Source organism: Pseudomonas sp. MEJ108, from assembly GCF_030208985.1.
GTDB classification, from domain to species: Bacteria; Pseudomonadota; Gammaproteobacteria; order Pseudomonadales; family Pseudomonadaceae; genus Aquipseudomonas; species Aquipseudomonas fragariae.
The window spans coordinates 57,363-113,316 of sequence record NZ_JARVSW010000006.1 but is presented as its reverse complement, the minus strand read 5'-3'; the positions used below and the strand labels follow the sequence as shown (position 1 = coordinate 113,316).

Here is a 55,954-nt window from a genome sequence, read left to right as displayed (position 1 = left end):
CGATGACCAGCTGATTGATCCAGCTTTCACCCAGCACGAAGACGATGGTCAGAATCACCCCTAGCGTCAGGCGCAAGACCAGCCAGATCCAGTAATACGGCAGCAGCGCCAGCGCGCCGACCGAAACCGCCCCGGCCCATAAGCACAGGCGCATCAGATTGGCAGTGCCGAAGCGCGCCGCCAGACGACTGGCCAGCGCCGCGCCGAGCAGCACACCCACCGCCGGCATCGCCGCCATGATGCCAATGGCAAACGAGCCATAGCCCCAGCCTGCCAGCCGCAATGAAACCAGCGGCATGCTGACGCCCATTGCCAGACCGACACCCAGCACGGACGCCAGCACAGCAAAATAAGTACCCCAACGCATTTCCACGCTCCTGCCCGGCGCCACGCTACGCGCTCATCGCCTTGTACAAATCCTGTGTGGCGCGATGATCAATCTTGAGATGACCATCATGCCAATGCTCCGCGTTGGCATGCATCCCGTGACGCTCCGCGTCACACATCAGTGCCGCTACGCACATCCAAGCCAGGACGCGGGCGTGGGGGCGATGATCTTGAGACCCCATCATGCCAATGCTCCGAGGGCAGAGCATGGGCGCGATAGGCAAATGACTACAGCTTGATCCAGGTCGACTTCAGCTCGGTGTATTTGTCGAACGCATGCAGCGACTTGTCACGACCGTTGCCCGACTGCTTGAAGCCGCCGAACGGTGCGGTCATGTCGCCGCCGTCGTACTGGTTGACCCATACGCTGCCTGCGCGCAAAGCCTTGGCGGTCAGGTGCGCCTTGGAGATGTTCGCGGTCCATACGGCAGCCGCCAGGCCATACTGCGTGTCGTTGGCGATCTGGATCGCCTCTTCGGCAGTATCGAACGTCAGCACCGAAAGCACCGGGCCGAAGATTTCTTCCTGAGCGATTCTCATCGCATTGTTCACACCATCGAAAATGGTCGGCTCGACATAGGTGCCGCCGGTCTCTTGCAGAATGCGCTTGCCGCCCGCAACCAGCTTGGCGCCATCGGTATGGCCCGCTTCGATATAAGACAACACGGTATTCATCTGCTGGGTATCAACCAGCGCGCCCACGGTGGTCGCAGGGTCCAGCGGGTTGCCGGGCTTCCAGGCGCTCAGCGCCTCGATGACCATCGGCAGGAAGCGATCCTTGATGGAGCGCTCGACCAGCAGGCGCGAACCGGCGGTACACACTTCGCCCTGGTTGAAGGCAATCGCGCTGGCGGCTGCGCTGGCGGCGGCCTGCAGATCAGGCGCGTCGGCAAAGACGATATTCGGGCTCTTGCCGCCGGCTTCCAGCCAGACACGCTTCATGTTCGATTCGCCCGCATAGATCATCAGTTGCTTGGCGATCTTGGTCGAGCCGGTGAACACCACAGTGTCCACATCCATATGCAGGGCAAGTGCCTTGCCGACGGTGTGGCCATAACCAGGCAGTACGCTGAGCACGCCCGCAGGAATACCAGCCTCAATGGCCAGTTGTGCGATACGAATGGCCGTCAGCGGAGATTTTTCCGAGGGCTTGAGGATGACCGAGTTGCCGGTGGACAGGGCAGGACCCAGCTTCCAGCAGGCCATCATCAGCGGAAAATTCCACGGTACGATAGCGGCGACGACACCCACCGGCTCGCGTGTTACCAGGCCCAGTTGGTCATGAGGCGTTGCCGCGACTTCGTCATACAGCTTGTCGATGGCCTCGCCGCTCCAGCTCAGGGCTCTGGCGGCACCAGGGATGTCGACACCGAACGAGTCGCCAATCGGCTTGCCCATGTCCAGCGTCTCAAGCAGCGCCAGCTCTTCGGCATTGTGTTTGAGCAGCTCGGCGAAGCGGATCATCGTTTCCTTGCGCTTGGCCGGAGCCAGTCGCGACCAGGCACCGGAGTTGAAGGCGCTGCGCGCGCTGCCGACGGCGCGTTGCGCGTCAGCGGCATCGCAACTGGCGACCTTGGCAAGCAACCGGCCATCGACCGGGCTGATGCAGTCAAACGTCTCGCCGGAGGAGGCTGCGGTGTATTCACCTTGAATGAAGGCACGGCCTTCGATCTTCAAATTCCGGGCGCGTTGCTCCCAGTCAGCACGAGTCAGGGTGGTCATTTGCATGTCCTCCTCTTGTTGAATGTGGGTGTGTCATGGTTGATTGAAGACACAATCTGAAATTTTTCAGGACGGCCGTTACCCTAAACCAGCGGCCCGACAAAACCAATATATTTGACATAAATAGCCGCTACGGTGCTTTTATGTTGATTTTATTAAACAGCTCCGTACGCGCGCCGAGGCACTAACGCACTGCACGCACGTCAAACCTTCAACGCATTCAGGACAAAGGGGCCCATCATGAGCATCGAAAGCATCGTCGACTTCAGTGAAGCCAGCACCGCCGCCGAGCACTATCGCCCTGCACCGGAAAAGGTCTTCAAGGGCGATCCGGCACAAACCCTCTACAACCACTACAACAGCCCCTGCGGACAGATGAGCGCGGGCGTCTGGAATGGCGAGCCCGGGCAGTGGCAGGTAAATTATTCGGAGCATGAGTATTGCGAGATTGTGCAGGGTGTTTCAGTCCTGCGCGACGAGCAGGGCCACGCGAAAACCCTGCGCGCAGGTGACCGCTTCGTGATCCCGGCAGGCTTCAAGGGTACTTGGGAGGTGCTGGAAACATGCCGCAAGATTTATGTGGTGTTTGAGGAGGCTGCAGATAAATAAATACCGCCCTGGCAGCGACGCCAGGAGCGCAGGCACAAAAAAACCCGCCAGAGCGGGTTTTTTTGCAGCCGACAGAATCAATTACTTGATTTTGCCTTCTTTGTAGATCACGTGCTTGCGTACAACCGGATCGAATTTTTTGATTTCGATTTTATCCGGGGTAGTACGTTTGTTCTTGTCGGTGGTGTAGAAATGGCCTGTACCAGCGCTCGACACCAAACGGATCAATTCACGCATGATTTTCTCCCTTAAATTTTGCCGTCGCGACGCAGTTCAGCGAGCACAACTTCAATGCCACGCTTGTCGATGATACGCATGCCTTTAGCAGATACGCGCAGACGAACAAAACGCTTCTCGCCTTCAACCCAGAAGCGGTGATGCTGCAGGTTTGGCAGGAAACGACGACGGGTTTTGTTGTTTGCGTGGGAAATGTTATTCCCAGTCACCGGACCCTTACCGGTAACTTGACATACTCTCGACATGCCTCAGCCCTCTAAAACCACATGCCCAACCCGGCATGGGTTGGCCGCTTAATCTCTCAGTCATTTGGCGCCAGGCGCCGCGTTTCTTTAAGGGTCTTACCGGCTACACCTACAGTGAAGGAACCGGGCCCCTAGAAAAGAGCGCTGCTTTATACCAGAAAGCCTTGGGCACAACAACAGGCAAAGCACTTTGACCCGAATGATCACGCCTCGCGCAGCGGTATGCTCAAGCACTGCGGGGGCACAGGCAAATCGACCGCTCGTCGCTCCATGACGATTGTTCTGCGCCAGTACATGGTCTAGGGTTAGTCCCTCACCAGACTGCGCCGGCAGATGGGGCCCTTTCTGAACAGGAAATAACGCCATGCGCCTAGCTGCACTCCCTTTTTTACTCGTTCCACTCCTGCTTCCCGTCGCTGCCCAGGCATCGAACCTTGTGGTCTGCACCGAAGCCAGCCCCGAGGGCTTCGACGTTGTACAGTACAACTCGCTGACCACCACCAACGCATCGGCCGACGTGCTGATGAACCGCCTTGTAGACTTCGATGCCAAGAGCGGCAAGCTGGTGCCGAGCCTGGCAGATAGCTGGACCGTGTCCAAAGACGGCCTGACGTACGACTTCAAGCTGCACCCCGGAGTGAAATTCCACACCACCGACTATTTCAAGCCGACTCGCGAGCTGAGCGCGGATGACGTGCTGTTCAGCTTCCAGCGCATGCTCGACCCGCAGAACCCGTGGCACAAGATCGCCCAGAGCGGCTTCCCGCATGCGCAGTCCATGCAGCTGCCCGCGTTGATCAAGAGCATCGAAGCGCCTGATGCACACACCGTGCGCTTCACGCTCAACCATGCGGACTCGACCTTCCTGGCCACGCTGAGCATGGGTTTCGCTTCCATCTATTCAGCCGAATATACTGCGCAGCTGTTGAAAGCGGGCACGCCGGAGAAACTCAACAGCCAGCCGATCGGCACCGGGCCGTTCGTGTTCAAGCGCTTCCAGAAAGATGCCGTGGTGCGCTATGAGGCGTTCGACGATTACTTCGCCGGCAAATCTGATATCGACACATTGGTGTACGCCATCACCCCGGACGCCAATGTGCGCCTGCAGAAAATCCGTCAGGACGAATGCCAGATAGCGCTCTCGCCCAAGCCCCTGGATATTCAGGCAGCCAGCAAGGACGACTCGCTCAAGGTCGAGAAAACTGAAGCGTTCATGACCGCGTTTGTCGCGATCAACAGCCAGCACCCGCCGTTCGACAAGCCGGAAGTTCGCCAGGCCATCAATCTGGCGTTCGACAGGGACAATTACCTGAAAGCCGTGTTCGAAGGCACCGCTGAAAAGGCCAACGGCCCTTACCCGCCCAACACCTGGAGTTACGCCAAGGACCTGCCCGGCTATCAGCACGATGTTGCCAAGGCCAAGGCGCTGCTGGCCAAGGCCGGTGTGAAAGAGGGTTTGAAGACCACCATCTGGACGCGACCTTCCGGGAGTCTGCTGAATCCGAATCCGAGCCTGGGTGCTCAATTGCTGCAGGCTGATTTGAAACAGGTCGGCATCGATGCCGAGATCAAGATCATTGAGTGGGGCGAGCTGATTCGCCGCGCCAAGGCTGGCGAGCATGACCTGCTGTTCATGGGCTGGGCGGGCGACAATGGCGACCCGGATAACTTCCTGACCCCGCAGTTCTCGTGTGCGGCCGTGCAATCGGGCACCAACTTCGCCCGCTATTGCGACAAGACACTGGACAAGCTGATCGCAGACGGTAAATCCGTCAGCGGCCAGGCCGAGCGCAGCAAGCTGTATCACCAGGCCCAGCAGCAGATTCAACAGCAGGCACTGTGGATCCCCCTCGCCCACCCGACAGCCGCTACGCTGGTGCGCAAGGACGTCACTGGCTATCAGGTCAGCCCGTTCGGCAGGCAGGATTTCTACAAGGTGCAGGTCAAGTAAGTCGCCAGACTGACCTCGGCCTCTCTGTGTGATGGCGTGCCAATGCCTGCTGCATTGGCACGCCCCGTCTGAAGACCGGACGCAGAGCGTGAGAACGATAATCCGAGTCGCGCCCATCGCTCTGCGTCAGCTCTTCGCACAGCTCGCTACATCAACCCGCGCTCCACCATCGACAGTGGCTCGCCGTCCCCCACGATCACGTGGTCAAGCACATGAACGTCCACCAGCAGCAGTGCTTCCTTGAGGCGCTTGGTAAGGTCGATGTCGGAACGGCTGGGCGTGGTGATACCGGAAGGATGGTTGTGACAGAGGATCAGGCTGGCAGCGTTGTGCGCCATCGCGCGTTTCACCACCTGGCGCGGGTGTACATAAGACGCGTTGATCGTCCCGCGAAACAATATCTCGAAGGTCATGACCCGGTGCTTGTTATCGAGAAACAGGCAGCCGAAGACTTCGTGCGGCTCATGCCGCAGCAGGGCCTTGAGATAGCTGCGAACCTGGGTCGGGTTTTCCAGCGCTGATTCACGGCGCAGGGACTCGGCCATGTGCCGACGCGCCATTTCCATCACGGCCTGCAACTGAGCGAACTTGGCAGGCCCGAGCCCCAGTTGCGAGGTGAATGCCGACAGATCCGCATCCAGTAACGGTCTGAGCCCGTCAAATTGATTCAGCAGATGACGCGCAAGGTCTACAGCGCTTTTTCCGGCCACGCCGGTGCGTAAAAAGATAGCCAGCAACTCGGCGTCGGAAAGGCTCGCCGCCCCCAACTCCAACAAGCGTTCCCGGGGGCGTTCAGCCGCGGGCCAACTGCGAATACTCATAGCACCTCCATGTGATTGGGCACCGCTGTTCCGGTGCGGTCGCTGTGCTATCTTAGCCCATCTTTTTTGCACGACGATCTGGCCTGGGGAGGCGTCATGGCCGTCGTGTGTTCACTCGACCAAAAAGGCAGGTCTATGCAGCGGCTGTATCGAAAACGCATCGTTCTTGGCGTCGGCGGCGGCATCGCGGCCTACAAGAGCGCTGAACTGGTCCGCCGCCTGCGCGATCAGGGCGCTGAAGTGCGTGTGGTCATGACCCGGGGCGGGGCCGAGTTCATCACCCCGCTGACCATGCAGGCGCTCTCCGGGCACCCTGTGCACCTGGACCTTCTCGATCCGGCTGCCGAGGCCGCGATGGGCCATATCGAACTGGCCAAATGGGCCGACCTGATCCTCATCGCACCGGCCACCGCCGACCTCATCGCGCGCCTGGCGCAAGGCATCGCCAACGACCTGCTGACCACCATCGTGCTGGCCACCGACGCGACCGTCGCCATCGCCCCGGCGATGAACCAGGCGATGTGGCGTGACGCCTCCGTGCAGGCCAATACCCGCCTGCTCGAAGAGCGCGATTTTCGTGTGTTCGGGCCGGCGTCCGGCAGTCAGGCGTGTGGCGACGTCGGCTTCGGGCGCATGCTGGAGGCCGACGACCTGGCCCAGTGCGCGGCCGACTGCTTCCAGCGCCTGACCCTGACCGGCAAGCATGTGCTGATCACCGCAGGCCCGACCCAGGAAAACATCGACCCGGTGCGCTACATCACCAACCACAGCTCCGGAAAAATGGGCTTTGCCCTGGCCGAAGCGGCGGTGGAAGCCGGCGCCCGCGTCACGCTGATCACCGGCCCGGTCAACCTGCCTACGCCTGATCGCGTCTCGCGCATCGACGTGGTCAGCGCCCGCGACATGCTGGCAGCGTGCGAGGCGGCCATCCCCTGCGACCTGTTCATCGCCTCGGCAGCCGTGGCCGACTACCGCCCGGAAGTCGTTGCCCCGCACAAATTGAAGAAAGATCCTTCGAACGGTGACGGCTTGCTGCTGCAGATGGTGCGCAATCCGGATATTCTGGCGACCATCGCAACCCGCCCGGATCGCCCCTTCAGTGTCGGCTTTGCCGCCGAGACCGAACACCTGCTCGACTACGCTGCCCGCAAGCTCAAGGACAAGAACCTCGACCTGATTGTCGCCAACGATGTCGCGAACCCGAGCATCGGCTTCAATAGTGAGGAAAACGCCTGCAGCGTGATTGACCGAGGGTTGCACGCAACGCTTTTCGCCCAGACCAGCAAGGCCAAGATCGCTCGCCAGCTGGTCACTTTTATCGCCGACCGCATGAATCAGGTTTAACTACGAATGCACGCTCTACAAGCCAAGATCCTCGACCCTCGCATTGGCAACGAATTTCCGCTACCGGCCTACGCCACTACCGGCTCGGCTGGCCTGGACCTGCGCGCCATGCTCAAGGAAGACACGGTCCTCGAGCCCGGCCAGACCCTGCTGATCCCTACCGGCCTGTCGATTTACATTGGCGATCCGGGTCTTGCCGCGCTGATCCTGCCGCGCTCCGGCCTGGGCCACAAACACGGCATCGTGCTGGGCAATCTGGTAGGCCTGATCGACTCCGATTACCAGGGCGAACTGATGGTCTCCTGCTGGAACCGCGGCCACACGGCTTTCAACATCGCCGTCGGCGAGCGCATCGCCCAATTGGTCCTGGTGCCGGTCGTACAGGCGCACTTCGAGCTGGTTGAAGCGTTCGACGAAAGTCAGCGTGGCGCTGGCGGCTTCGGTCATTCCGGCAGTCATTGATCGCCATTCGGCACATAATCCGGGTTCGGAACAAGGCTCAGGGAGAGGTCGGTGAAAGGTAGTCAGCACAGCGCTTCACAGCACGCCATACCCACCGACAACTCGCCTCCGGCTGCGAGCCTCACAGGCCTCGCGCCCGGCCTGGTGCCTGCCGCCATCGGCCTGCTCATCGCTGCGGCGCTGGTCTGGATGGCTCTGGCCACCGGCCCGCAGCAACAGGACCAGCTGGTTCAGGCCTGGGGCGGCAGTCAGGCGGCAGCGGTGGGTCTGGCACTGCGCCAGATCAACGCGGACACCCAGTCAGCAGCATCCGGTGCGGCGCTTGTGCAGACATTGCAAAGCAATGATGCCGCTGCCCTGCTGGCCGCTCAGGATCGATTCACCCGTTGGGACGGCCTCGCAGGCGCTCGGCTTTACCCCAAGGGGCTGGCCGATGTGGATACGCAAGGCGCACTGCCCGTCAGTTTCGCCACCCTGGATATGCTCAACAAGGCCGCACAAGGTGAGGCCGTCGCCCCGGAGGCGCGCAAGGTCGGCGAGCGCTGGTTGATCTACAGCGCCGCGCCGGTGCGTGCCGCTGCCAGTCAGCCGGTGGTGGGTACGCTGCTGCTGGCCTTCGACCTGCAGCGCTTGCTCAATGCCTTGCCGGCGCTGCCTGCCGACGCCGGGCAAGTGGTGCTCAGCCAGCAATTCGGCAGCGGACCTGCTCAGGTGTTCCTGCAACGCGGTCAGGCCGAGGAAGGCAAAGCCCAGGCTTTCGATACCGGTTATCCTGGCTGGAAACTCGAGTTCACGCCCGGCCCCGGGCTGAAAACCTCACCGTCCGTGATGCTTCTGCTGCTGGCACTGATTATCGCTGCAGCGGGCGTGCTGCTTGGCTTGCACCGTAACGAACGGGCCCTGCAGAAGCGTATTTGCGCCGACGCACGGCAACTGGATCAGCTGCTCCAAGAACTCTCACGCGGAAAAGCCGTCAAACCCTTCGGTTTGAGCCTCCCGGCCCTTAGTGGTCTGGCTCAGGCCCTTGCTCGTGTCTCGCTTCGTAGTCAGCCTCAGGCAGCGCCTGTCCTGGCGGCGGGCGAGCAGCGCGATGCAGATATTGCCAAAGGCAGTGCTTCGTCCACCGTGGCTGCATCACGCACCGACTGGACCGATCCGCTGTTTCAAGATACCGATATCCTTGATATCGACCTTCTCGACGAAAACCAGGACTTCCTGAGATCGGAGCATAACCTCGCTATGAACAGCCCAGCATCCGTGGCACCCAACCTTCCCGAGACTATTTTCCGTGCCTACGACATCCGTGGCGTGGTCGGGGACACCCTCAACGCTGAAACGGCTTACTGGATCGGCCGCGCCATCGGCTCCGAAAGCCTGGCGCAGAACGAACCCAACGTCAGCGTTGGCCGCGACGGTCGCCTTTCCGGTCCTGAACTGGTACAGCAACTGATTCAAGGTCTGCACGACAGCGGCTGCCACGTCAGCGATGTAGGCCTGGTGCCAACGCCTGCGCTGTATTACGCAGCCAACGTGCTGGCCGGCAAGACCGGCGTCATGCTGACCGGCAGCCATAACCCGAAGGACTACAACGGCTTCAAGATCGTCATCGCCGGCGATACCCTCGCCAACGAGCAGATCCAGGCGCTGCACGAGCGCATCAAGACCAACAACCTGACGTCGCAGAAAGGCAGCATCACCCAGGTCGACATCCTTGAGCGCTACTTCCAGCAGATCAAGAATGACATCGTCATGGCGCGCAAACTGAAGGTCGTGGTCGACTGCGGTAACGGCGCGGCAGGCGTGATCGCTCCGCAGCTGATCGAAGCGCTGGGCTGTGAAGTGATTTCCCTGTTCGCGGAAGTGGATGGCAACTTCCCCAACCATCACCCGGATCCGGGCAAGCTGGAAAACCTGCAGGACCTGATTGCCAAGGTCAAGGAAACCGGTGCCGATCTGGGCCTGGCCTTCGACGGTGACGGCGACCGTGTCGGTGTCGTGACCAACGCAGGCAACGTGGTGTACCCGGACCGCCTGTTGATGCTGTTCGCGCTGGACGTGCTCAAGCGCAATCCGGGTGCCGACATCATTTTCGACGTCAAATGCACACGCCGCCTGACTCCGCTGATCAGCGAGCATGGCGGCCGTCCGGTGATGTGGAAAACCGGTCACTCGCTGATCAAGAAAGAAATGAAGAAAAGCGGTGCGCTGCTGGCAGGCGAAATGAGCGGCCACATCTTCTTCAAGGAACGCTGGTTCGGTTTCGACGACGGTATCTACAGCGCAGCACGCCTGCTGGAGATCCTCAGCCAGGAGTCGGCCAACGCCGAAGACCTGTTCGAGACCTTCCCGAACGATATTTCGACGCCTGAAATCAACATCAAGGTGACGGATGTCACCAAGTTCAGCATCATCAAGGCCCTTGAAACGGATGCGCAGTGGGGCGACGCCAAACTGACCACCATCGACGGTGTCCGTGTGGACTATCCGAAGGGCTGGGGTCTGGTTCGCGCGTCCAATACCACGCCGGTACTGGTGCTGCGTTTCGAAGCCGAGACCGAGGCCGAATTGCAGCGTATCAAGGACGTGTTCCACGCAGAACTGAAGAAAGTTGCGCCGGACCTCGACCTGCCATTTTGATTGTTTTTCCTTTTGACTGGAGCCCTGAATGACCCTCGAACGCGATGCCGCCTCTAATGTAGCCAAGGTCCTTTCCGAAGCGCTGCCTTACATTCGCCGCTTTGTCGGCAAGACGCTGGTTATCAAGTACGGCGGCAACGCCATGGAGAGCGAAGAGCTGAAAACCGGCTTTGCGCGCGACATCGTGCTGATGAAAGCGGTGGGCATCAACCCGGTAGTGGTTCACGGCGGCGGGCCGCAGATCGGCGATCTGCTCAAGCGCCTGTCCATCGAGAGCCACTTCATCGACGGCATGCGTGTAACCGATGCACAAACCATGGATGTCGTGGAGATGGTACTGGGCGGCCAGGTCAACAAGGACATCGTCAACCTGATCAACCGTCATGGCGGCAGCGCGATCGGTCTGACCGGCAAGGACGCGGAGCTGATTCGTGCGAAGAAGCTCACCGTCACGCGCCAGACGCCGGAAATGACCAAGCCCGAAATCATCGACATCGGTCAGGTCGGTGAAGTGGTCGGGGTCAACACCGGGCTGCTCAACATGCTGGTCAAAGGCGATTTCATTCCGGTCATCGCGCCTATCGGCGTGGGCCCGGACGGCGAGTCGTACAACATCAACGCCGACCTGGTAGCAGGCAAGGTTGCCGAAGCCCTCAAGGCCGAGAAGCTGATTCTGCTGACCAACATCGCCGGCCTTATGAACAAGCAGGGCGAAGTCCTGACCGGCCTGACCACCGAGCAGGTCGACGGCCTGATCGCCGACGGCACCATCTACGGCGGCATGCTGCCGAAGATTCGTTGCGCGCTGGAAGCGGTTCAGGGCGGCGTCAACAGCTCGCACATCATCGACGGTCGAGTGCCCAACGCGGTCCTGCTGGAGATCTTCACCGACAGCGGTGTAGGTACCCAGATCACCAACCGCAAGCGGCACTGACTCAGGCGTAACACCCAAAGGCCCCGTGAGCTGACACTCACGGGGCCTTTTTTGTTGGCTGATGATTGAGAACAGCTCCGCGTGGGCATGCCGTTCTGGAAGCTCTGCGTCCTGTCCTGAATATGTGGCTCGGCGCAGATCTGTGACGCAGAGCGTCAAGACAGGCATTCCCACGCTGGAGCGTGAGGAACGATCGGTGTCTGGCGGCGGCCCCTTTCGCGAACAAGTTCGCTCCTACGGCCTTCGGCCAGAATCAAAAACAGACCCGGGCATGACGATAGTGTCCGACCAAACTTCGCGTGGGTATGCCGTTCTGGACGCTCTGCGTCCTGCCCTGAATGTGTGGCGCGGCGCAGATCTGTGACGCGGAGCGTCACGACAGGCATTCCCACGCTGGAGCGTGAGGAACGATCGGTGTCTGGCGGCGGCCCCTTTCGCGAACAAGTTCGCTCCTACGGCCTTCGGCCAGAATCAAAAACAGACCCGGGCATGACGATAGTGTCCGACCAAACTTCGCGCGGGCACGCCGCTCTGGACGCTCTGCGTCCTGTCATTGAGTCAGCCGCTGGACGCGGGCGCGGTCCACGGCGAAGTCTGCTTCGGCCTTTACGCGTGCGGCCTGATACCCGGCGATATCGGCTTGCAGTTTCTGCTGCTGATCGCGCAAGTCGTTCAGTTGATCGACAAGCGCCTGCTGAACCGGACGTCCTGCACGCTCAAGGTCGGCGGCCTGGCCCTGCAGACTGCGCTGCTGCGCCGCCAGCCCCTGAATGTTGCCCTGGGCAACGCCAACCAGCGCGTCCAGCTCGGCCAGTTTGCGGGCCTTCATGCGATCCACTTCAGCGACGCTGCTGTACAGGCTCAGCAGTTGCGCATCGGCGGCGGCCTGGCGTTTGTCCGCTTCGGACTGACGAATCTGCTCGGCCGTAGGCGCAGGCGGTACAACCTGAACCACCCGGCCACGACTGTTGAGCACTTCATAACCTTTGGCAACGTAGTCGGGCGGCACGCCTTGCGTGTCGATCACCGTCACCCCGCGGCTATCGACATAGCGATAAAGCAGTGGCTCAGGTGCGTCTGCGGCCTGAGCGAACATGGGCACAAGCATGACGACAGCCAGCAAGGCCCGCGAAGCGCTCAGCGTGCCTGAAACCGAAAACCGTGCCCTGCTGCCGACTGCCATAGGCACGTCCTCAGATTCCGAATTGCGCGCGATAGGCTTCGACGGCAGGCAGATGCTGCTTGAGCTGCGGGTCGTCGGCCAGGAACTCGAGCACCTGATTCAGCGACACGATACTCACCACCGGAATCCCGAAGTCACGTTCGACTTCCTGAATCGCCGACAGCTCGCCATTGCCGCGCTCCTGACGATTGAGCGCGATCAGCACGCCCGCAGCTGTCGCGTCCTGGTCCTTGATGATCTGCATGACTTCACGGATCGCGGTGCCCGCAGTGATCACGTCGTCGATAATCAGCACATTCCCCGCCAGCGGCGAGCCCACCAGACTGCCGCCCTCGCCGTGCGCCTTGGCTTCCTTGCGGTTGAAACACCACGGCAGATCACGGTCATGATGCTCGGCCAGCGCCACGGCAGTGGCCGATGCGAGCGGAATGCCCTTGTAGGCCGGACCGAACAGAACGTCGAAGGCAATACCGCTTTCAACCACGGCGGCTGCGTAGAAACGCCCCAGTTGTGCCAGTGCGGAACCGGTGTTGAACAGCCCCGCATTGAAGAAGTACGGGCTGGTGCGCCCGGACTTGAGAGTGAACTCACCGAAGCGCAGAACACCGCGATCGATGGCAAAACGAATGAAATCGCGTTGATACGCCTGCATGAAAAAAGCTCCGAATACCACGGATTTAGCTAATTAGGTAGAGCTCGGGTATCATACACGCACGTGATTTTTGGGGCCATTTATGCGGATCATCAGTGTGAACGTAAATGGCATTCAGGCTGCGGTCGAGCGTGGTTTGCTCAGCTGGCTGCAAGCTCAGAATGCCGACGTCATCTGCTTACAGGACACCCGCGCCTCCACCTTTGAACTGGACGATCCAGCCTTTCAGCTGGATGGTTACTTCCTCTATGCCTGCGAAGCCGAGGTTCCCGCTCAGGGTGGTGTGGCGCTGTATTCGCGGTTGCAGCCGAAGGCGGTAATCAGCGGCCTCGGCTTCGAGACAGCCGACCGCTACGGGCGCTACCTGCAAGCAGATTTCGACAAGGTCAGTATCGCTACCCTGCTCTTTCCGTCGGGGATGAATGGCGATGAAGACCTGAATCAGAAATTCAAGCTCATGGACGATTTCGGCAAGTACATGGACAAGCAGCGCCGCAAGCGTCGCGAATACATCTACTGCGGATCGCTCTATGTGGCGCAGCAGAAGCTCGATATCAAGAACTGGCGCGACAGCCAGCAGTCGCCCGGCTTCCTCGCGCCCGAACGCGCCTGGATGGACGAAATCGTCGGCACCATGGGCTACGTCGATGCCCTGCGTGAAGTCAGCCGTGAAGGTGATCAGTACAGCTGGTGGCCGGATAACGAACAGGCCGAGATGCTGAACCTGGGTTGGCGCTTCGATTATCAGATCCTGACCCCTGGCCTGCGCCGCTTCGTGCGCAGCGCCCGTCTGCCACGCCAGCCGCGCTTCTCGCAGCACGCGCCGTTGATCGTGGATTACGACTGGACCCTGACTATCTGATAGCCAGGCAAGGCAGCGAACACGAAAAAGCCGACTTGAAGTCGGCTTTTTGCGTTGCCTGAAGTGATGCTACTTGATCAGGCGCAAGGTGAACGGATAGCGATAATTGACGCCGTCATTGGCTTTTATCCCGGCAATGATCGCCAGCACTGCGGCACCGATGCCCACCAGCGTCAGTAACGCAAAGCCGATGATCAGCACCACCAGCAGCATGCTGACGGTGGCCGCGATGGCGACTGTGATCTGAAAATTCAGCGCTTCCTTGCCTTGCGCGTCGATAAACGGATCGGAGTCTTTCTTCAACTGCCAGATAATCAGCGGGCCCAGCAGATTGCCGAACGGAAACATCAGTCCGGCAAACGCCGACAAGTGACAGAACATCGCCCACTGGCGAGCGCTTTGCGGCGGTTTGCTGAACGGTTGCAAGCTGTCACTCATTATCGGACCCCCTTCTGGGTATCAGTCGGCCAACGCGGCGCGCTGCAATTCAAACAATTCGGTCATGCCTTTCTGCGCCAGCGCGAGCATCGCGTTCAGCTCTTCCGGCTGGAATGGCGCGCCTTCGGCGGTGCCCTGAACTTCAATGAAACCGCCTGCACTGGTCATGACCACGTTCAGGTCGGTCTCGGCAGCCGAGTCTTCGAGGTAGTCCAGGTCGAGCACCGGCTCGCCCTGATACATGCCGACCGAAACGGCCGCGATCATCTGCTTGAGCGGGTCGCCGCCTTTCAGGCCGCCACGCTTCTTGATCACCTTCAGCGCATCAGCCAGGGCCACCATCGCACCGGTAATAGAAGCCGTACGAGTGCCACCGTCAGCCTGAATGACATCGCAATCGACGTACAGGGTGACGTCGCCCAGCTTGGACATGTCCAGCGCAGCGCGCAGTGAACGACCGATCAGGCGCTGGATTTCGAGTGTACGACCACCCTGCTTGCCACGGCTGGCTTCGCGCTGGTTACGCTCGCCGGTAGCACGTGGCAGCATGCCGTATTCGGCAGTCAGCCAACCCTGGCCCTGGCCTTTGAGAAAGCGTGGTACGCCGTTTTCGACGCTGACGGTGCAAATCACCTTGGTATCACCAAACTCGACCAGTACAGAACCCTCGGCGTGTTTGGTGTAGTTGCGGGTGATGCGGATCGAGCGGAGCTGATCGGCGGCGCGACCACTTGGACGTTTCATCTGGGATACCTGTACTGAGACGGAAAACTACTGAGCATTATAGAGGCCACAGCTGCCGCTGGGCATCTCTAAAAGCCGTCAATGCCGATCCCGCGCAACCAGAAGGCCCTGGATCAAGGCTTTCGACGCGCAGATGTGGGGTAAAACAACGCCTTGCGTCACCTGTCACACTGTCGGATTGGGAGCCTGCGCCGCACTGCGCTACAATCCTGCGCCTCTACAGCCAGCCGGCTTTCACGACGCCCATGACCGCCATTTCTGCGCGTTCATGAACCGAACCACGCTTTGAAAGCGAACCAAGAGGTATTTCCCATGGTGCACAGCATGACTGCCTTTGCCCGAGTAGAGCGGGCCGGTGCCCAGGGCACACTGAGCTGGGAACTGCGCTCGGTCAACCACCGCTATCTTGAGCCACACCTGCGCCTGCCGGAGTCGTTCCGCGATCTGGAAGGCGCGATTCGCGAAGCGCTGCGTCAGGGCCTGTCGCGCGGCAAGGTCGAATGCACACTGCGCTTTGTCGAGGAAACCGCCGGCAAGCCGCTGCAGGTGGATCTTGAACGCGCAGGCCAATTGATCGCCGCAGCCGAGTCGGTTGCCGGCTTGATCAAACAGCCTGCTGCCTTGAATCCGCTCGAGGTGCTCGCCTGGCCGGGCGTGCTGGTCGCCGATGCCAACGATCCGCAGGTGTTGAACACCGAGGCCCTGAAACTGTTCAATGATGCGCTGACCGAATTGAAAAGCGGGCGCGGGCGCGAAGGCGCAGACCTGGCGCGGCTGCTCGACGAGCGTCTGTCCTCCATCGTCGAAGAAGTCGCCACCTTGCGCACGCTGGTGCCACAGATGCTCGCAACCCAGCGGCAGAAGGTGCTGGATCGCTTTGCCGACATGAAAGCCGAGCTCGACCCTCAGCGTCTGGAGCAGGAAATGGTTCTGCTGGCACAGAAAAGCGATGTCGCCGAAGAACTGGACCGCCTCAGCACCCACGTCACCGAAGTGCGTCGCGTACTCAAGGCTGGCGGCCAGGCAGGACGCCGTCTTGATTTCCTGATGCAAGAGCTTAACCGCGAAGCGAATACACTGGGCTCCAAGGCCTTTGACCCACGCAGCACGCAGGCTGCCGTCAACCTCAAAGTGTTGATCGAGCAGATGCGTGAGCAAGTGCAGAATATTGAGTAAGGCTAAACCTGACATGACCCATATCACTGGCACCCTGTACATCATTTCCGCTCCGTCCGGCGCGGGCAAGACCAGTCTGGTCAAGGCGCTGATGGACGCTCAGCAAGAGCCTCAGCACGGCGCGCAGGCAAAGATTCGCGTCTCTGTCTCGCACACCACGCGCGCCATGCGCCCCGGCGAAGTGGACGGTGTGAACTACAACTTCGTCGATCGTGCCACGTTCCTGAGCATGATCGAGCACGGCGACTTTCTCGAGCAGGCCGAGGTCTTCGGCAACCTGTATGGCACGTCGCAGAGCCACTTGCAGCAGACGCTGGACGAAGGCCACGACCTGATTCTGGAAATCGACTGGCAGGGTGCGCGCCAGGTTCGTGCGCAGATGCCGCAGGCCCGCTCCATCTTCATTTTGCCGCCGACCCAGCAGGCCTTGCGCCAGCGCCTGACCAATCGCGGCCAGGACAGTGACGAGATCATCGAAGCCCGCATGCGTGAAGCCGTCAGCGAAATGAGCCACTACAGCGAGTATGAGTACGTCGTGGTCAATGACGACTTTGCCGGCGCGCTGGAAGACCTCAAGGCGATTTTCCGCGCCAATCGCCTCACTCAACAGCATCAGCAAGAGCAATACAGCGAACTTTTTCAGGAGTTGCTGGCCTGATCGAACCGTTTCCAGACATCAGGCAACAGGTTAAAAGCATGCCGTTGGTGGCATGCCGCTTGATGACTGGTGCTGTACGCTTGTAAACTACCGAGTCCGCTCGCCCATCCGGGCATCGCGCATCCGCATTTGCTACGAGGAATACCCATGGCCCGCGTAACCGTTGAAGACTGCCTAGAACACGTGGATAACCGCTTTGAGCTGGTCATGCTCTCTACCAAGCGTGCCCGTCAACTGGCAACCGGCGGCAAAGAACCAAAGCTGGCCTGGGAAAACGACAAGCCTACCGTCATGGCCCTGCGTGAAATCGCAGCTGGCGTGATGGATTACTCTGTAATCGCAGAAGCTGAAATCGTTGAAGATGAGCCATTGTTCGCAGCGTTCGAGGACGAGTCCAACGAGGCCGTCTAAGCCTATGCCAGGTCGACGTAGTACGGCGCAGGGTAAAAGCCATTGGCAAGGGGTAGCGCCTTGCCGAGCATAGACGCCCTCGCCGACAGACTGTCGGCCTACCTCGGCAAGGACCAGGTCAATCTGGTCCGCCGAGCGTATTTCTACGCCGAACAAGCCCACGATGGCCAACGCCGTCGCAGCGGTGAAGCCTACGTCACCCATCCTCTCGCGGTGGCGAATATTCTTGCCGACATGCACATGGACCATCAGAGCCTGATGGCCGCGATGCTGCATGACGTCATCGAAGACACCGGGATTGCCAAGGAAGCGCTCAGCGCCCAATTTGGCGAGACCGTCGCGGAACTGGTCGACGGGGTCAGCAAACTGACCCAGATGAATTTCGAGACCAAGGCCGAAGCCCAGGCGGAAAACTTCCAGAAAATGGCCATGGCCATGGCCCGCGACATTCGCGTCATCCTGGTCAAGCTCGCCGATCGCCTGCACAACATGCGCACGCTGGAAGTCCTGTCCGGCGAAAAGCGTCGGCGCATCGCCAAGGAAACCCTTGAAATCTATGCGCCCATCGCCAATCGGCTGGGCATGCACAGTGTGCGCATCGAATTCGAGGACCTGGGCTTCAAGGCGATGTACCCGATGCGCTCCTCGCGAATCAACCAGGCGGTCAAGCGCGCCAGGGGCAATCGCAAGGAACTGGTCAACAAGATCGAAGAGTCCCTGAGTCATTGCCTGGCCGTCGATGGCATCGAAGGCGACGTCAGTGGGCGGCAGAAGCATCTGTACGGCATCTACAAGAAGATGCGCGGCAAGCGTCGCGCCTTCAACGAGATCATGGATGTCTACGCGTTCCGCATCATCGTCGACAAGGTCGACACCTGCTATCGCGTGCTCGGCGCTGTACATAATCTGTACAAGCCGCTGCCCGGTCGCTTCAAGGATTACATCGCGATCCCCAAGGCCAACGGCTATCAGTCCCTGCATACCACCTTGTTCGGTATGCATGGCGTGCCTATCGAGATCCAGATTCGCACCCGCGAAATGGAAGAAATGGCCAACAACGGCATCGCAGCACACTGGCTGTACAAATCCAGCGACGACGAGCAGCCCAAGGGCACTCACGCCCGGGCCCGACAGTGGGTCAAGGGCGTGCTGGAAATGCAGCAGCGCGCCGGCAACTCTCTGGAATTCATCGAAAGCGTCAAGATCGACCTGTTCCCGGACGAGGTTTACGTTTTCACGCCCAAAGGCCGGATCATGGAGCTGCCCAAAGGCTCCACAGCGGTGGATTTCGCCTACGCGGTACACACCGATGTCGGCAACAGCTGCATTGCCTGCCGGATCAACCGCCGACTGGCACCGCTTTCCGAACCGCTGCAAAGTGGCTCGACTGTCGAGATCGTCAGCGCTCCAGGCGCACGCCCGAACCCGGCCTGGCTGAACTTTGTCGTCACCGGCAAGGCGCGCACCCACATTCGTCACGCACTCAAGCTACAACGCCGTTCCGAGTCGATCAATCTCGGTGAGCGCCTGCTGAACAAGGTCCTCAACGGGTTTGAGTGCAGCCTCGACAAGATCGGTCAGGAGCGCATTCAACTGGTGCTCAACGAATACCGGGTCGAAGTGCTGGAAGACCTGCTCGAAGACATTGGCCTGGGTAATCGTATGGCCTATGTCGTTGCCCGCCGCCTGCTGGGCGAAGGCGATCAGTTGCCAAGCCCTGAAGGCCCGCTGGCGATTCGTGGCACCGAAGGCCTGGTGCTCAGCTACGCGAAATGCTGCACGCCAATCCCGGGCGACCCGATTGTCGGCCACCTGTCTGCAGGCAAGGGCATGGTTGTGCACCTGGACAACTGCCGCAACATCAGCGAAATCCGCCACAACCCGGAAAAATGCATCCAGCTGTCCTGGGCCAAGGACGTGACGGGCGAATTCAACGTCGAGCTGCGCGTCGAACTCGAGCATCAGCGCGGCCTGATCGCTCTGCTGGCCAGCAGCGTCAACGCGGCGGACGGCAATATCGAAAAAATCAGCATGGACGAACGTGATGGTCGCATCAGCGTGGTCCAACTGGTGGTCAGCGTGCACGACCGTGTGCACCTGGCTCGAGTGATCAAGAAACTGCGCGCCCTGACCGGTGTCACACGCATCACCCGGATGCGCGCGTAGGCCATCCCACTATCAGGAGTTCTCATGACCAAGACTGTCATCACCAGCGATAAAGCCCCTGCGGCCATTGGCCCTTACTCACAGGCCATCAAAGCTGGCAATACCGTCTACATGTCCGGACAGATCCCGTTGGACCCGAGCACCATGGAACTGGTCGAGGGCATCGAAGCCCAGATCACTCAGGTCTTCGAAAACCTCAAGTCGGTTGCCGAAGCAGCGGGCGGATCGTTCAAGGACATCGTCAAACTGAACATCTTTCTGACCGATCTGGGCCACTTCGCCAAGGTCAACGAGCTGATGAGCACCTACTTCACTCAGCCTTATCCGGCTCGTGCAGCCATCGGCGTTGCGGCCTTGCCGCGTGGCGCCCAGGTTGAAATGGACGCGATTCTCGTCATCGAATAAATCCCCGACGGAGCGTGCCTTGCGCTCCGTTCTCCCTGAAGGAAGGAATCCGTTATGCGCTCCGCGCTCGCCATCTCGCTGCTCGCCGTCATTCTGGGCGGCTGCGCCAGCCACGCCGACCGCAATCCGGACGGCACCTGGATCAACCAGACCGCCATCGACGCCGCCGTCAAGCAAGGCAACTTGCGTCAGGCGCTGCTCGCCAATGGCCCCAATCTGGAGTGGAAAATCAACTCCAAGGCCAATCAGGCCATTTACTCCAATGGCTTCGAGCTCGGCGAAGGCAAGATCGTCAGCGCTGCCGAAGGCAAGCTGCATGTCGATTTCTATGGCAACTTCTTCGAAGACCTGAGCGTCAAGGGTGACGAACTGGTCCAGGCGGCCAGCGAGTCAGGCCCTGAGCAGCACTTCCAGAAACCCGAAGATCCGGCCCCGGACGGCGCTCAGCCAGGCAGCAGCTTCGAGAAAGCCCTGTATGGCGCCTACATGGGCGGTAAGTGGACAGTCGTAGAGGGTGATGGTCAGGGCAGCACCGTGCAATTCATGCCTGACGGCAGTGTGCAGGGTCTTCCGGAAAACGATCGTTACGCGCTGTGTCTGGCTGGCGATTGTGCAGCCATGAGCGGCGAATACGACAGCATGTGGCTGGAGAAAGCCGAGAAAGGCAACCCGTGGATTTTTGCCCGCAAAGGCAAGCAGCTGGAAATATTCCAGGCGGTGAACAACGCTGGTGCGGACCAGATGCCCGAGCTGCGTCCCGGCCCACGTCGCTGGTTGCTCGAACAGCAGTAAGCGATTCAGGCATCAGGAGCGCCCTTTACGGCGCTCCTGATCAATCACTGCTCTAGCCCAGTAAAGCCGCATAACCTGCCCTAAAGTCCGGGTACATCGGCGCCCATCCCAATGCTCGCGCCCTGGCATTACTGCAACGCTTGCTGCCCACGCGCTGCACGCTGACCTCCTCCGACCATTCGGTCACTCCCAGATACTCACGGATCCACGCCACCACATCGGCCAGCGCGGCCGGATCGTCGTCGACGCCCAGGTAGCAACTCTCCAGCGCAACGCCGCGTTGATCCGCCAGCAGCAGGTGCTCCAGCAGACCGGCCGCATCGTCGGCATGAATACGATTGGCGTAGACCGGCGGATCGATCCTCACGCTGTGCCCCTGGCGGACGCGGTTCGACAGGTCACTGCGGCCCGGGCCGTAAATACCGGTCAGTCTCAACGCCGTGGCCGGCAGCCCGCTGTTCAGCGCGACCTGCTCGGCCTCCAGCATCACCGTGCCGGTGTAGTTGCCGGGCTCGGTGGCGGAGGTTTCATCCACCCATTCCCCATTCTGCTGACCGTAAACACCGCTGCTTGAAACGAAGATCAAGCGCTTTGGCCGCTGCCCGGTCTGCTCGAGCCAGCTCAACACATTACGCAGGCCCTCGACGTAAGCCATCCGGTAACCCGCTTCGTCACGTTGTGAGGGGGTCGCGCAATACACCACGTAATCCAATGCTGCAGCAGGCCATTGGGCAGGTTTTTGCGTCTCGAACAGATCGCCCGCCACACCGTGAACACCGGCAGGAAGCTCGGAAACAGTGCGCCGCAGCCCATGCACGGTCCAGCCGTGAGGCAGCAGGCGAGTAGCGAGTCGCGAACCAATGTCGCCACAGCCGGCGATCAGAAGCGAAGGAGCAGTCATTCGGTATCTCCAGAAAAGGCGGTGTCAGTATCGTTAAAAACGCTCATCGACAGGCAAGCGTTCGGGCGAATATGTAAAAAAGATACTGTATTACTTTTGTTAACAAGAACGATTTGCAATAATGGCGGCCCATTCGTTCCGCGTAAGCGTCGACAGCACCGAGCGACGCACTGGAACCATCCCCTTTTTTCCTCTCAGGTCCGGCCAGCATGAAACGCATTCAATCAATCGCTTCGCCTACCCAGATGCCTCGCCTGCCTCGTGCATGGCGCAGTATCGCAGCCCTTGTCTTGAGCCTGATGTTCGTCCCCATGGCGCTCGCGGACCAATCGGCTCCGACCGCTGCCCCTGCGACTTCCACAGCACCTGCATCACCTGCGGCAACGGCACCTGCCGCACCTGACGCAGCAGCCCCGGTGCAGGCCATGGAGCCCGCCACCGAAGACAACAGCCTGGGCATGGCGCATGACCTGTCGCCGTGGGGCATGTATCAGAATGCCGACGTCGTGGTCAAAGCGGTGATGATCGGTCTGGCCATCGCCTCGATCATTACGTGGACCATCTGGATCTCCAAGGGTTTCGAGCTGCTGGGTGCAAAGCGCCGGTTGCGCGGCGAGATCGTCAATCTGAAAAAAGCCCGCTCCCTGACTGAAGCGAGCGCCACGGCCAGCACGGAAGGCACCCTTGCCCACCTGCTGGTGCATGACGCCCTCGAAGAGATGCGCCTGTCGGCCAACAGCCGTGAGCGCGAAGGGATCAAGGAGCGTGTCAGCTTCCGTCTCGAGCGTCTGGTCGCCGCCTGTGGCCGCAACATGAGCATGGGCACCGGCGTGCTGGCGACCATCGGTTCGACTGCGCCGTTCGTGGGTCTGTTCGGTACGGTCTGGGGCATCATGAACAGCTTCATCGGCATCGCCAAGACCCAGACCACCAACCTCGCCGTGGTTGCCCCCGGCATCGCCGAAGCCCTGCTGGCCACTGCCCTGGGCCTGGTCGCTGCGATCCCTGCTGTAGTGATCTACAACGTCTTCGCCCGCTCCATCGCCGGTTACAAGGCTCAGGTCTCCGATGCCTCGGCACACGTCCTGCTGCTGGTCAGCCGCGATCTGGATCATCTGCCAGAGCCGTCCGAGCGCAATCAACAACAACCGCACATGGTCAAGGTGGGCTAACACGTGGGCCTGCATCTTAACGAAGGCGGCGACGATCTCGCCGAGAACCATGAAATCAACGTGACGCCGTTCATCGACGTCATGCTGGTGCTGCTGATCATCTTCATGGTGGCTGCGCCGCTGGCGACCGTAGACATCAAAGTCGATCTGCCAGCGTCTACCGCCACACCGCAGCCCAGACCCGAGAAGCCGATCTTTCTCAGCGTGAAAACCGACAAGAGCCTGTACCTGGGCGAAGAGAAGGTTGCCCGCGAGCAGATCGGCCAGGTGCTGGACGCCCGCACCAAGGGCAAGAAAGACACCACGATCTTCTTCCAGGCCGACAAGGGCGTGGATTACGGTGATCTGATGGAGGTCATGAACACGCTTCGGGGTGCGGGTTACCTGAAGGTCGGTCTGGTAGGTCTTGAGACGGCTGGTAAGAAATGATCAGTACGCGCCAAAAACTGACGCGCTATAGCGGTAGTCTGTTGTTGGTGCTGGCCGTGCACGCCATCGCAATCATTGTTGCCGTTCGCTGGCCTGCCCCGCAGCCTGTCGAATTGCCACCGGCCGCCATGATGGTCGAACTTGCGCCAGTGCCCGAACCCGCTCCACCGCCACCGCCCAAGGTCGTTCAGCCGCCCCCGCCGCCAGCCCCGGAGGAGCCGACACCGGTGCCGGAAGTCGTGCAGGCGCCGAAGCCGGAAATCGTCGTGCCCAAGAAGGTCGAGAAGCCCAAGCCCAAACCGCAGCCGCCAAAGCCGCAGAAGAAGCCTGAGCCGCCCAAGGAAAAGCCTGCCGACGAAAAGCCGGTCGATACACCGCCGACCACGGCGCAACCGGCAAAGCCGGTGGCTCCCAAGCCTGCTCCTGCACCTTCGCCACCCAGCAACGCATTGCCGAATTGGCAGGGCGATTTGCTCGGTCATCTGAGCAAGTACAAGAAGTACCCTGAGGATGCACGCCGTCGTGGCATGCAGGGTGTTGCTCGCTTGCGCTTCGTGGTGGACGCTGACGGCAACGTGCTTTCCTACTCGATTGCCAACAGTTCAGGCAGCCCGGCGCTGGATCGAGCGACCATGGAAATGATCCGTCGCGCTCAACCGTTGCCCAAGCCGCCGAAGGAAATCCTCAACAACGGCACCATCGAAATCCTCGCACCGTTCGTTTATTCGCTGGATAAACGCTGAATTGTACTTTTGTTACCCATAAGTACTTCTGATAACGTGCGTCTATCGATCGCACCCGCTATGCTGGGGTCGCAACTTCATGGACGCACGTTATGACTCTTACAGAATTGCGCTACATCGTTACGCTCGCCCAGGAGCAGCACTTTGGCCATGCAGCGGAACGCTGCCATGTCAGCCAGCCAACGCTGTCGGTGGGTGTCAAAAAACTCGAAGACGAACTCGGTGTGCTCATTTTCGAGCGCAGCAAAAGTGCTGTGCGCCTGACACCGGTCGGTGAAGGCATCGTGGCGCAGGCGCAGAAAGTGCTGGAGCAGGCCCAGGGTATCCGCGAGCTGGCCCAGGCCGGCAAGAACCAGCTGACCGCCCCGCTGAAAGTCGGCGCGATCTACACCGTCGGTCCTTACCTGTTTCCTCACCTGATCCCACAACTGCACCGGGTCGCCCCGCAGATGCCGTTGTACATCGAAGAAAACTTCACGCATGTGCTGCGCGACAAGCTGCGTAACGGTGAGCTGGATGCCGTCATCATTGCCTTGCCGTTCAACGAAGCCGACGTGCTGACCCTGCCGCTTTACGACGAACCGTTCTCTGTGCTGATGCCGGCCGACCATCCCTGGACTCAGAAAGAGACCATCGATGCCTCGGCGCTCAACGACAAGAGCCTGCTATTGCTGGGCGAAGGTCACTGCTTCCGTGATCAGGTCCTGGAAGCCTGCCCGACGCTGGGCAAAGGCAACGAAGGTGCCAAGCACACGACAGTAGAATCCAGCTCGCTGGAAACCATTCGGCACATGGTCGCCTCCGGGCTGGGCATTTCGATCCTGCCGCTGTCGGCAGTCGACAGCCACCATTACGCACCCGGCGTGATCGAAGTCCGCCCGCTGACGCCGCCCGTGCCTTTCCGCACGGTCGCCATCGCCTGGCGTGCAAGCTTCCCGAGACCCAAAGCCATCGAAATCCTCGCTGACTCTGCACGTCTGTGCTCGGTGGCACGTCCGAAAACAGTCGCTAGCTAGGCAGAACAGAAATGAGCGAGCTTTCCAGGGTCTCGGTCACGGCGCTCAAGGGTGTCGGCGAAGCGATGGCAGAAAAGCTGGCCAAGGTCGGCCTGGAAACCCTGCAGGACGTGTTGTTCCATCTGCCGCTGCGTTATCAGGACCGCACGCGCATCGTACCGATCGGTGCGCTGCGTCCCGGTCAGGATGCCGTTATCGAAGGCGTGGTCAGCGGTGCCGATGTGGTGATGGGCAAGCGTCGCAGCCTGCTGGTGCGGCTGGGCGACGGCACCGGGGTCGTCAGCCTGCGCTTCTACCATTTCAGCAACGCCCAGAAAGAAAGCATGAAGCGTGGCACGCACCTGCGTTGCTTCGGCGAAGCGCGCCCGGGTGCTTCCGGACTGGAGATCTATCACCCGGAATATCGGGCGATTACCGGTGATGAGCCCGCGCCCGTCGAACAGACCCTCACGCCGATCTACCCGACGACCGAAGGCCTGACCCAACAGCGTCTGCGCCAGCTGTGCCAGCAAAGCCTGGCGATGCTCGGCCCCAAAAGTCTGCCGGACTGGCTGCCTGAAGAGCTGGCCCGCGATTATCAGCTGGCCCCGCTGGATGATGCGATCCGTTACCTGCATCACCCGCCGGCCGATGCCGACGTGGAGGAGCTGGCCCTCGGGCATCATTGGGCGCAGCACCGACTGGCTTTCGAAGAACTGCTGACTCACCAGCTTTCCCAGCAACGCCTGCGTGAAAGCCTGCGGTCACAGCGCGCACCGGCATTGCCCGTTGCGAAAAAACTGCCGAAACAGTTTCTCGCCAACCTCGGCTTTGCCCCCACCGGCGCGCAGCAGCGTGTCGGCAAGGAAGTCGCCTATGACCTGAGTCAGCCTGAGCCGATGCTGCGGCTGATTCAGGGCGACGTAGGGTCGGGCAAGACCGTGGTTGCTGCGCTGGCTGCATTGCAGGCACTGGAAGCGGGTTATCAAGTGGCGCTGATGGCGCCCACCGAGATTCTCGCCGAGCAGCACTACATCAACTTCCAGCGCTGGCTTGAGCCCCTGGGCGTGGGTGTGGCATGGCTGGCGGGCAAGCTCAAAGGCAAGGCGCGCGTCGCGTCTCTGGAGCAGATCGCCGGCGGCACACCCATGGTGGTCGGCACCCATGCGCTGTTTCAGGACGAAGTGCAGTTCAAGAACCTGGCACTGGTGATCATCGACGAGCAGCACCGGTTCGGCGTTCAGCAACGCCTGGCGCTGCGCAAAAAGGGCGTTGGCGGTCTGATGTGCCCGCATCAGTTGATCATGACCGCCACACCGATCCCGCGCACGCTGGCCATGAGTGCCTACGCCGACCTGGACACTTCGATCCTCGACGAACTGCCGCCGGGGCGGACGCCAGTCAATACCGTGCTGGTTGCCGACAGTCGCCGCCTGGAAGTCGTGGAGCGGGTGCGCGCCGCCTGCGCAGAAGGGCGCCAGGCCTACTGGGTGTGCACGCTGATCGAAGAATCCGAAGAGCTGACCTGCAAGGCCGCTGAAACCACCTACGAAGAGTTGAGCAGCGCGTTGGGTGACGTGCGCGTCGGGCTGATTCACGGGCGCATGAAGCCTGCAGAAAAGGCCGCGATCATGGCCGAGTTCAAGCAAGGTGCGCTGCAATTGCTGGTGGCAACGACGGTCATCGAAGTCGGTGTCGACGTGCCGAACTCCAGTCTGATGATCATCGAGAACCCCGAGCGCCTCGGCCTGGCGCAATTGCACCAGTTGCGCGGCCGCGTCGGGCGCGGCAGCGCGGTGAGTCATTGTGTGCTGCTCTACCATCCGCCGCTTTCACAGATCGGACGGCAGCGCCTGGGCATCATGCGCGAAACCAACGATGGTTTCGTCATCGCCGAAAAAGACCTTGAACTGCGTGGCCCCGGCGAAATGCTCGGCACCCGACAAACGGGCCTTCTGCAATTCAAGGTCGCCGACCTGATGCGCGACGCAGACCTGCTACCGGCCGTACGCGACGCGGCTCAGGCCTTGTTGGAGCGCTGGCCGCAACACGTCAGCCCACTGCTCGACAGGTGGCTGCGTCATGGCCAGCAGTATGGCCAGGTGTGATGCAGACTATGCTTTGCAAACCGCGTGCGACCCAAATCGAATAACGTGGTTATACTTCAGAAAATGTAGGAATTTGGACATAGCTCATGACAGAAGTCGCCCACGTCAATGATCCGCACCATGCGCCGGTGGTAATCCGGCAGTTGCTTGAAAAGTTGGCTATCAGCTACAACGAAGTCGTGGACGAAAAGAACCTCCCTCCAGCGCGCAAGGTGCAGGCCGTGCTGGTCGAGGATGCTGTCGGTGCGTTGCTTATCCTGTTTCCGCAAAGCCAGTTGCTCGACCTCTCCCGCATTACCGAGCTGACCGGTCGCCAACTGACCGCCGTGCCGCACGAGCGGCTGGCGCGCATGCTGACCAAGCACAACCTGCGCGTACTGCCAGGTCTCCCGGCGCTGACCAGCTCACCCTGCCTTTACGACGAGCGCCTGCTTCAGGAGCCAACACTGCTGGTGGGTTCGGGCGAGCCTGGTGTTCTGCTGGAAATCAGCAGCGAGGACTTCAAGGGCATGCTGAGCAAGGCCAGCGCCGCGCACTTTGGTCAGTCTGTGGCGGCGATCCGGCCGAACCTCGATCGTCCTGACGACGATCCTGCAGAAATCACTCAGGCCATGCATGCCTTCACGGCGCGCCGCATCCAGCAGCGTCTGGAAGCGACTCTGGAGATTCCGCCGCTGGCTGGCACTGCGCAGAAAATCATCAAACTGCGTGTCGACCCCGATGCAACCATCGATGACATCACCGGCGTCGTCGAAACCGATCCCGCACTGGCTGCTCAAGTCGTCAGCTGGGCCGCTTCGCCGTATTACGCGTCGACCGGCAAGATTCGTTCGGTCGAAGACGCAATCGTCCGTGTACTGGGCTTCGATCTGGTGATCAATCTGGCACTGGGGCTCGCACTGGGCAAAACCCTGAGCCTGCCCAAGGATCAGCCACAACAGACCACGCCGTACTGGCAACAGTCCATCTACACCGCTGCCGTCATCGAAGGCCTGACCCGTGCCATTCCGCGCGCCAGCCGGCCGGAGGGTGGCCTGAGCTACCTCGCCGGCTTGCTGCACAACTTCGGCTACCTGCTGCTGGCGCACGTGTTTCCACCGCACTTCACCCTGATTTGCCGCCAGCTGGAAGTGAACCCGCATTTGCACCACAGCTTCATCGAGCAGCACCTGCTGGGTATCAGCCGCGAGCAGATCGGGGCCTGGCTGATGCGCTACTGGGACATGCCGGATGAGCTCGCCATCGCATTGCGTTTCCAGCACGACCCTCACTACAAGGGTGAGCATCACGTCTATGCCAACCTGGTCTATCTGGCGGTGCGCCTGCTGCGTGCCAACGGTATCGGCTCCGGTCCCGAACAGGATATCCCGGACGAATTGTTCGAACGCCTGGGCCTGACGCGCGAAAAAGCCAACGAATCGGTGAAAAAAGTGCTCGAGGCCGAAGTGCTGCTGCGCGAACTGGCGTCGCAGTTCAGCAAGTAACCTGCGGATGTAACGTACGAATAGTGCCGAAGGCTCCGACCTTGGCACTCTCCCCTCGAACCTCAGAAAGGCTCGCCTTCAACCCCTGGCAGGTGCTCATCCAGGCGTAGCCAGGGAAGCCGATTGCTAACGCAGCCCGCCGCAATGGCAGCCACCCGAGTGTATCTCGCTCATCCGTGCCTCTCCTGTTCATGCCCATAAACCCTGTGACAATAAAATTCCCGCAACTGCCGAATGAAAGCTCGGTGAAAGCTTGGCCAATTAGCATCAGTCCACTTCCGGCAAAAAGACCGGTTAGCCAGGAACGGATTCCGAGGTGTTTCAGGCCCAATTAACAACAATAATGGTGATTCCGATGCTTCCTGACTTCTCGTTCCACACTCTCCTTGCGCCCCCACTCCACGTACCGATCTGCTGAGCTGACTCGTTCATTTCACGTTCTGTAGCCGTATTACGTCTGGAGTATTCCCATGCTGACTTTCCTTGGCTTTGCCATGGTTATTGCGTTCATGTACCTGATCATGAGCAAGCGCCTGACTGCGCTGATCGCCCTGATCCTGGTTCCGATCATCTTCGCCCTGTTCGGTGGCTTCGCGTCGCAGATCGGCCCGATGATGCTGGCAGGTATCACCAAGCTGGCGCCGACCGGCGTGATGCTGATGTTCGCCATTCTGTACTTTGCGCTGATGATCGACTCCGGCCTGTTCGACCCGGCCGTGCGCAAGATCCTGAAAATGGTCAAGGGCGACCCGATGCGCATTTCGGTCGGCACCGCCGTACTGGCGCTGGTGGTGTCCCTCGACGGTGACGGCGCGACCACCTACATGATCTGCGTTGCCGCCATGCTGCCGCTGTACAGCCGCATCGGCATGAGCCCGCGCATCATGGCCGGCCTGATCATTCTGGCCGGCGGCGTGATGAACATGACGCCCTGGGGCGGCCCGACCGCTCGTGCGGCCAGTGCCCTGCATGTCGACGCCTCCGATATCTTCGTGCCGATGATCCCGGCCATGCTGGCAGGTGTGATCGCGATCCTGGCGATTGCCTATTTCTACGGCAAGCGCGAACGTGCCCGACTGGGTGAACTGCACCTGCAGGGCGATGAAGTCGACCACAGCGAAATCAGCGTCTCGCAATTCCCTGATGCGCGCCGTCCAAAGCTGATCTGGTTCAACGCTGCCCTGACCCTGACCCTGATGGTGGCCCTGATCATGGGCCTGCTGCCCCTGCCGGTCCTGTTCATGATCGCGTTCAGTATCGCGATGATCATCAACTACCCGAACCTGCAGGACCAGAAGGACCGCGTATCGGCCCACGCCGGTAGCGTGCTGGCGGTGGTCGGCCTGATCTTCGCTGCGGGCATCTTCACCGGCATCCTGTCCGGCACCGGCATGGTCGACGCGATGTCGAAAAGCCTGCTGGCCGTGATCCCTGACGCGCTGGGCCCGTACCTCGCGGTGATCACCGCGCTGGTGAGCATGCCGTTCACCTTCTTCATGTCCAACGATGCGTTCTACTACGGCGTACTGCCAGTGCTGTCCGAAGCAGCTGCCCACTACGGCATCAGCCCGGTGGAAATGGCCCGTGCGTCGATCGTCGGTCAGCCGGTCCACCTGCTCAGCCCGTTGGTGCCTTCGACCTACCTGCTGGTGGCACTGGCCGGTATCGAGTTCGGTGACCACCAGCGCTTCACCCTGAAATGGGCGATTCTGGTGTGCATGTGCATCCTGGTTGCCGCACTGCTGATGGGCATCTTCCCGTTCTATAGCAGCATGTAAGCGTCTTTAGCTGTCCCAGGACTCGCCGTCGACTTGATCGTTGACGGCGAGTTTTTGCGTTTGCGGCCATCAATTGGTTGAAGGCCGATACTGCAGTGCCTCGGCCAGATGACTGCGGTTGATCGCGTCCACCTGCTCCAGATCCGCCAGGGTTCGCGCCACCTTCAGCAACCGATGCGCCGACCGTAACGACAGGGTCAGACGCTCGCACGCCGTCTCCAGCCAGCTTTCATCGACACTGGACAGCGCGCAATACTCGCGCAGCCCCGGCAGATCGAGAAACGCATTGGCACAGCCCTGACGACGTTGCTGACGGTCTCTCGCCTCAGCGACCACGGCTGCGGCACTGGCAGTGTTTTCACTGGTGGTCGGGTCAGGGTTGAGGGCGGTGGCTTCGCGGGCGACGGTCAGGTGCAGGTCGATCCGGTCCAGCAGCGGGCCGGACAACTTGTTGCGATAGCGCTGCACCTGCTCGGTGGAACAACGGCAGCGCCCGGTCGGCTCACCGAGATAGCCACAGGGACACGGGTTCATCGCCGCCACCAACTGGAACCGCGCCGGAAAGCGCACGCGATCCCGCGCCCGGGAAATCACGATATGCCCGGACTCCAGCGGCTCACGTAAAACCTCCAGCACGCGGCGATCAAACTCCGGCAGCTCGTCCAGGAATAAAACGCCGTGATGCGCCAACGTGATCTCGCCAGGTTGCGGACGACTGCCACCACCCACCAACGCAGGCCCCGACGCCGAGTGATGCGGCTGCCGAAACGGCCGCTGCGGCCAACTGGTCAGCGGCACCTGACTGGCAACCGACTGAATCGCCGCCACCTCCAACGCTTCGTGCTCATCCAGCGGCGGCAACAAACCCGGCAGGCGACTGGCAAGCAGCGTCTTACCGGTGCCGGGCGGCCCGCTGAACAGCAGGTTATGCGCCCCGGCGGCAGCAATCACCAAGGCACGCTTTGCGGCGGTCTGGCCCTGCACTTCGCTTAAATCCGGATACGGCTTGGGCTGATGCAGCAGACCACTGGATTGATACGGCGCAATCACCGTGCGCCCGTTGAAATGCGCGACCAGCTCCAGCAAGTGACTCACCGCAATCACCCGCAGCCCCGACGCCAGGCAGGCTTCCTCGGCGTTCACCGCCGGAATGATCAGCGTCCGTTCCGCTGCACGCGCCGCCAGCGCAGCAGGCAGCACCCCCTGAATCGGTCGAATCGCCCCCGACAACGCCAACTCGCCCAGGCACTCAACATCCTGCAACGCAACCAGCGGCACCTGCCCGCTGGCGGCCAGCAACCCCAGCGCAATCGCCAGATCGAACCGCCCGCCATCCTTGGGCAAATCAGCCGGCGCAAGATTGAGCGTGATGCGCCGCGCCGGAAAATCCAGCCCGGAATTGAGAATGGCACTGCGCACCCGGTCCTTGCTCTCCTTGACCGCCCCCTCCGGCAACCCCACCAGCGTCAGAGCCGGCAGGCCGTTGGCCAGATGCGCTTCAACAGTAACCGCAGGGGCTTCCACCCCGACCTGGGCACGACTATGGACGATAGCCAGCGACATGGATCATTCCTTGATATGAGCGATGGGCGGGTATCGTGCTTTATTTGCGGGGTGGGGGTGAGGGGGGAATGGATACAGGGTGTGAGTGGGGTCGACAGGCACGACACTTAGTCGGCTAAAGGCTGCATGCAAAACATAGATGCGCAAATTTTTGCGCATCCGATGGCCGGGGCTTAACCAGCAAAGCCCTATATTCAAAGCGATGCGGCACACATTAACGAGTCAGCGCATGTGCGCAGATGTTTGCGCACTATTTCATGCTTTTTTTGCTCGATATCTTTGCTTTAAATCTCTATCTCTTTGTTTTATATCGATAAATAGACAGTCGGCACATATCTTGGAATGCAGCTCTGCATACAGCGGGCGATATCGCCCGTTTCTGCGCAGAGATTCCATGCATGACCGACAAATCCGGCACCCATACTCAACGACGTGCTGCAACGTTCGCCAAGACACCCGCCACGGCCACCAGCCTGTGCCCTTTCCGCGGCCCTGACGTTGCCATCGTGCCAGTGCGCTACGCGCTGGACCGCTCCCGCTACGATACCGCGCCCGAGAAGCTGAAACCGCTACTCGAGGGCAGCCGCTGGGCGGTTATGCCGAAACTGAAAACACGCAGCTATACCCTTCGCCAGCTGTATGACGGTTATGTGTATGTCTACGACGAAACAGCCGAGACGTTGCATGAGTACGCGGTGTCAGCCGCCACAGGCAACCTGAGCCGTATTGTCTGGACCGATGCGCAGCTTGGCAGTGACCAGCGCAGTGGCGGCAGCGATGCCAAGCCTTTTCTGCTCTATCCGCGAAACAACCTGCTGCGCATCGCCTTTTCAGCGCAGCAGTGGTCCTGGCGAATCTGCGAACACCTGCGTTCGAACCCGGCAAGCCGCGATTCATGGATGAAAGCGCTGGATCTGAAACGCTACTGCATAACCATGGCCGAGCCGGATACCTTGCCGTTGAACTGTATCGCCGAAGCGGTGGCGGACATCGACAACGAGTATGTGGTCGATGATGACCGCTTTGCAGACTCGGCGATTCCTACATCCAAGGCCTCCAGCGAGGAAGCCGATCCGCTGTTTTCACCAATCGGCGCTGACGTTTTCTGGCAGGGCAGCGTTGAAGATCAGGACAGCTCCCTGCTCATTGCTCTTGATGATCCACTGGCCATTTTCAATGATCTGGGCATGCAACTGGCCGCCGATCAGGCCGCTTACCGCAACTGGCAAGCCGAACACGAACACAAGATCCAGATTGCCCAGACCGTCACCACGCTATGTGGCGCTGAAAGTGAACCGGAGAAACTGCCGGCATCGGTACGCGGCAATGCCGCGCTCACTCACCAGTATCTGGGCGAGCTCGAAGCTTACTTCGAGCAGTGCATCCTTGAGGAAGCGCAGATCAGCGGCAGTAACGTTCCCGGCGATTTTCTGCTGATGCCGGACATGTTCAAGAGCCTGGATATGCGCAAATCGATTGAAATGCGATACGGCAGCGCGCCCTCCGACCAGGCCCTGCAAGCCTGGAAAGATCGCCACAAATGGCTTCGCGAGGTCGATCTGAGTGGTGCCCGTGCGTACCTTCAGCAGCACCTGCCAACCGGCGACACACTTCTGCAACAGGTGCGTGACACGCAAAGCGATTTCCGGCAATGGTCGACTCATCTGGGTACAGAACCGCTCAAGCTGTTTATCGACACCTCTCACCCTGAAAGCCTGCTGTACCTGCAAACGCTCATGCTCAACCTGCAGATCATTTACGCTCAGGACAACGCCGCCAGCGCCTGGCTCGCCGAACAGGAAACCAACGACAGCAGCCTGTTTGGCACGTTGCGCTACGGCTTCTCACCGGCGCTCAAACACGCGCTGCATCAGGAGGCCAACGCGCTGCTGAACGGCCTCGGCGACATCACCAACCTGGCCGCCCGCATCGGCGAACTCAACGGCACGCTCAATCACCAGGGTTTTGCCGACAAGCCGTGGATGAAGGCGCTGAAACAACCCGTTCAGGACACCTTCAAAGCCCTCGGCCAACTGGCCAGCAGCGCAGGCAAGGCGACGTTCGAAAGCATCCTGCTGGCCTGGGTGCCCATCGACAGCCGCATGGCGGTGGGCAAGCAGCAGAACATCGTTGCACTGATTCGCACGCTGTTGATTGGCCAGATTTTGCTCGATTCTAAGGCGCGTATCGCGATCGATCACAACATGCTCGCGAAGCTGAAAACCTGGGTCAGTGAGTGGCAGGTACTCAACAAACAGATCAGCGACACCCGCCGCAGCTGGCTCTACCCAACCGCTTACAACCCCCGTAAAAGCATCGCCAGCCACCTGCGCGCGCTCGAGCAAAAGCTTCGCCTGCACGAACTGAGCATGCCCGCCCTGCTCGACTATCAGAACAACCAATACGCCAAGCAGTTGCAGGATGAGATTCGCCTGCACGTCCAGTCCGGCAAAGCCATCACCAAAGACTGGCTGAGCAGCGCCAGGCGCTGGCTCGATGGACTGGGAGGGATTGCCGGCTCGATCACCTGGGGCGTGATCATGCTCAACTTCATCAACACCGCCTTTACCTATCGCGACCTTACTCGAGACGGAAACTTCAGCACCAAGGATATTGGCAAGGTGACGTATGGATTGGGGTATAGCTTTAACCTGTTGATGGCGGTGTTTGTTGAAGCACCGTGGGCGGTTATCAGGGATACGAAGCCGGTGCTGATCGATGGCAAGAATGTCGGGATTCTGGATCGCTCTGCGGGTTATTGGAGGGCAAAGGGAAATCTCGTATGGGGTGATGCCATACGTGGGTTCAGGGTTTCGATGGTGGCGATGGGGGCGTTTGGGGTAGCGGCGGTAATGTTAGAGGTAATAGATATTCGCGATGACTGGAACAAACTGGAAACTTCGGCAGAAAAAAACGCGACTATTATAAAAGGCTTTGCTGCCTCTGCGATGGGGTTGGGCTCGCTGGCTCAATTGCTAGTGGGCATTTCTCCTGCAAGCAAGCTGACTATATTAGTCATGAGTCCTTGGTTTAGTTTCGCTCTACTCGTTACAGGTACAATCTATCTTTTAGCAACGATGGCGTTAAATTATTTCAAGCAAGATCGTGTCGGCTGGTGGCTACGAAAATGCTGCTGGTCCAGAACGCCTCAATATCGCCACCCAGAAACCCCTCAGGGTCATTACGACGAGATTCGTAACTTGCTTGAGATACAGCTAGGCCCACAACTTCATGTTAAAAGCACCACACATTATGAAGATCGATATTTGGGTAAAGGTGACTATTTTAGCGCGACGATTCAAAACGGTGCAGGCATACAACTTCGCTTACCAAATATATTGCGCGGACGCTCAGTAAATTTCAACGTTATCAGCAGCAAGCGTCCTTGGGGCATAATGCCAGTAAATAAAATAGACCAACAGATATATCAGGACTTCTTGGATAGAGGACAGTTCAGGGCCACCAGCCAGTTCGAAGTGCTGACCGAAAAGCGTATAGAACATGCTCATAAAGACTTCACATTTCCATTGATGCCACCTGAGGGTGAAGATGTTATTTGGGAGACCTGGGTGCCGCTAGAACAGGATGCACGTTACTTGGAGCTGCAAATTTGGTATCCCGAGAATTTAATACGTACCGGCGTAGAGGATACGGGCTATCTGTTCCAAATAGAACTGGACACTCAAGGACATACATCTTTCGAAGGCTCGTCAGCAACCGATCTTGAAGTTAAAATTTCAAACCGACTCGGCTTCATGACACTGGAAATCGCAGAGTAATAGCATGCTTAGCAAAGAACCCATTCCCCAGCAAGAGACCTTACCTAAGGAGAATAACTCTAGATTGATAGCTCCTATTATAACCAACGATTCTTATGCAGAAGTAGACATCCTTAACTGGACAATAAAAACTATCGCATCTCACAAAAAAGAAGTTATGCGAATGCAGCTTCTTTTAGGCCTAGGACATATAGCCATGTTCATATTCAACGTTTGGGTGTGGTGGGAGGCGTTCACTCAGGAGCCGCACTGGTTATTCATATTAACCCTGCTTTTTATCGGAAATTATTTGTACTTCGTCACACTGCTCATCCGCCAAAAAACTATCTACAACTACACCATCACCACCCACCACGCCCTCGTAGAGTACTACCTCCACTACCCCGACTTCGCCTCATCCCTTTTCAAGGGCATCGCCATAGCCGTCATCCTGATATTCGTTTTTGTAGCACTCTTCACCGGCTCGCTGCTGTTCCTGATCGGCCCCGTGGCCATGGCCTTTATCGCAGCGATCAAGCTGCTGAACTGGGAAAACCCCATCCACCATGAACAAAGCCTGCCATGGGCCGAGTACAACTTCGTCACCGTCGACCGAAAGCGCCTCATGATCATCACGCACCGCACCGACGTCACACTTGGCTTCGAGGCCCGCTTCCAGCACGAGGTCCTGTTCAACAAATACCTCGCGTTTCTCCGCGGCGCGCTCCCCCCAACGGCCGAGTTCACCGAAAGGGCCTGGAAGTGGTAGTCCTCATTACCGGTCTCAATAAGCACTCCCCGTAGGCCGCACCACAATCTCGCTCACATCCACCCCGTCCGGCTGCTCGATCGCGTAAACAAGCGCACGTGCGATCGCATCCGGCTCCAGCGCAACCTTTCGAAACGCTTTCATCGCGTCACGCGCGGTCTCGTCGGAAATCGAGTCGGCCAGTTCTGATTCGACCACGCCGGGGCAGACGACGGTGACGCGGATTTTGTCGGTTTCTTGCCGAAGGCCGTCGGAGATGGCGCGAACAGCGAATTTGGTGGCGCAGTACACTGCGGCGGTCGGGGAAACGGCGAGGCCGCCGATGGACGAGATGTTGATGATCTGGCCATGCCCTTGCGCTTGCATGCTCGGCAGCACGGCGGCGATGCCGTGCAGTACGCCGCGCACGTTGACGTCGAGCATCTGGTTCCACTCTGCGATTTTCAGCGCGGCGAGCGGCGACAGGGGCATGATGCCGGCGTTGTTGATGATCACGTCGATCTTGCCGAACTCATGTGTGGCGAAGTCGGCAAAGGCTTGCATGTCGAGCGCATCGGTCACGTCCAGCGCGCGGAAGCGTGCCGAGCCGCCCTGCGCTTCGATGTCTGCCGCCAGCGTCTGCAGACGCTCGCTGCGCCGAGCGCCCAGTACCACGTGTGCGCCCTTGGCGGCGATGAGTCGGGCGGCAGCTTCGCCAATGCCGCTGCTGGCACCTGTGATCAGTACAACCTTGCCTTGAATGTTCGACATGACTGGCTTTCCTCGTGAAGTCATCGTTGGCTCAGTTTCAGCGTGCGGCTCAAACTGATTGCGATGGCCATGCTACGAGTCGCTGATCACTGCGTGCATGCCGATACCTGCGCGACACTTGCCTATTCCTGTCTGTGGGTCTGCAGCACGCTGAATCACTGCACAATGGCCGCTATGATGGCGTTCGATGCAAAGGATGGGCGTACAGCAACACTGACTTGGGACGGGGTTCTTCATGGGTACACAGAATGCTGCGAGCGCTCCGGGCACCGATGTTTGCCGGGCTGAAATCATCCAGTTGCTGACGCAGCGCTTTGCGGCACCCGGTGTTTATGAAACCGCTATTGCGCCGCTGCACGTTATCCGCTGCGATGCGCCGTCCGAGCTGATTCATGCGCTGCATCGGCCAGCCCTTTGCGTGATCGTTCAAGGTCGCAAGGAGGTTGCGCTGGGCGATGAGCAGTATGTGTACGATCCGCTCAACTACCTGATCGTCGCGGTGACGGTGCCGGTCGCCGGGCGCGTGCTGGAAGCGAGTGGCGAGGCGCCCTATCTGTGTATTCGTCTGGATTTCGAGCCTGCGCACATTGCCCAGCTCATTGCAGAGGCGCCATTGAACGGCGTTCCGGACGAGCCGCAGCGGGGCCTGTTTCTTGAGCCAATGGATCAGCCATTGCTGGAGACGGTGTTGCGGCTGGTGCGCCTGCTCGACACGCCCCGGGACATCGGCATGCTCGCGCCCCTTGCACTTCGGGAGCTCTACTACCGGCTGCTGCGCGGCAACAATGGGCGGCGACTCTACGAAATCGCGGTCGGGGATTCGCAGACGCATCGCGTTACGCGGGCGGTCGACTGGCTGAACAGTCATTACACCGAGCCGCTGCGCATCGACGAGCTGGCGCGCCTGGCCAACCTGGGCAATTCGACGCTGCACCACCGATTCAAGGCGCTGACCGCCATGAGCCCGTTGCAGTACCAGAAAAAGCTGCGCCTGCAAGAAGCTCGACGGCTGATCATCAATGAAGGCCTGGACGCCTCCAGCGCCTGCTATCGCGTCGGCTATGAAAGCCCTTCGCAATTCAGCAGGGAGTACAGCCGCCAGTTTGGCTGCCCGCCCTCGACAGATCTCAGCCGAGTGCGGCAGATTGGCTGACCTCCCCGTCCGACATCAGCGGCCGGGCGCGGCCAACCGCGCATATTGGTCCTGACTGATCCACCCGGTAAACGAGCGATCATCGGCATTGATGAACTCGACCTGAGCCGCGCCATCCTTGAATGCCAAAACCCCGACGACATCATCCTTGACGATATAGGCGCCTCGGGTGGCTTTGGCATTCGGTGTTTTTTGCAGCCAGGCCTTGTCCGCGGTGACAGTCAGCAGACCGACCCACTGCTTGCTGGCGGTCCGGGTCAGATCCAGGCCGGTGGCGATGTCCGGCGCCATCACGTTCATGCAGCCGGGGTGCTGCCGGCCTTGCTCGATCGTCAGCACCACGCCATCAGCCGAGGCCTTTAGTGTTCCCGGGTAGACGTCATCCAGCCAGGACGACACCGCTGCGCCCTTCCCGGTCTCGACCTTGCCTTGCAGATAGAACGCACAGCTGAACGCCTCGCCGCGCGTCTCCGAGTAATAACCCTCGACCTGATGATCAGGCGTCACGGCCAGCATCAACTGCTCGTACTTGCCGGAATGCAGTGCCGTGTCCTGAGCGAAAACCGACGTGCCGACACACAACCACAGGGTTGCGGCCAGGGAGCAGTGAATAAGGGGACGTTTGTCAGTCATGCTTCCATCCATAGAACGTTCGAATAGCCGGGAGGAGTGGCCAGCCCATGACTGGCGCGCCGAGACGTTAGCGTATTTCGGCGCGCAACTGTATCACTGAAATCCGGAGCGATTCATGGCTGCGACGCGAACGCCAGTACACGTTTGAGCATCTCGCTTCGCGAGCAGGTCAGGTGCCTGCCCCGTTGTGCATGACAACGTTCAGCGCTGCAGCGCACTGAGTAAAACAAGGAAACCCTTATTCGGCTTTTTCAGTCCCTGCGGCCCCGCCAGCCTTCTCTTCCAGCTCGGCCATCTTGGCCTCCAGCGCTTCCAGGCGGGCGCGGGTGCGGGCGAGGACGGCCATCTGGCTGTCGAACTCTTCACGGCTGACCAGATCCAGTTTGCTGAAGCCGCTTTGCAGCAGGGCCTTGAACTGGGTTTCGAATTCGTTGCGCGATACAGGCGTTTCGCCATTGAACAGGCGAGAGGCGTGGCCGCTGAGAGCGTCGAGAAAGGCTTTGGGCGCGAGCATGGTTATTTTCCTGAATCAGAGGGCGGCAGTGTAACACGCAGTGTCTATAGTCAATCCCGAGGGCGCAATGCACGCTTATGGAGCGCAGTGACGGGCACATGAGCACCATTGCTGTGCATTAGCTCCATGATAGACCCTGCAAGGTTGTGCAAAACCAGCCCAAGAGCCTGTATTCAATGAATATTCGCGAGATGGCAAGCTTTCTGCTTAGTGGCTTATGACCCATGCACTGATGCAGTCGCTGTGACGAATGCAGTGCGGCAGGCGGAGCGGGGAAGTGTTTCGTCAGAAGCGGTTTTCTGGAGTGGGTCTGGCCTGATCAGGCGGCCGACACGTTACAAAGCCAGACACTGCGCTTAGACTTGAGTCGGGTTTGTTTTCCTGGGGCAAGTCCACCAAATTCGGGAGAAAGTTTTCATGAAGCTAGTCACTGCCATCATCAAGCCGTTCAAACTGGATGACGTTCGCGAGTCGTTGTCTGAAATCGGCGTGCAGGGCATCACCGTCACTGAAGTCAAAGGCTTCGGGCGTCAGAAGGGTCACACTGAGCTTTATCGCGGTGCTGAATACGTCGTCGACTTCCTTCCCAAAGTGAAGATCGATGTCGCCATCGATGACAAGGATCTGGATCGTGTCATCGAAGCCATAACCAAGGCCGCCAACACTGGCAAGATCGGTGACGGCAAGATTTTCGTGGTCAATCTGGAACAGGCCATCCGCATCCGTACCGGCGAGACCGATACAGACGCTATTTAAGCCGCCAAACCCAACGCCCCAGGAGAAAACAATATGACTCTGCGTCAATTCGCAGGGCTCGGTGCCCTGTTGTCCCTCGCATTACCTGGTCTTGCCCTGGCGGCTGATCCAGTGGCCGAGCCGGTGCTGAACTCTGGCGACACTGCATGGATGCTGACCTCGACCGCTCTGGTCCTGTTCATGACCATCCCCGGTCTCGCGCTGTTCTACGGCGGCATGGTTCGTTCCAAGAACATTCTGTCGGTGATGATGCAGTGCTTCGCCATCACCGGTCTGATCAGCATCCTGTGGGTCATCTACGGCTACAGCATCGCGTTTGACACAACCGGTATGGAAGCGGGCGTCGTCAACTTCAATTCCTTCTTTGGCGGTATGGGTAAAGCGTTCCTGGCAGGCATCACGCCGGCAAGCATTACCGGTCCTGCTGCGTTGTTCCCTGAGGCGGTGTTCGTCACCTTCCAGATGACCTTCGCGATCATCACCCCTGCCCTGATTGTCGGCGCCTTCGCAGAACGCATGAAGTTCTCCGCGATGCTGGTGTTCATGGGTATCTGGTTCACTCTGGTCTACGCGCCAATCGCCCACATGGTCTGGGGCGGCGTCGGTGGCCTGTTGTGGGACTGGGGCGTTCTGGACTTCGCTGGCGGTACCGTCGTACATATCAACGCCGGTGTAGCCGGTCTGGTAGCGTGCCTGGTACTGGGCAAGCGCAAAGGCTTCCCGACCACGCCGATGGCGCCGCACAACCTGGGTTACACCCTGATCGGCGCAGCGATGCTCTGGGTCGGCTGGTTCGGCTTCAACGCCGGTTCCGCCGCTGCGGCCAACGGTACTGCCGGTATGGCCATGCTGGTCACTCAAATCGCTACCGCGGCCGCCGCATTGGGCTGGATGTTTGCCGAGTGGCTGACTCACGGTAAGCCAAGTGCTCTGGGTATTGCCTCTGGTGTGGTTGCCGGCCTGGTTGCCGTTACCCCTGCGGCCGGTACCGTCGGCCCGATGGGCGCGCTGATCATCGGTCTGGCAGCAGGCGTGATCTGCTTCTTCTGCGCGACCAGCCTCAAGCGCAAGCTGGGCTACGACGACTCCCTGGATGCGTTCGGCGTTCACGGCATCGGCGGTATCGTCGGCGCCATCCTGACCGGTGTGTTCGCAGCACCTGCACTGGGCGGCTTCGGCACCGTGACCGACATCGGTGCTCAGGTCTGGATTCAGTTCAAGGGCGTCGCGTTCACCGTTGTCTACACCGCAATCGTGACCTTCATCATCCTCAAGGTGCTGGATGCGGTGATGGGTCTGCGCGTCACCGACGAGGAAGAGTCTGTCGGTCTGGATCTTGCGCAACACAACGAGCGTGGCTACAACTTGTAAGCTTTGGCCTACGCAAAAAAGAATGCCCGGTCTCCGGGCATTTTTTTTGTCTGACGTTTGTGGATATACCGCCGCTTTTTGCTGTCATTGATCTTGCCCGTGTCAATGATCTCGGCACCGTGACACAGCGCAGGTAACGAGGTTGCCACCGTCTTCGTCAACTTGCAGGGAAGCCGGTTTATTGCGCGCTTTGCTTTTTTCTCAGTCGAGTTAGAATGCGCGCCGAAGGTGCGGAGAACGGTATGTGGCATCAATCCAGGATTGCCTTGCGGGCCAGGCCCCGCGGGTTCCATCTGGTGACTGACGAGATAGTCGCGGGGTTGCCCCCGTTGCGCGGTTGTCGTGTCGGGCTACTGCATGTATGGCTGCAACATACCTCGGCTTCGTTGACCGTCAACGAAAATGCCGACCCGGCGGTACGTCGCGACTTTGAGCGTTTTTTCAACCGTCTGGTGCCCCAGGGCGTGGACGGCTACGAACATGACGACGAAGGCCCTGATGACTTGCCAGCGCATTTCAAGGCCAGTCTGCTGGGCTGCCAGTTGCTGTTGCCGGTTACGGCAGGGCGACTGGCGCTGGGCACCTGGCAAGGTATTTACCTGGGCGAACATCGAGACGCTGGTGGGTCTCGTAACGTCCTGGCCACCCTTCAGGGTGAGTGGACATAACCGCTGAGGTCAGCGGTTGTTGAATTTTTCCGGTTGCCTTAGCAATTCTGGGCGGTTGGGCTATAACTAATCAGCTTTCGCAAGTCATGAGGTACAACATGAGCGACGACGACGATATTAAGGACGATCTGGAAGACGACCTGGAAGGCGAAGAGGACGGTGAGGAGCTTGCAGCTGCTCCCGGCGACGACCCGGTCGAAGTAGACGATGACGTTCCGGCACCTGCCGCAAAAGGCAAGGCCAAGGCTGCAGTCTCGGTCGATGAACTGCCCAGCGTGGAAGCCAAGAACAAGGAGCGCGATGCGCTGGCACGTGCCATGGAAGAATTCCTGGCGCGTGGCGGCAAGGTGCAGGAAGTGGAGGCCAACGTGGTCGCCGATCCGCCCAAGAAGCCTGACAACAAATACGGTAGCCGCCCTATCTGAGGCTGCATGACTGTATGAGAAAAGCCCGCCGTCGCTGCGGGCTTTTCTATGCGCGCCTGTCAGTGCGCCTTCAGGCCCAGCGCGCCAGCACCTCGGGCAGTTGCGACAGGTTGTGGATCTCGGCATCGGGCAGTCGATCCGCATCCCAGGCCTTGCCTTGCGGGTTGTACCAGATGGCGCGCATGCCGGCCTGCTGGGCACCTGCGATATCGTCCTTGGGATGGTCACCGACATGCACCGCCGAACCGGCATCGACCCTTGCGCGGCGCAGCGCCTCCATGAACGGTGCCGGGTCAGGCTTGCCGATGCCCAGGTCTTCGGCGCACAGCGCAAAGGCAAAGTAGTCCGCCAGCCCCAGACGACGCACATCGGCATTGCCATTGGTAATCACGCCGAGCGTGAAGGTCTTGGCGAGAATTTCCAGCATCGGTTGCACCTCAGGGAAAATCTGCACCTGATGACGGCCCTGCAGGAACACTTCAAAGCCCCGGTCGGCCAGGTCCTGCGCCTCGTCCGGGTCGTAGCCGGCATCTTCGAGCGCATGGAACAGCACGCGGCGGCGCAAGGCGCTGATGCGGTGCTTGAAGGACGGGTCTTCGGCCACCAGACGCGAGCGGATTTCCCACAGGTGCTCGACAGGAACCGCTCCCAGCCTGGGCGCGTTTTCGCCCAGCCAGTCACGCAGTGTGACTTCGGCACCGGCAATGGCAGGGGCGGTGTCCCAGAGCGTGTCGTCAAGATCAAACGTCACCAGCTTAATCATCTGCAGCTCCTTTACGTTTGGCTCGAGGATGGGCGCTGTCATAAACAGTAGCCAAATGCTGGAAGTCCAGGTGTGTGTATATCTGCGTGGTCTTGATATCCGCATGACCCAGCAGCTCCTGCACGGCGCGCAAGTCCTGCGACGATTCGAGCAGATGGCTGGCGAAGGAGTGACGCAACATGTGCGGGTGCAGATTCTGCCCCAGCTCTCGCTCACCGGCTGTCTTGAGGCGCACCTGAATCGCACGCGGGCCGAGGCGCTTGCCTTGCTGACTGACAAATACCGCGTCGTCCTGCGGATTGGTCAGGGCGCGCAGCGGCAGCCAGACTTCCAGTGCCTGACGCGCCTTGCTGCCCACAGGTAGTACGCGGGTCTTGCTGCCTTTACCCAGCACCTGCACCAGTCCGTCATGCAGGTCCAGCTGGTCCAGATTCAGACCGGTCAGTTCGGAGAGGCGCAACCCTGACGAGTACAGCAGCTCCAGGATGGCTTGGTCGCGGTGCGCCAGGAAATCATCTTCAACGCCGCCATCCAGCAATTGCGCGGCGCGGTCGGTGTCCAGGGTCTTGGGCAGACGCCGCTCGCCCTTGGGCGGTGACAGGCCGTTTGCCGGGTCGTGCTGGCAGATGCCTTCGCGATTGAGGTACTTGTATAAGCCGCGCACCGCCGACAGCATCCGCGCCAGGCTGCGTGAAGACTGGCCCTGCTGGTGCTGGCGGGCAGTGAAGCTGCGCAGGTGCTGGATATCCAGGTCACTCCAGCTCGACACCTGTGCCTTCTGGCAATACGCCAGGACCTTACCCAGGTCGCGTCGGTAGGCTTCCAGCGTGTGAGGCGACACCTGGCGCTCACTGCGCAGGTGCATGCAGTAGGCGTCCAGATGCTGATCCATGGCTAGCGAACCGAGCGTAATGAGTGGGCGAAGCGCGGCAGCAGGCGGCTCAGCACATCGGCGATATAACTGAGGAACAGGGTGCCGACCGAGCTTTTGTAATGCTGCGGATCACGGCTGCCGATGGCCAGCACGCCATGCAGGCCCAGATGATTGAGGCTGGCGATGGCAGTCGAACCGACCTCCTTGCCCTGCTCTGCACCGAACAGAAACGCCAGTTCATGCTCACGCAGCGCGCCGCAGATGATCTTCTCGCCAATCAGGCCGCCGATGGCTTTCTGTGCGTCGGCGCCGCTGACCCAGCGCCCTACGGGCATCGGGCTGTCGCTGAACAGGATCAGGCTGACAAAGGGCACCTGGAAGTCCTGACGCAGGCTGTCTTCGACGGCGATGACCAGCTCTTCCAGACTGGTCGCATCCATCAGCGCGAGGTTCAGGCGGCGGGTCTTTTCGAACAGGCGGTCGTTGTCCCGTGCGACGTCCATCAATTGCGACAGGCGATGGCGCATTTCGATATTGCGCTCGCGCAGCAGCTTGAGCTGACGCTCGACCAACGAAACGGTGTCGCCACGCTGGTGCGGAATGCGCATCGACACCAGCAACTCGTCGTGCTCGGCGAAGAAGTCCGGGTGCTCGAGCAGGAAGGCGATGACCGCCTCTGCTTCAAGGTCTGGCGCTGCGCTATCGACAGGCGATTCGCAGGGTGTGCCTGTTGAAGCGGGAGGTTGATCGGTCATGGTACTTACTCACTCAAAGACGGACTTGGCCTTCATAGACCCTGACTGCAGGGCCGGTCATCATGACAGAATGTCCCGGCCCAGCCCATTCGATGGACAGGCGCCCTCCGGGCAGGTCGATCAGCAACGGCGAGTCCATCCAGCCCTGACTGATGGCAGCGACAGCCGCCGCACAAGCGCCGGTGCCGCACGCCTGGGTTTCCCCGGCACCGCGTTCCCAGACACGCAGCTGTGCCCGCTGACGGTCCACGACGTGGAGAAAGCCGACGTTGACCCGGGCCGGAAAGCGCGGGTGATGCTCGATCTTCGGCCCCAGTTCATGCACCGGTGCGTTATTGATGTCATCGACCCGCAGCACAGCGTGCGGATTGCCCATGGACACAGCCGCCATGTCGACATGCTGACCGTCGACGTCAACGGTGTAACAGGTAGCCTGCTCCGCTGCTTCGAAGGGAATCTCTTCAGGGACAAACCTGGGCGGCCCCATATCGACGCTGATCTGCCCGTCGCTGCGGATATCCAGTTCGATGATGCCGCTCTTGGTCTCGACGCGTATCTGCTTCTTGGCCGTCAGACGCTTGTCGAGCACAAAGCGGGCAAAGCAGCGCGCGCCGTTGCCGCACTGTTCGACTTCGGAGCCGTCGGAATTGAAGATTCGATAGCGAAAGTCCACATCCGGGTTGTTCGGCGCCTCGACCAGCAAAAGCTGATCGAAACCGATACCGGTGTGGCGGTCGCCCCATTGTTTGGCGTGCTTGGGCAAGATATGCGCGTGCTGACTCACAAGGTCCAGGACCATGAAGTCGTTACCCAGCCCGTGCATCTTGGTAAAACGCAGCAGCATGGGGATTACTCCGGCAGCAGGCTTTCGCCAGCGAACAGCTCGGCCACGGTTTCGCGACGACGCACTTCAAAAGCCTGGGAACCGTCGACCAGTACCTCAGCGGCACGGCCACGGGTGTTGTAGTTCGAGCTCATGACGAAGCCATAGGCGCCGGCTGAATGAACGGCCAGCAGATCGCCCTCGGCCAGTGCCAGCTCGCGACCCTTGGCGAGGAAGTCGCCGGTTTCGCAGATCGGCCCGACGATATCGTACGCACGAGGTTCGCCATCACGCGGACGCACCGCCGTGACATCCATCCAGGCCTGATACAGGGCAGGCCGGATCAGATCGTTCATCGCCGCATCGACGATGGCAAAGTCCTTGTGCTCGGTGTGCTTGAGGTATTCGACACGGGTCAGCAGCGCGCCAGCGTTGGCAACGATGAAGCGTCCCGGCTCGAACAGCAGCCCCAGGTCGCGACCGGCCAGGCGCTCGCGCACAGCCTTGATGTAGTCAGCCGCCAGCGGAGGCTCTTCGTCGCGATAACGCACGCCAAGGCCGCCACCCAGGTCGATGTGGTGCAGATGAATGCCGCAATCGCCCAGACGATCGACCAGGGCCAGCAGGCGATCCAGCGCATCGATGAACGGTTCGAGCGTGGTCAGCTGCGAGCCGATATGGCAGTCGACCCCGATCACTTCCAAATTCGGCAGTTGCGAGGCGCGAATGTACACGTCTTCGGCGGCTGCAATGGCGATGCCGAACTTGTTTTCCTTGAGGCCCGTGGAGATGTAGGGGTGAGTGCCTGCATCCACGTCCGGATTGACCCGCAGCGATATCGGCGCCCGAACGTTGAGTTCGGCAGCCACTTCCTGCAGGCGCTCCAGCTCGTCGGTGGATTCGACGTTAAAGCAGTGCACGCCGACTTCAAGGGCGCGCCGCATGTCTTCGCGGGTCTTGCCGACACCGGAAAACACGATCTTTTCGGCTTTGCCACCCGCCGCCAGCACACGCTCCAGCTCGCCACGCGAGACGATGTCGAAACCGGCGCCAAGGCGCGCCAGGACATTGAGCACGCCCAGGTTGGAGTTGGCTTTTACGGCGAAGCAGACCATATGCGGCATGCCGCTCAGCGCGTCGGCGTAGGCACGGTATTGCGCTTCGATGTGAGCGCGCGAGTAGACATAGGTCGGCGTGCCGAAGCGCTCGGCAATGGCAGACAATGCTACCCCTTCCGCGAACAGCTCACCGTCGCGGTAGTTGAAGGCGTCCATTGGAGTCCCTTAAAGGTGCTTGTGCGATTGCGATTTGGCTTGTTCGTCCGGAGTTTTGGTGTCATCCGGCAGATACAGCGGGCCTTTCTGGCCGCAGGCTGTAACAAGGCAAGCGACCGCGACAAGCGCAGCAAGCGAAGAGATCAGGCGCTTCATGGCGAAATCCTTTGTAAAAGCATTAATTGCGCCCGAGTATACCGACCACCCGGCACCTTGCCTATGCGAGCAGCGTCCAGTCTGGCGGGCCTTTGGCGCGAAAGCCGCAGCAGAGCTATGGTTGATCGGGATTAAAGTGCTCGTGCATCGTCAATGATGAGTAAGCTTTGCATTTGCCTGGCAGCGTCCGTATCTTGCCCCTCTGCGCTATCTGCAGACACTTATCGAGGTTCCCGCAATGAGTTTGACCGAAGCCCGTTTTCACGACCTCGTCGATGCGACGCAGCAGAATATCGAAGACGTATTCGATGACAGTGGTCTGGATGTGGACCTGGAAAACTCGGCCGGTGTACTGACGGTCAAGTTTGAAGGCGGCACGCAGCTTATCTTCAGCCGTCAGGAGCCCCTGCGTCAGCTCTGGCTGGCGGCCAGATCGGGTGGTTTTCACTTCGACTACGACGAAGAGAATCAGTGCTGGGCCTGCGATTCCAGTGATGAGCTGCTGAGCGAGATGCTGGAGCGCTTTACCGTCGAGCAGGCCGGTGTCGAACTGGACTTCTCCGAGATCTGATCGTGAGCCAGTCCCCCGTTCGACCGCCCAAGCCGCTTTTCAACAATGTCAGCCCGGCAGTAGCCTCGCCGTGTATCAGCCTGTGTCGGCTCGATGAGCAGAAGGTTTGCCTGGGGTGCTTCCGTCATGTCGAAGACATCCGCGAATGGCGCTCGGCCGATGACGACCGGCGCCGCCAGATTCGCCACGAGGCCGATCAGCGTCGAGCCCGCGCCGAGGTTGACCAGGCGGCAGGCTGAAACCGCGTCGGGTTGTGTATTTACTGCGCTGTGTTAGTGTCAGGCCTTGCCTCTGCAGACAAGAGGCTCGTCAAACCCCGCCAATTGGTGGGGTTTTGTTTTATTCATGGAGAATAAAGGAGTCTGCCCAGACCATGACCACAGCACCTTCGATCATCCTCACTCGGCTCGACGTACAGCGTCTTGAAAAGTTTATCGCCGACCAGAATGAAGACACACCTGGCATCCAGGCATTGCAGGCCGAACTGGACCGCGCCGACCAGGTGGTTGGTCACGATGAAGTGCCTGCGGGCGTTGTGACCATGAATTCGCGCGTGCATTGCCGCGAAGAAGTCAGCGGCAAGGACTATCACCTCAAGCTGGTTTATCCACAGGATGCGGGCGCAGACGGCACCGTCTCGGTCCTGGCACCAATGGGCTCGGCGCTGCTGGGCCTGCAAATCGGCCAACACATCGACTGGCCTGCACCGGGCGGCAAGACCCTGAAACTGACCTTGCTGGCGGTGGAATATCAGCCGGAAGCGGCGGGCGAATACGAGTAATCGAAGACGCCGCATCCGCAGAGCGCTTCCGCATTCAAGAGCGGACGCAGAGCGTCCGGAACTGCATTCCCACGCGGAGCGTGAGGAACGATAGGCGCACCAGAGAACGCCTATCGTGCCAATGCAGCAGGTCAGGCCTGATCCATCGCCTCGTTCAGCAGCTTTTCCAGTTCGGCCTTGTGGCGCAGGAAGAGGATGCTTTGCCCGTGCTTGCCGTCCAGCAGCCCGGACAGGTCCAGGTCGGTGATGTAACAACGGTAGCGCTGAAGCTCCAGGCGTTTGCCGAGGATTTGCTGCGCGACGGCGGCGTACAGTCGATCGCCGTATTCCAGTTCGGAAAACTCGCTGTTGTCGCAGTACAGGGTGGCGTTCAGTTGCCCTGGCGAGGTTTCCTCGATGATTGCCTGTACGTCGTAAAACGCCTTGTCCGCTGCAGTCGGCGCCGGTCGATGCTCAACACGTCGGGCAGGCCCCGCGCCAGAGGGCAGCATCTGATAGTAAAGGGTTTCCAGCGTAACCGGCGCGGACGGATCATCCAGCGGTAATGAGGCGCCCCGGCGATAAACCAGCGCGTGAAGAAAGCGCTGCAGCGGCACCAGCAGGCTTTGTTCATCGTGATACGGCAGACGCTGATGCCAGAGCGAATTGTGTTCATCGAGCACGTACAGGTCAGCGTCCGGCTCGTTGACCCGGTAGAACACCTGAATGCATTCCGGCTGACCAAGCGGCAGGATCAGGGCCAGATCGTGGTCATCGAGTGCCTGCGGGTCCAGGTGCAAGGGGCTGTACGACGACAGCTCTTCACCCAGGTACTTGAACAACCCCGGCAGACTGTTGACCACCACATGACCGATCTGACCCGGCTTCATCTCCAGCACGTGATACTGCTGCTGCACCTGAATCAGATAACGGTGATTGAGCCGCCTCTCCAGCAACAACCGCGCCGTGCCGATCAGCTCTTCAACACGCTGGGCAATGGCGGGCGCGCGGTTATGGCAGAAGCAGCGCACGTGAATCTGCGGCTGTTTACCGCGCTGCGGCAGGCTGCCGAGCAGTTCGCTCATGCAGTCGAGCAGGGCGTGCGGGCCGTCGTAGCGGCTGACCAGTGTTTCGTTCCAGGTATTGAGGGTGATCTGGTCCAGCGTCAGCACCAGATTTTCCCGGACACCCGCGTAACTGAGCGAGTCGGTGCGCTCGGTGGTCATCAGAATATTGAGGTCGCGATGATGGCTGAGCGGATCGACGCCGACATTGATCAACAACAGTATCTCACTGGGCGTGCTGGGCATCAGCAACGCCTCATCGCTGACCTCGGGCAGTGGCAGCTGAATGCTCTGCTGCAAGGCGCCCATCAGGTTGAACAGCTCGAACTCGCTCAGGTCACTGGCGCCCGGGTGCAATGCCACGCGGGTAGTGCTGTCGATCACGGTATTGCGGTGGCACCAGGTCAGCAACTCAAGCAATTCACGGCTGCGTTTGAGCGGTGAGAAATTCGGCCACTCGTGAATGCCCAGATTGCCGTTGTACAAGGCCCACTGGTGCTTGCCGGGCTCGCGCTTGTCGGGGGAATGCACCAGCGTCAGCGTATCTTCGGCAAGGTCAGGGGCGATGCCCGGGTTGATGAACTCGACCTTGCCCGCCTTGCGTTCAAAAGCCGCATACAGACGCCGACCCAGAATGGTCAGGTCGCGAGTGTTGAGGGCGTCGGCAGTGCTTTGCGTTTTGGCGAAGCGGCTCTGAAAGCGATAGCTGTAATTCAGCTCGTTGACCAGTGCGCGGCGCTCGCCGGCCACCTGGCGGACTTTCCACTGGTTGCGGCTGTCGAGCAGCGCCAGTTGACGCTCATCCCAACCCCACTCCGTCGCCAGGCGTTCCAGCAGTTGGCGCTGCCAACCGACGTTGCGCTGGCGGGTCGACCCGGTGAGCTTCTTGTTGACCTTCAGGTACAGGCTGCGGCGCACCAGCTCCAGGCGCTCCGGCTCGTTGCGCGCCTGCAGATGCTCCTCGATGCGCCGGTACACGACCACATAAGGGTCCAGTTCATCCGGGTCCAGCTGATTGGCGAACACCGCTTGCTTGAAACGCAGGCTCAGGCACTGCACGCGGGGATGCTCGCTGGAATAGACCTCGATCAACAGCAGCTTGAGCACAGACTTGTAGGGCGACTCGATGCCTTTGAACAACTGCCATAATCCGGCACCGATAAACTCGGCCGGGGGAATGTGCGACATCGGGCCGAGGTCGAGCACCTCACTGGCGCGAATGAAGCGCTTGCTCAGCAGGGTGTGGGTGTAATCCTCATAGTTCTGCTCTTCATAGACCGGCACCAGCCACCACATCGGGGTGCGCCCGGCGAGCCAGATAGCGGTCCGATAGAACTCGTCGAGCAACAGGTAATGCTGGGTAGTCCCGCAATCGTCCGAGCTGAGCTGCGAATCGCGCTCACCGCTCTTGAAACGCTGCGGGTCGATCAGAAAAAAATGCGCCTCTGCGCCCATCGTCGCCGCCCAGGCTTCAAGTGCCTGGCATTTCTTGCGCAGTTCGGCGATGGCCTCCGGCTCCAGCTCGCTGTCGTGGCAGACCCAGACATCCATATCGCTTTGTTCAGCCTGGGCCAGCGTGCCGAGGCTGCCCATCAGAAACAGGCCATGAATCGGCTGGGGCGGGTTGCCGTGCCGGGCCTTGTAGGAAAAGGAGCGCGTCAGCCGCTGCGCCTCGACCAGGGCCAGTGTGTCCGGTTCGTAATGCGAGACACCGGCAGGCGTGCTGCCGGAAACATAACCGGGCAACAGCGGATGGTTGACGTGAAAGAACAGCGGCAGCAGGGTCAACACGCTCTGCTGGCGGGTCGACATACCTTCCAGCGCACGCGCGTACCGCCCGTCATTGAGCGACAGGAAACGGTTACGCAACTGGCTGAGAACCTTGCGGTCGATGCCCTCATCCAGGTCGGGGCGAATTTCAGGATTACGCGTCATCGCAACTCAAGGCATCTGGCCTGTGCAGGCGTGGAATTACCGAGAAAGATGGCGGAGAAGGTTTGCAGCCGAGAGAAGCGGATTCGGTCGGATGGTTATTCTGGCGCCAACGTCCTGTATCGACTGGCGCTCGGATAAGTGAAGGGCCTGCCACGCTTTTTTGTGCGCAGGCCCTGCGACATTCAGGCGGCTTGCCTGGAGACGTTGAGGATGGTCAGCAAGGATTGGGCATGCTGGGCGGCCTCGAGCCCGAGGCTGGTCAGGTAACCGCCATCGACCTGGGTCGTCAGTCCTTTATCGAAGAGTCTTTGTGCGGCTGCAACGGCCGTGGGCGCCGCTACATGGTGGACTTTGAGGCCTTCCTGGGTGTTTCCCAGATTGAACAGTGCAAGGATTTCCAGTTCGGCAACCAACTCAGGGGTATACGACATAGGTACTCCAGACTTTTTGTAGTAATACGACCTCGCCGGCTGGCGGGTGTGCTCTGGAATCGACGTGTCCGATCTGCGCTCGTCGGTTCTGGATGACCGTTAAAGCCGGTTTGGCGTGTGGCCCCGGAGGATCAAGCGGCAGCGGGGCATTTGCAGTGTAGTCAGCGTCTGAAGTGTTTGCAGCATATATCTTGCTGGCCTGCTCTGACCGCAGGATCACTTTTCCGGCGGCAGGTCGGGCAGGGCGCGCAGGGCTGCTTCATACCATTGCGTGTCGAACGGACGGTCCTGCTCCAGCAAGGCATCGATCTCGATGGCCAGCACATGGGCCATCATTTCAAGAATATCTTCACGCTCATAGTTCACCAGGGTCAGCATGTTGAACACCGCTCTGGCTGCGGGCGGGTTACCGGCTTCGATCTGGTTTTCGATGGCTTCGATCAGCGTCGAGGCAGCAAAGTCTTCTTCATCATTATCGATGTCGTCGGTCATGGTCACTCCTCAGGTAAGGCAGGCAGTCTAACCGGCGACCTGAAAACAACAAACCCCGGAGGTCCGGGGCTTGTCAGCACATAGCGAAGATCAGTCCGCCGTCGGTTGCCCCATCGGCACGGGCTCTTTGCTGCGCCAGTGCGGCAGGGAGTTCCAGTAGCGCTCGCCCTTGGCATCGTCATACATGCCTTCCCAGCGCGAGATAACCAGCACTGCCAGCGCATTGCCGATCACGTTCAAAGCGGTACGCGCCATGTCCATGATGCGGTCGACACCAGCGATGAACGCCAGGCCTTCCAGTGGAATACCGGCGCTGCCCAGGGTCGCCAGCAGTACCACGAAGGAAACCCCCGGTACGCCCGCGATGCCTTTGGAGGTGACCATCAGGGTCAGCACCAGCATCAATTGCGCGCCAATCGACAGGTCGATGCCGTACAACTGAGCGATGAAGATGGCTGCGATGCTCTGATAGAGCGTCGAACCGTCAAGGTTGAACGAGTAGCCCGTGGGCACCACGAAACTGCAAATCGCCTTCGGTGCGCCATAGGCTTCCATCTTCTGGATCACCCGTGGCAGCACGGTTTCAGAGCTGGCCGTGGAGTAGGACAGAATCAGCTCGTCCTTGAAGATACGCATCAGCCTGATGACCGAAAAGCCGAATGCACGAGCGATCAGCCCCAGCACCACGAAGGCGAAGAAGGCGATGGCCACGTAAACCAGAATCACCAGCTTGGCGAGCGGCAACAGAGAGGCGAAGCCGAAGTTGGCGACAGTCACGGCAATCAGGGCAAACACACCAATCGGCGCGTAGTTCATGATCATGTGAGTGACCTTGAACATGGTCTCCGAGACGCCCTGAAACAGCTTCACCAGCGGTTCACGGACCTCGGCTTGCAGGCTGGAAAGCCCCAAGCCGAACAACACCGAAAAGAAGATGATCGGCAACATCTCGCCACGCGCCATGGCGGCGAAGATGTTGGACGGGATCAGGTTGAGAATGGTCGCGATAAACGCATGATCGTGCTGAACTTCAGCCGTAGTCTGCTGATACTTGGAAATATCGACGGTGCCCAGTGTGCTCATGTCGATGCCGGTGCCCGGATGGAACACGTTGGCCAGCACCAGCCCCACCAGAATCGCGATAGTGGTCACGACTTCAAAATAGAGAATGGTCTTGAGACCGATACGTCCCAGCTTCTTGGCATCGCCCACGCCCGCGATGCCGACGATCAGCGAGGCGACAACGATGGGAATAACGATCATCTTGATCAGACGAATGAAGATATCGCCTGCGGGCTGCAGGATGTTGGTGATCCACCAGGCCTTTTCTGCGCTGAAATGATTGAGTAGCGCCCCCACAGCGATACCCAGTACCAGTCCGATCAGAATCTGCCAGGCCAGACTCAGCTTTGCCTTCTTCATATTATTACCCTTGTTCAAAGTGGCTTGGGCAAGTCCAAAACCCGTGCACCGAGCATGCTTTTTCACAGCAGTTTCGAGGCAGGAGCTCCCTTTGGAAATGTCCCGAGAAGGTCACCGCAGACGAGCATCCCAGCTCTGTAGCAGGCGAAAAAAGTCGCAACTATTCCCATGGCGCGCGTATACGTCTAATGCCGTAAACGACTACCTCATGCATGATCGGCATACAAATACGGGAGAAATGTGTTGATTTATGTCGCGCGGGAGGATGGCTATTCGGCGCGAAGCTGGCTATTACGCCGCCTTAAGCTGAACGGAGGGATGCGGGACTAATGCCGGGATACTGCAACGAGGACTCGACTGGCAGGCCTGTTTACCTGATGTACGGTAGCTGAATGCCCTGGACGGCGTCCGCAGACGCGACGCCAGCCAGAGCCATTGAAACGGGTATGAGTCCCGTCAGCCTTTTCCTTTGGTACGGGTCATGTGCGGGCCGCTGTTTTTCTCCAGGTACCCGATGATCATCCCGGCCACGTCCTTGCTGGTGGTCACTTCAATGCCTTCCAGGCCAGGCGAAGAGTTGACCTCCATCACCAAAGGACCGTGATTGGAACGCAGGATATCCACACCCGCCACGCTCAGTCCCATGACCTTGGCTGCCCGCAATGCAGTCATGCGTTCTTCAGGCGTGATCTTGATCAGGCTGGCGCTGCCACCGCGGTGCAGGTTGGAGCGGAACTCGCCCGGTTTGGCCTGACGCTTCATCGAGGCGATAACCTTGTCACCGACCACAAAGCAGCGAATGTCGGCACCGCCTGCTTCCTTGATGTATTCCTGAACCATGATGTCCTGCTTGAGGCCCATGAAGGCTTCGATCACCGATTCGGCCGCCGTGGCCGTTTCGCACAACACCACGCCGATCCCCTGAGTGCCTTCGAGCACCTTGATGACCAGCGGCGCGCCATTGACCATCTGGATCAGGTCGGGAATGTCGTCGGGCGAGTGAGCGAAACCGGTGACCGGCAAGCCGATCCCCCGGCGTGACAGGAGTTGCAGCGAACGCAGCTTGTCCCGCGAGCGGGCAATGGCGACCGATTCATTGAGCGGAAACACGCCCATCATTTCAAACTGACGCAACACCGCACAGCCATAGAAAGTCACCGAAGCACCGATACGCGGGATCACCGCATCGAAGCCCTCCAGAGGTTTGCCGCGGTAGTGGATCTGCGGCTTGTGGCTGGCGATGTTCATATAGGCGCGCAGGGTGTCGATCACCACCATCTCATGGCCACGCTCGATGCCAGCTTCGACCAGACGACGGGTGGAATACAGACGCGGATTACGCGAAAGCACAGCGATCTTCATGCAACACCTGAGGAAGTAGAGGCCGGGAACACCGGCTTGTCTTGTACGTAAGTTATGCCCGGATTGACCACCAGCTGGCCGTCGATCAGAGCCTTGGAACCCAGCAGCAGTCGATAGCGCATCGACTTGCGGCAGGCCAGTGTGAATTCCACCGGCCAGATACGATCACCCAGGGCCAGCGTGGTGCGAATGACATAACGCACCTGCGCCTGACCGTTGGAGCTTTTAATGGTTTTCATGGCAACCAGTTGCGCTTCGCAGCGACGATGCCGCAACTGAACCACCGTGCCCAGATGCGCGTTGAAGCGCACCCATTTCTGGCCATTGCGTTCAAAAGGTTCGATTTCCGTGGCATGCAGACTCGACGTGCTCGCACCGGTATCGATTTTTGCCCGCAGGCCTGCCACCCCCAGGTCGGGGAGCGCCACCCACTCGCGCAGGCCGATGACTGTCAGATGATCGAATG

At 59.9% G+C, this 55,954-nt stretch carries 56 protein-coding genes (2 of these 56 only partly in view); 30 read left to right on the top strand and 26 right to left on the bottom strand.

From position 1 onward, the window contains the following. Both QRN50_RS03845 and QRN50_RS03840 read right to left on the bottom strand, forming a co-directional pair. Positions 1-367: the start of an MFS transporter gene (locus QRN50_RS03845; protein WP_058822803.1), read on the bottom strand. Its footprint begins 782 nt before the window's first position; only the first 367 of its 1,149 coding nucleotides appear in the window; the start codon lies at positions 365-367; its stop codon lies beyond the left edge, outside the window. A 248-nt stretch (positions 368-615) separates the two neighbouring features. Then, positions 616-2,109, bottom strand: a complete 1,494-nt coding sequence (locus QRN50_RS03840) for an aldehyde dehydrogenase (RefSeq protein ID WP_024652150.1) — start codon at positions 2,107-2,109, stop codon at positions 616-618. A gap of 240 nt (positions 2,110-2,349) precedes the next feature. Here QRN50_RS03840 and QRN50_RS03835 point away from each other — a divergent pair, with 240 nt between their 5' ends. Next, on the top strand, positions 2,350-2,718 hold the full coding sequence (locus QRN50_RS03835; RefSeq protein WP_060409703.1) for a cupin domain-containing protein: 369 nt from the start codon (positions 2,350-2,352) through the stop codon (positions 2,716-2,718). 81 nt (positions 2,719-2,799) lie between these two features. Here the strand turns inward: QRN50_RS03835 and rpmG are convergent, their stop codons facing one another. Both rpmG and rpmB read right to left on the bottom strand, forming a co-directional pair. Beyond that, a complete protein-coding gene (rpmG, locus tag QRN50_RS03830) occupies positions 2,800-2,955 on the bottom strand; it encodes a 50S ribosomal protein L33 (protein WP_002551515.1) in 156 nt (51 codons plus the stop codon). Positions 2,956-2,966: 11 nt separating this feature from the next. After that, a complete protein-coding gene (rpmB, locus tag QRN50_RS03825; RefSeq protein ID WP_002551514.1) occupies positions 2,967-3,200 on the bottom strand; it encodes a 50S ribosomal protein L28 in 234 nt (77 codons plus the stop codon). Between the two features lie 364 nt (positions 3,201-3,564). Between rpmB and QRN50_RS03820 the strand changes: the two genes are divergently transcribed. After that, on the top strand, positions 3,565-5,151 hold the full coding sequence (locus tag QRN50_RS03820) for an ABC transporter substrate-binding protein (RefSeq protein ID WP_032657067.1): 1,587 nt from the start codon (positions 3,565-3,567) through the stop codon (positions 5,149-5,151). Positions 5,152-5,297: 146 nt separating this feature from the next. Here QRN50_RS03820 and radC read toward each other — a convergent pair whose 3' ends face one another. Then, positions 5,298-5,972, bottom strand: a complete 675-nt coding sequence (gene radC / locus QRN50_RS03815) for a RadC family protein (RefSeq protein ID WP_003403975.1) — start codon at positions 5,970-5,972, stop codon at positions 5,298-5,300. Between the two features lie 135 nt (positions 5,973-6,107). Here radC and coaBC point away from each other — a divergent pair, with 135 nt between their 5' ends. From coaBC to argB, 4 genes are read left to right on the top strand one after another with little or no spacing between them, the layout of a single operon-like run. Further along, positions 6,108-7,316, top strand: coding sequence for a bifunctional phosphopantothenoylcysteine decarboxylase/phosphopantothenate--cysteine ligase CoaBC (coaBC, locus tag QRN50_RS03810; protein WP_003414013.1), 1,209 nt, complete (start codon positions 6,108-6,110; stop codon positions 7,314-7,316). 6 nt (positions 7,317-7,322) lie between these two features. After that, positions 7,323-7,778 carry a dUTP diphosphatase gene (gene dut / locus QRN50_RS03805; RefSeq protein ID WP_024661267.1) on the top strand — a complete coding sequence of 152 codons (456 nt, stop codon included), beginning with the start codon at positions 7,323-7,325 and terminating at the stop codon, positions 7,776-7,778. A 51-nt stretch (positions 7,779-7,829) separates the two neighbouring features. Then, positions 7,830-10,415 carry a phosphomannomutase/phosphoglucomutase gene (locus QRN50_RS25695; protein WP_192873905.1) on the top strand — a complete coding sequence of 862 codons (2,586 nt, stop codon included), beginning with the start codon at positions 7,830-7,832 and terminating at the stop codon, positions 10,413-10,415. Between the two features lie 28 nt (positions 10,416-10,443). Next, positions 10,444-11,349: an acetylglutamate kinase gene (gene argB, locus QRN50_RS03795; RefSeq protein ID WP_002551508.1), complete on the top strand. Its 906-nt coding sequence runs from the start codon at positions 10,444-10,446 to the stop codon at positions 11,347-11,349. A gap of 550 nt (positions 11,350-11,899) precedes the next feature. On the opposite strand, the gene QRN50_RS03790 is transcribed toward argB, so the two are convergent. Both QRN50_RS03790 and pyrE read right to left on the bottom strand, forming a co-directional pair. Further along, positions 11,900-12,457, bottom strand: a complete 558-nt coding sequence (locus tag QRN50_RS03790; RefSeq protein ID WP_374954513.1) for a DUF4124 domain-containing protein — start codon at positions 12,455-12,457, stop codon at positions 11,900-11,902. 85 nt (positions 12,458-12,542) lie between these two features. Then, on the bottom strand, positions 12,543-13,184 hold the full coding sequence (pyrE, locus tag QRN50_RS03785) for an orotate phosphoribosyltransferase (RefSeq protein WP_003403990.1): 642 nt from the start codon (positions 13,182-13,184) through the stop codon (positions 12,543-12,545). An 82-nt stretch (positions 13,185-13,266) separates the two neighbouring features. On the opposite strand from pyrE, the gene crc reads away from it, so the two are divergent. Next, positions 13,267-14,046: a catabolite repression control protein Crc gene (crc, locus tag QRN50_RS03780; protein ID WP_002551505.1), complete on the top strand. Its 780-nt coding sequence runs from the start codon at positions 13,267-13,269 to the stop codon at positions 14,044-14,046. 69 nt (positions 14,047-14,115) lie between these two features. Here crc and QRN50_RS03775 read toward each other — a convergent pair whose 3' ends face one another. Both QRN50_RS03775 and rph read right to left on the bottom strand, forming a co-directional pair. Continuing rightward, on the bottom strand, positions 14,116-14,484 hold the full coding sequence (locus tag QRN50_RS03775; protein ID WP_024652647.1) for a DUF4870 domain-containing protein: 369 nt from the start codon (positions 14,482-14,484) through the stop codon (positions 14,116-14,118). Positions 14,485-14,505: 21 nt separating this feature from the next. Next, positions 14,506-15,228: a ribonuclease PH gene (rph, locus tag QRN50_RS03770; RefSeq protein ID WP_003313989.1), complete on the bottom strand. Its 723-nt coding sequence runs from the start codon at positions 15,226-15,228 to the stop codon at positions 14,506-14,508. A 312-nt stretch (positions 15,229-15,540) separates the two neighbouring features. On the opposite strand from rph, the gene QRN50_RS03765 reads away from it, so the two are divergent. The 6 genes from QRN50_RS03765 (at position 15,541) to QRN50_RS03740 (ending at position 20,836) form a co-directional block, all read left to right on the top strand. After that, positions 15,541-16,404, top strand: a complete 864-nt coding sequence (locus tag QRN50_RS03765) for a YicC/YloC family endoribonuclease (RefSeq protein ID WP_003344441.1) — start codon at positions 15,541-15,543, stop codon at positions 16,402-16,404. Positions 16,405-16,417: 13 nt separating this feature from the next. Continuing rightward, a complete protein-coding gene (gene gmk, locus QRN50_RS03760) occupies positions 16,418-17,062 on the top strand; it encodes a guanylate kinase (protein WP_003392601.1) in 645 nt (214 codons plus the stop codon). Between the two features lie 147 nt (positions 17,063-17,209). Further along, on the top strand, positions 17,210-17,473 hold the full coding sequence (gene rpoZ / locus QRN50_RS03755) for a DNA-directed RNA polymerase subunit omega (RefSeq protein WP_003320174.1): 264 nt from the start codon (positions 17,210-17,212) through the stop codon (positions 17,471-17,473). 60 nt (positions 17,474-17,533) lie between these two features. Continuing rightward, complete coding sequence (gene spoT, locus QRN50_RS03750) at positions 17,534-19,639, top strand: bifunctional GTP diphosphokinase/guanosine-3',5'-bis pyrophosphate 3'-pyrophosphohydrolase (protein WP_003404001.1); 2,106 nt, start codon at positions 17,534-17,536, stop codon at positions 19,637-19,639. 24 nt (positions 19,640-19,663) lie between these two features. After that, positions 19,664-20,044: a deaminase RidA gene (gene ridA / locus QRN50_RS03745; protein WP_003367486.1), complete on the top strand. Its 381-nt coding sequence runs from the start codon at positions 19,664-19,666 to the stop codon at positions 20,042-20,044. Between the two features lie 54 nt (positions 20,045-20,098). Continuing rightward, positions 20,099-20,836 carry a lipoprotein gene (locus tag QRN50_RS03740; RefSeq protein ID WP_003313983.1) on the top strand — a complete coding sequence of 246 codons (738 nt, stop codon included), beginning with the start codon at positions 20,099-20,101 and terminating at the stop codon, positions 20,834-20,836. A gap of 52 nt (positions 20,837-20,888) precedes the next feature. Here QRN50_RS03740 and QRN50_RS03735 read toward each other — a convergent pair whose 3' ends face one another. Beyond that, positions 20,889-21,737, bottom strand: coding sequence for an SDR family oxidoreductase (locus QRN50_RS03735; RefSeq protein ID WP_003404003.1), 849 nt, complete (start codon positions 21,735-21,737; stop codon positions 20,889-20,891). Between the two features lie 209 nt (positions 21,738-21,946). Between QRN50_RS03735 and exbB the strand changes: the two genes are divergently transcribed. The 7 genes from exbB (at position 21,947) to QRN50_RS03700 (ending at position 30,446) form a co-directional block, all read left to right on the top strand. Further along, on the top strand, positions 21,947-22,909 hold the full coding sequence (gene exbB, locus QRN50_RS03730; protein WP_096127059.1) for a tonB-system energizer ExbB: 963 nt from the start codon (positions 21,947-21,949) through the stop codon (positions 22,907-22,909). A 3-nt stretch (positions 22,910-22,912) separates the two neighbouring features. Beyond that, positions 22,913-23,338 carry a TonB system transport protein ExbD gene (exbD, locus tag QRN50_RS03725; protein WP_002551495.1) on the top strand — a complete coding sequence of 142 codons (426 nt, stop codon included), beginning with the start codon at positions 22,913-22,915 and terminating at the stop codon, positions 23,336-23,338. Beyond that, entirely contained in the window at positions 23,335-24,081 is a 747-nt protein-coding gene (locus QRN50_RS03720; RefSeq protein ID WP_003404009.1) for an energy transducer TonB, read from the top strand. Before exbD ends, QRN50_RS03720 begins: the two co-directional genes overlap by 4 nt. Positions 24,082-24,173: 92 nt before the next feature. Beyond that, the gene (locus QRN50_RS03715) at positions 24,174-25,097 is read left to right on the top strand and encodes a hydrogen peroxide-inducible genes activator (RefSeq protein WP_002551493.1); all 924 of its coding nucleotides are present in this window, start codon (positions 24,174-24,176) and stop codon (positions 25,095-25,097) included. Positions 25,098-25,108: 11 nt separating this feature from the next. After that, positions 25,109-27,184, top strand: a complete 2,076-nt coding sequence (recG, locus tag QRN50_RS03710) for an ATP-dependent DNA helicase RecG (RefSeq protein WP_003425918.1) — start codon at positions 25,109-25,111, stop codon at positions 27,182-27,184. An 86-nt stretch (positions 27,185-27,270) separates the two neighbouring features. Further along, a complete protein-coding gene (locus QRN50_RS03705) occupies positions 27,271-28,668 on the top strand; it encodes an aminoacyl-tRNA deacylase and HDOD domain-containing protein (protein WP_011266253.1) in 1,398 nt (465 codons plus the stop codon). A 470-nt stretch (positions 28,669-29,138) separates the two neighbouring features. After that, entirely contained in the window at positions 29,139-30,446 is a 1,308-nt protein-coding gene (locus QRN50_RS03700) for a CitMHS family transporter (RefSeq protein ID WP_003313973.1), read from the top strand. 69 nt (positions 30,447-30,515) lie between these two features. On the opposite strand, the gene QRN50_RS03695 is transcribed toward QRN50_RS03700, so the two are convergent. Continuing rightward, complete coding sequence (locus QRN50_RS03695) at positions 30,516-32,009, bottom strand: YifB family Mg chelatase-like AAA ATPase (RefSeq protein ID WP_003413980.1); 1,494 nt, start codon at positions 32,007-32,009, stop codon at positions 30,516-30,518. Positions 32,010-32,407: 398 nt separating this feature from the next. Between QRN50_RS03695 and QRN50_RS03690 the strand changes: the two genes are divergently transcribed. Beyond that, positions 32,408-35,788 (top strand): toxin VasX, encoded by a 3,381-nt coding sequence (locus QRN50_RS03690; RefSeq protein ID WP_285427497.1) that lies wholly within the window; start codon positions 32,408-32,410, stop codon positions 35,786-35,788. A 4-nt stretch (positions 35,789-35,792) separates the two neighbouring features. Then, complete coding sequence (locus tag QRN50_RS03685; RefSeq protein WP_239986814.1) at positions 35,793-36,536, top strand: permease; 744 nt, start codon at positions 35,793-35,795, stop codon at positions 36,534-36,536. Positions 36,537-36,551: 15 nt separating this feature from the next. Here the strand turns inward: QRN50_RS03685 and QRN50_RS03680 are convergent, their stop codons facing one another. Continuing rightward, complete coding sequence (locus QRN50_RS03680; protein WP_096126892.1) at positions 36,552-37,286, bottom strand: SDR family oxidoreductase; 735 nt, start codon at positions 37,284-37,286, stop codon at positions 36,552-36,554. Between the two features lie 235 nt (positions 37,287-37,521). Between QRN50_RS03680 and QRN50_RS03675 the strand changes: the two genes are divergently transcribed. Further along, on the top strand, positions 37,522-38,439 hold the full coding sequence (locus tag QRN50_RS03675; RefSeq protein ID WP_096126893.1) for an AraC family transcriptional regulator: 918 nt from the start codon (positions 37,522-37,524) through the stop codon (positions 38,437-38,439). 15 nt (positions 38,440-38,454) lie between these two features. Here the strand turns inward: QRN50_RS03675 and QRN50_RS03670 are convergent, their stop codons facing one another. Further along, entirely contained in the window at positions 38,455-39,072 is a 618-nt protein-coding gene (locus tag QRN50_RS03670) for a hypothetical protein (RefSeq protein ID WP_032657549.1), read from the bottom strand. A 238-nt stretch (positions 39,073-39,310) separates the two neighbouring features. Continuing rightward, positions 39,311-39,586 carry an accessory factor UbiK family protein gene (locus QRN50_RS03665; RefSeq protein WP_003401798.1) on the bottom strand — a complete coding sequence of 92 codons (276 nt, stop codon included), beginning with the start codon at positions 39,584-39,586 and terminating at the stop codon, positions 39,311-39,313. Between the two features lie 417 nt (positions 39,587-40,003). On the opposite strand from QRN50_RS03665, the gene glnK reads away from it, so the two are divergent. From glnK to sutA, 4 genes are all read left to right on the top strand, one after another. After that, a complete protein-coding gene (glnK, locus tag QRN50_RS03660) occupies positions 40,004-40,342 on the top strand; it encodes a P-II family nitrogen regulator (protein ID WP_002555808.1) in 339 nt (112 codons plus the stop codon). Positions 40,343-40,375: 33 nt separating this feature from the next. Continuing rightward, complete coding sequence (locus tag QRN50_RS03655) at positions 40,376-41,713, top strand: ammonium transporter (protein WP_096103700.1); 1,338 nt, start codon at positions 40,376-40,378, stop codon at positions 41,711-41,713. Positions 41,714-41,955: 242 nt separating this feature from the next. Beyond that, positions 41,956-42,381: a secondary thiamine-phosphate synthase enzyme YjbQ gene (locus tag QRN50_RS03650; protein ID WP_003318084.1), complete on the top strand. Its 426-nt coding sequence runs from the start codon at positions 41,956-41,958 to the stop codon at positions 42,379-42,381. Between the two features lie 98 nt (positions 42,382-42,479). Further along, entirely contained in the window at positions 42,480-42,806 is a 327-nt protein-coding gene (gene sutA / locus QRN50_RS03645) for a dormancy-specific transcriptional regulator SutA (RefSeq protein ID WP_011266246.1), read from the top strand. A 70-nt stretch (positions 42,807-42,876) separates the two neighbouring features. Here sutA and QRN50_RS03640 read toward each other — a convergent pair whose 3' ends face one another. From QRN50_RS03640 to lptM, 6 genes are read right to left on the bottom strand one after another with little or no spacing between them, the layout of a single operon-like run. Beyond that, positions 42,877-43,569, bottom strand: coding sequence for an HAD family hydrolase (locus QRN50_RS03640; RefSeq protein ID WP_096103699.1), 693 nt, complete (start codon positions 43,567-43,569; stop codon positions 42,877-42,879). Beyond that, a complete protein-coding gene (gene xerC, locus QRN50_RS03635; protein ID WP_096126894.1) occupies positions 43,562-44,461 on the bottom strand; it encodes a tyrosine recombinase XerC in 900 nt (299 codons plus the stop codon). Before xerC ends, QRN50_RS03640 begins: the two co-directional genes overlap by 8 nt. Positions 44,462-44,463: 2 nt before the next feature. Continuing rightward, entirely contained in the window at positions 44,464-45,198 is a 735-nt protein-coding gene (locus QRN50_RS03630) for a DUF484 family protein (RefSeq protein ID WP_011266243.1), read from the bottom strand. A gap of 13 nt (positions 45,199-45,211) precedes the next feature. Beyond that, on the bottom strand, positions 45,212-46,042 hold the full coding sequence (gene dapF, locus QRN50_RS03625) for a diaminopimelate epimerase (protein ID WP_003401768.1): 831 nt from the start codon (positions 46,040-46,042) through the stop codon (positions 45,212-45,214). Positions 46,043-46,047: 5 nt separating this feature from the next. Continuing rightward, complete coding sequence (gene lysA, locus QRN50_RS03620) at positions 46,048-47,295, bottom strand: diaminopimelate decarboxylase (protein ID WP_046270948.1); 1,248 nt, start codon at positions 47,293-47,295, stop codon at positions 46,048-46,050. A gap of 9 nt (positions 47,296-47,304) precedes the next feature. After that, positions 47,305-47,451, bottom strand: a complete 147-nt coding sequence (gene lptM / locus QRN50_RS03615; protein ID WP_002555817.1) for an LPS translocon maturation chaperone LptM — start codon at positions 47,449-47,451, stop codon at positions 47,305-47,307. Between the two features lie 238 nt (positions 47,452-47,689). Between lptM and cyaY the strand changes: the two genes are divergently transcribed. From cyaY to rnk, 3 genes are all read left to right on the top strand, one after another. Beyond that, positions 47,690-48,022 carry an iron donor protein CyaY gene (gene cyaY / locus QRN50_RS03610; RefSeq protein WP_003318093.1) on the top strand — a complete coding sequence of 111 codons (333 nt, stop codon included), beginning with the start codon at positions 47,690-47,692 and terminating at the stop codon, positions 48,020-48,022. A gap of 2 nt (positions 48,023-48,024) precedes the next feature. After that, complete coding sequence (locus QRN50_RS03605; protein WP_060409335.1) at positions 48,025-48,261, top strand: DUF1289 domain-containing protein; 237 nt, start codon at positions 48,025-48,027, stop codon at positions 48,259-48,261. 134 nt (positions 48,262-48,395) lie between these two features. After that, complete coding sequence (gene rnk, locus QRN50_RS03600) at positions 48,396-48,803, top strand: nucleoside diphosphate kinase regulator (protein ID WP_003384923.1); 408 nt, start codon at positions 48,396-48,398, stop codon at positions 48,801-48,803. A 131-nt stretch (positions 48,804-48,934) separates the two neighbouring features. Here the strand turns inward: rnk and QRN50_RS03595 are convergent, their stop codons facing one another. The 6 genes from QRN50_RS03595 to rimB form a co-directional block, all read right to left on the bottom strand. Next, positions 48,935-51,781, bottom strand: coding sequence for a class I adenylate cyclase (locus QRN50_RS03595; protein ID WP_024652129.1), 2,847 nt, complete (start codon positions 51,779-51,781; stop codon positions 48,935-48,937). A 182-nt stretch (positions 51,782-51,963) separates the two neighbouring features. After that, a complete protein-coding gene (locus QRN50_RS03590) occupies positions 51,964-52,212 on the bottom strand; it encodes a TIGR02647 family protein (protein WP_003344490.1) in 249 nt (82 codons plus the stop codon). Positions 52,213-52,428: 216 nt separating this feature from the next. Then, entirely contained in the window at positions 52,429-52,704 is a 276-nt protein-coding gene (locus QRN50_RS03585) for a hypothetical protein (protein ID WP_003344493.1), read from the bottom strand. 90 nt (positions 52,705-52,794) lie between these two features. Beyond that, the gene (gltP, locus tag QRN50_RS03580) at positions 52,795-54,126 is read right to left on the bottom strand and encodes a glutamate/aspartate:proton symporter GltP (RefSeq protein WP_003401762.1); all 1,332 of its coding nucleotides are present in this window, start codon (positions 54,124-54,126) and stop codon (positions 52,795-52,797) included. A 456-nt stretch (positions 54,127-54,582) separates the two neighbouring features. Next, on the bottom strand, positions 54,583-55,488 hold the full coding sequence (gene rimK / locus QRN50_RS03575) for a 30S ribosomal protein S6--L-glutamate ligase (protein WP_003401760.1): 906 nt from the start codon (positions 55,486-55,488) through the stop codon (positions 54,583-54,585). After that, positions 55,485-55,954, bottom strand: the 3' portion of a protein-coding gene (rimB, locus tag QRN50_RS03570) for a retropepsin-like aspartic endopeptidase RimB (protein WP_003401758.1). 7 nt of this gene lie beyond the right edge of the window; 470 of the gene's 477 nt are visible here — the last part of the coding sequence; the start codon falls outside the window, past its right edge — the gene reads right to left on this strand; it ends in the stop codon at positions 55,485-55,487. Before rimB ends, rimK begins: the two co-directional genes overlap by 4 nt.

What these genes read in the sequence shown, in the direction of transcription:
- QRN50_RS03590 (WP_003344490.1), bottom strand. Translation starts at nt 52,212, where the DNA reads ATGTCGTATACCCCTGAGTTGGTTGCCGAACTGGAAATCCTTGCACTG.
- QRN50_RS03740 (WP_003313983.1), top strand. Translation starts at nt 20,099, where the DNA reads ATGCGCTCCGCGCTCGCCATCTCGCTGCTCGCCGTCATTCTGGGCGGC.
- rpoZ (WP_003320174.1), top strand. Translation starts at nt 17,210, where the DNA reads ATGGCCCGCGTAACCGTTGAAGACTGCCTAGAACACGTGGATAACCGC.
- xerC (WP_096126894.1), bottom strand. Translation starts at nt 44,461, where the DNA reads ATGGATCAGCATCTGGACGCCTACTGCATGCACCTGCGCAGTGAGCGC.
- QRN50_RS03765 (WP_003344441.1), top strand. Translation starts at nt 15,541, where the DNA reads ATGGTGCACAGCATGACTGCCTTTGCCCGAGTAGAGCGGGCCGGTGCC.
- crc (WP_002551505.1), top strand. Translation starts at nt 13,267, where the DNA reads ATGCGGATCATCAGTGTGAACGTAAATGGCATTCAGGCTGCGGTCGAG.
- sutA (WP_011266246.1), top strand. Translation starts at nt 42,480, where the DNA reads ATGAGCGACGACGACGATATTAAGGACGATCTGGAAGACGACCTGGAA.
- QRN50_RS03665 (WP_003401798.1), bottom strand. Translation starts at nt 39,586, where the DNA reads ATGCTCGCGCCCAAAGCCTTTCTCGACGCTCTCAGCGGCCACGCCTCT.
- QRN50_RS03690 (WP_285427497.1), top strand. Translation starts at nt 32,408, where the DNA reads ATGACCGACAAATCCGGCACCCATACTCAACGACGTGCTGCAACGTTC.
- lysA (WP_046270948.1), bottom strand. Translation starts at nt 47,295, where the DNA reads ATGGACGCCTTCAACTACCGCGACGGTGAGCTGTTCGCGGAAGGGGTA.
- gmk (WP_003392601.1), top strand. Translation starts at nt 16,418, where the DNA reads ATGACCCATATCACTGGCACCCTGTACATCATTTCCGCTCCGTCCGGC.
- lptM (WP_002555817.1), bottom strand. Translation starts at nt 47,451, where the DNA reads ATGAAGCGCCTGATCTCTTCGCTTGCTGCGCTTGTCGCGGTCGCTTGC.
- QRN50_RS03675 (WP_096126893.1), top strand. Translation starts at nt 37,522, where the DNA reads ATGGGTACACAGAATGCTGCGAGCGCTCCGGGCACCGATGTTTGCCGG.
- QRN50_RS03775 (WP_024652647.1), bottom strand. Translation starts at nt 14,484, where the DNA reads ATGAGTGACAGCTTGCAACCGTTCAGCAAACCGCCGCAAAGCGCTCGC.
- QRN50_RS03700 (WP_003313973.1), top strand. Translation starts at nt 29,139, where the DNA reads ATGCTGACTTTCCTTGGCTTTGCCATGGTTATTGCGTTCATGTACCTG.
- rpmB (WP_002551514.1), bottom strand. Translation starts at nt 3,200, where the DNA reads ATGTCGAGAGTATGTCAAGTTACCGGTAAGGGTCCGGTGACTGGGAAT.
- ridA (WP_003367486.1), top strand. Translation starts at nt 19,664, where the DNA reads ATGACCAAGACTGTCATCACCAGCGATAAAGCCCCTGCGGCCATTGGC.
- QRN50_RS03695 (WP_003413980.1), bottom strand. Translation starts at nt 32,009, where the DNA reads ATGTCGCTGGCTATCGTCCATAGTCGTGCCCAGGTCGGGGTGGAAGCC.
- rnk (WP_003384923.1), top strand. Translation starts at nt 48,396, where the DNA reads ATGACCACAGCACCTTCGATCATCCTCACTCGGCTCGACGTACAGCGT.
- QRN50_RS03715 (WP_002551493.1), top strand. Translation starts at nt 24,174, where the DNA reads ATGACTCTTACAGAATTGCGCTACATCGTTACGCTCGCCCAGGAGCAG.
- cyaY (WP_003318093.1), top strand. Translation starts at nt 47,690, where the DNA reads ATGAGTTTGACCGAAGCCCGTTTTCACGACCTCGTCGATGCGACGCAG.
- QRN50_RS03685 (WP_239986814.1), top strand. Translation starts at nt 35,793, where the DNA reads ATGCTTAGCAAAGAACCCATTCCCCAGCAAGAGACCTTACCTAAGGAG.
- dapF (WP_003401768.1), bottom strand. Translation starts at nt 46,042, where the DNA reads ATGCTGCTGCGTTTTACCAAGATGCACGGGCTGGGTAACGACTTCATG.
- QRN50_RS03820 (WP_032657067.1), top strand. Translation starts at nt 3,565, where the DNA reads ATGCGCCTAGCTGCACTCCCTTTTTTACTCGTTCCACTCCTGCTTCCC.
- recG (WP_003425918.1), top strand. Translation starts at nt 25,109, where the DNA reads ATGAGCGAGCTTTCCAGGGTCTCGGTCACGGCGCTCAAGGGTGTCGGC.
- dut (WP_024661267.1), top strand. Translation starts at nt 7,323, where the DNA reads ATGCACGCTCTACAAGCCAAGATCCTCGACCCTCGCATTGGCAACGAA.
- rph (WP_003313989.1), bottom strand. Translation starts at nt 15,228, where the DNA reads ATGAAACGTCCAAGTGGTCGCGCCGCCGATCAGCTCCGCTCGATCCGC.
- glnK (WP_002555808.1), top strand. Translation starts at nt 40,004, where the DNA reads ATGAAGCTAGTCACTGCCATCATCAAGCCGTTCAAACTGGATGACGTT.
- QRN50_RS03835 (WP_060409703.1), top strand. Translation starts at nt 2,350, where the DNA reads ATGAGCATCGAAAGCATCGTCGACTTCAGTGAAGCCAGCACCGCCGCC.
- pyrE (WP_003403990.1), bottom strand. Translation starts at nt 13,184, where the DNA reads ATGCAGGCGTATCAACGCGATTTCATTCGTTTTGCCATCGATCGCGGT.
- QRN50_RS03720 (WP_003404009.1), top strand. Translation starts at nt 23,335, where the DNA reads ATGATCAGTACGCGCCAAAAACTGACGCGCTATAGCGGTAGTCTGTTG.
- gltP (WP_003401762.1), bottom strand. Translation starts at nt 54,126, where the DNA reads ATGAAGAAGGCAAAGCTGAGTCTGGCCTGGCAGATTCTGATCGGACTG.
- QRN50_RS03705 (WP_011266253.1), top strand. Translation starts at nt 27,271, where the DNA reads ATGACAGAAGTCGCCCACGTCAATGATCCGCACCATGCGCCGGTGGTA.
- QRN50_RS03650 (WP_003318084.1), top strand. Translation starts at nt 41,956, where the DNA reads ATGTGGCATCAATCCAGGATTGCCTTGCGGGCCAGGCCCCGCGGGTTC.
- argB (WP_002551508.1), top strand. Translation starts at nt 10,444, where the DNA reads ATGACCCTCGAACGCGATGCCGCCTCTAATGTAGCCAAGGTCCTTTCC.
- rimK (WP_003401760.1), bottom strand. Translation starts at nt 55,488, where the DNA reads ATGAAGATCGCTGTGCTTTCGCGTAATCCGCGTCTGTATTCCACCCGT.
- QRN50_RS03670 (WP_032657549.1), bottom strand. Translation starts at nt 39,072, where the DNA reads ATGACTGACAAACGTCCCCTTATTCACTGCTCCCTGGCCGCAACCCTG.
- rpmG (WP_002551515.1), bottom strand. Translation starts at nt 2,955, where the DNA reads ATGCGTGAATTGATCCGTTTGGTGTCGAGCGCTGGTACAGGCCATTTC.
- QRN50_RS03790 (WP_374954513.1), bottom strand. Translation starts at nt 12,457, where the DNA reads ATGCTTGTGCCCATGTTCGCTCAGGCCGCAGACGCACCTGAGCCACTG.
- QRN50_RS03640 (WP_096103699.1), bottom strand. Translation starts at nt 43,569, where the DNA reads ATGATTAAGCTGGTGACGTTTGATCTTGACGACACGCTCTGGGACACC.
- QRN50_RS03595 (WP_024652129.1), bottom strand. Translation starts at nt 51,781, where the DNA reads ATGACGCGTAATCCTGAAATTCGCCCCGACCTGGATGAGGGCATCGAC.
- coaBC (WP_003414013.1), top strand. Translation starts at nt 6,108, where the DNA reads ATGCAGCGGCTGTATCGAAAACGCATCGTTCTTGGCGTCGGCGGCGGC.
- radC (WP_003403975.1), bottom strand. Translation starts at nt 5,972, where the DNA reads ATGAGTATTCGCAGTTGGCCCGCGGCTGAACGCCCCCGGGAACGCTTG.
- QRN50_RS03735 (WP_003404003.1), bottom strand. Translation starts at nt 21,737, where the DNA reads ATGACTGCTCCTTCGCTTCTGATCGCCGGCTGTGGCGACATTGGTTCG.
- QRN50_RS03585 (WP_003344493.1), bottom strand. Translation starts at nt 52,704, where the DNA reads ATGACCGACGACATCGATAATGATGAAGAAGACTTTGCTGCCTCGACG.
- QRN50_RS03680 (WP_096126892.1), bottom strand. Translation starts at nt 37,286, where the DNA reads ATGTCGAACATTCAAGGCAAGGTTGTACTGATCACAGGTGCCAGCAGC.
- QRN50_RS03840 (WP_024652150.1), bottom strand. Translation starts at nt 2,109, where the DNA reads ATGACCACCCTGACTCGTGCTGACTGGGAGCAACGCGCCCGGAATTTG.
- exbB (WP_096127059.1), top strand. Translation starts at nt 21,947, where the DNA reads ATGAAACGCATTCAATCAATCGCTTCGCCTACCCAGATGCCTCGCCTG.
- QRN50_RS03630 (WP_011266243.1), bottom strand. Translation starts at nt 45,198, where the DNA reads ATGACCGATCAACCTCCCGCTTCAACAGGCACACCCTGCGAATCGCCT.
- QRN50_RS03655 (WP_096103700.1), top strand. Translation starts at nt 40,376, where the DNA reads ATGACTCTGCGTCAATTCGCAGGGCTCGGTGCCCTGTTGTCCCTCGCA.